The following is a 57,671-nucleotide window of genomic DNA, read 5'->3' as shown; positions in this document are numbered from 1 at the left end:
GTCAAATAAACTGTAGTGGCGACAGCCCAAAGCCTGATGACACTTCTTAGCCACTTGCTGAACCTTTCGGGTAATTGGGTCGTTAGGGTCTACGATCCAAGACTTCTTATTATCTTTAGCAGCAAAACCCAAGTTGCCATCGTCCGTTTGTTTGAGTTTATCAGCATGGTTGCGGATGGGTTTTTCGTGGGAGTCTAACAGATACTCTTCAAGGGGTAAATCCACTAGCTCCCCGTCTTTGACAATGATGCCGCATCTGACTTCTCGACCTAGTTCGATGAATGCTTCTACGATCACCTCATCTGCATATTCAAATGCTTTCTTCAGAGCAGCATCATAGTCACTAGCCTCTTTGACTAAGGTCACCCCTAAGGAGTTGTCGGAACTTACGGGTTTAATGATTGCTGGAGGTGTAATTGTTGGAACATCTCCTTGGCGAAGTAGTTCTCCATGAGGCACTTTTACCCCTGCTGCTTCCACAATTGCTTTAGTTCTGGCTTTATGGGCCGTTATTGCCATGATATCTGGAGTATTCCCTATGTAAGGAATCTGGAGCAGATCGAATAAAGCGCGGTATTCAGTCATTCCAGGGATACAAAACATTTGTGGTAACACGAGGTCAATGTTTTGCGCTGTTATAAACTGTATGGCATCAGACAGAGGAATCGGTTTGGTATCAGCAATATCTTCAGGACTGAGCGAGGGAGGAAATCGCCAGTGGCGATCGGGTGTGATGTATGCAATCTGGAAGTCATAGCGCGATCGATCAACTGTTCCTGCTAGACAGTCTTGGGCGTAAAGGCGTGACAAATCACAGTAAAAATCATTGTGTGCAGACCCAACTAAATGAAGGATACGAAGTACTGGCATGATTTATCTTCCTATGTATTGTTTTGAGAAGTAGGCGATCGCCTTAAAATCAACAGAAATTAATCTAAATGTTGAAGAAAGTTAACACTAAATAATCAAAATTAAAATTGGATGTAATTTTTTCTGGCGGGCGTTGCATATTTGCGGGATGATTTTGCTAGTTTTGTGGGATGGGCATCTTGCGCGTCCTTTGTATTTTAGGGTGGGCGTCTCGCCATTAGTGTCAACTTAAGGTTAAAACCTATTTGTCAACGATAGGTTTTGTTAGGAACGAAGTATAAAGGTGAACTTTTTTCTGACTTTTATACGCAAGCTGGGAGTGATGCTAATAAACAAAGCATTAATAGTCCATGAAAAAGTTCGTTTTTTGTCCCTTTCAAACCGAATTTTTAAGCCTAAATGCTTATTGACATAGGAAGTTTGAGCTTAACTTGACACCTATGGCGTCTCGCCCGCCCTACAAGAATCATCCCTTGATTCAGCAACGCCTTTTTTCTTTGTGCCTTTGTGATGAAACACTAAGACACAAAGATGAAAATAGTTTTCTAATCGCCACCTAATTCAACTAGTTTGCCAATGTTGAAGTCTATTTTTACCCAGCCTTTGAGTTGTTGCAGATTTTTCAGCAGAAGTAAAGGAATCTGCCAGTGATGCAAAGTCAAAAATGGCACGGGATCATCAAGGTAGTAAATGGCATCCGTTCCTCGCACTATGGTTTTAATCGATGTTTGTAGTTGTTTCCAGGAACGGATACCAGTTAGTCGCCAGATTTCGTGATATATCCAGTAGGTGGGCTTGCTACTAGCTAGGGGTTCTAGAGGTGCATCTAGGGGAGTTTTACCAAAATAGGCGTCTGCAACCCCAGGGTGATTGTAGAACATTGTGATTGCTGAATGCGTGCGAGGATTGCATTCAATAGCATAAGCTGTACCGTCTTCAGCTTGGATAAAGTCGAAAGATACTTGTCCAGTCAATCCCAAACGATTGACAAAGTGTTGCACCCATTCACGGACTTGGGGATTTTCGACGTTTTCGTAATTAATTTGAAACGCAGAAGAGTTTGAACAGCAATGCAATCTTAATTCCCCGTCCCGCACTGTACTATGAGTGCATAATTCTTTGCCAGGAATAAACTCTTGCATAATCCAAGGTTTTTCTGGACTGATGGGTAAACTGTTGACAAAAGCTGCTGTCTCTTCTGGAGTGTCGCAAGGAAGTTTGGTTAAATTTAAGCGGCGAACAGAGTCGTAATTAATACTTTTAAGAATATATTTGCGGGTTTCTTGACTAAAGTCAAAGTTAATAACTTGTTGAGGATCTGTGATTTTAAATGACTTGGGGACAGATAAACCAAGCGATCGCGCCTGATCGGTAAAGGCAAATTTATCATCCAACATCTTGGTTACATCTGCATCAAAGTGGAAAACTTCGCAGTATTCTGATAATGCAGGCTTTGCTAAAGAGTCGTAGTAACTAGCTACAGGACTGCATACAGGTACGTAAACGTCAACCTTTTCTTGCTTAACGATTTCTACTAGCGCCTGGATATAGCCTTCTGGATCTTCTTGGGGAGCAGGAACTGTGTAAAAACGACTGACAGCCTTTGAAAATCTATGACCAGACAACCAGTATTTGTGACCTTCAATCAAAATAACTCTGTGTCCTGCGGCATGGAAGGAGCGGGCAAGTTGCAATGCTTTGGTCATCTTGGCTCCACTCACCAAGATAGTCTGAGGATGAGCAGCTACGATAGCTTTTTTCGTAAACGGCGATTTTACAATGCCCCACAGCAAAGATATCAATACTATCAAAGCATTGAACGGCAAGGCTATTAGTAATAATGTCAGAGTACCGAGAGTCTTGAATAGAGCTACTACCTTTACCCTGACACCTGTCGAGGGCGTTGTAGATTGAGGCAGAGATAAGGAGATTGATTGTGTCATAAGTCTTTGAAAGTAGAAAGAGCAGGGGAGGCAGGGGAGGCAGGGGGAGCAGGGGGAGAAAGAATTGTCCCCTTGTCCCCTTATCCCCCGATTACGTCACACGTCTAATTAGGGTGACACCATCTCGGATGGGTAACAGAACCTGCTCTACACGAGGATCGGCGGCGACAACACGGTTGAACAGAGCGATCGCTTCACCATTGGCAGTGCGTTGTTCCGATGGTAGGTAAACTTGTCCTTGCAACAAAGTGTTATCCACGCAGATTAACCCTTCAGGAGCTAGCAAGTCACTAGCCAAGATGGTCTGGAAGTATTCTACATACTCCTTTTTATCGGCATCGATGAAGATCAGATCAAATGATTCTTTTCTTGCAGCGAGCTTGTGGAGTGTCTCTAAGGCAGGTGCTACTTCCACAACGATTTTGTTGCCGTGGGGAGATTCACTAAAGCAAGCTTGAGCAAATTGAGCTACATAGGAGTCAACTTCACAACCGATGAGTTGCCCATCCCTTGGTAGTGCCTCTGCCATTGCCAAGGCTGAATATCCTGTGAACATTCCTACTTCTAGGATGCGCTTTGCCTTGGTCATGTGAACAAACATTTTCAATGTCTGTCCTTCCAGATGTCCTGACAACATCTCTTGTTCTAGTTGACGCACTGTTTCACCATCGCTGAAACGTTTGCTCCAGTCTTCTGTGCTGGTTTTTTGCGCCAATGCTGTCAATGCATTCGATTCCGGGGTGGTGTAATCATCTAGATAGGGATCTAAACCCGCGGCTAATTGAACTCCCTGACGGAGAGAATCTAATATCTCTACGGGAATATTGCTCTCTTCTGCTAATTTGAGGGTTTGCTGTAGCTGGGCTACTAAGATGCTGTGTGGCGTTATTGGTCTAGCTGTTTCTCGTCCTAAAACACTTGTCATTTCTTCACACTCCCAAGAGTTTGGCTTCTTGACTTTCAATGTAAGCGTCAACGCCTTCTCCACCGCGAGGGTATTTAGCACAAAGATGTTTATGTTCAGCTAAGGCAGCATCTAGTTCTTCACGAGTCAGATCGTTAGCAAAGAAGCACTCACCAATGGGACGAGGCATAGCTGCGCGTTGTTTGCCATCTCGTGTCAAGCTAATAGACTGGGTTGCATCCCACAGTAAATCACCATCTAGTAGAGGATGATCGAGTGATAGACCGATACGACTCATTAAGTCTAGGATGCGATCGCGCTCTCCTGTTGGAATATAGCCTCGTTGTGCTGCAATAGTTGCAGACAAAGCCATATCTATATTGACGGCATGACCATGATATAGAGGTATGTGAGGCGCTAATTCTAGGGTAGGACTCCAAGTGTGACCGTAGGCAATGACGCGATCGAGGTCTATTTCATGCAAGTTTGGAGTTTCTAACTCCAGCATGGTTTTGATTGCCTCATAGTTGAGTTTATGGGCAATTTCTTTGAGTTCCGGTGTCCCATTCACGTGTCCAAAGTGAGTGGAAAGAAGTTCTTCGCCATATTCGTATAGCAGTTCAAAAACTTGCGAGTTAGAAACTACAGCGATTTTTACTAACTCTGCCATCCCATTACGGACTTGAGCCGTTGGCAAGGTTTTCAAAAATGAGAAATCCAGGATCACTTTCAAAGGTGCATGATATGCTCCCAAGCGATTTTTCAACTTGCGATGATTAACTGCAACTTTAATCGCTACACCTGCATCGATTAAACCAATCAATGTGGTAGGAATGCGGATGAAATTACTCTTGCGACGGTAAGCAGCACAAGCAAACCCAGCCACATCAGTAATTAAACCACCACCGACGACTAAGACTGGTTCCTTACGAACTAAGCCAAAGTCCGAAAAAGCGTCAATAATTTTCTCAAAGCTTGCAAGGGTTTTATCTGGCTCTGTAATGATGATGGGAAATACTGTGAGATCAATGTCATAGTGTCTAAAATATGACCTGATCTGATTGCCATAAAGTTCATGGACGTTGGCATCAATTACAGTCAGACAGCGACCAAATTTCGCATAGCTATCTGCTATTTCTCTGTTGTTAATATCAAATGCACCGTTCACATAGACAAGACTAAAATCGATTTTTTCGTAACCTTGCACGTGAAATGCAGCTTCCGTAGCTTCAAAGGATGCTTGAACTTTATTCATGTCTGTTGACCTTGTATTTATTGCAACTGAAAAATTGAGAGATTCCGGTAATAATTGCGATTTACCCAAATGCACGCCAGAAACAAATTATGCTCTTTATTGTTTGAGATTAAAGGCATGACAAAGTTAGCTTTCAATCAAAAGCCAACGCTTATGGCTGACTGGCAATGTTATTAAACAACACCATTCATTTGAGTAAATTCTGTAAGTGGGTTAACCTTTAATTCGCCTTAACCTCAAGCTAGCCAACTAGCCCCACTAGTAATATCTTGGCATAATACTTGCCTGTTTATTCCGGGATTGTTGACTTGAAATTTGGGAAGTTCATCTTAATCGTAATTAAGATTTATTCCACTATGTTTAACCTAATGGCTTTCCAACTGTACGATCCCGCAAAAATTCTACGCGAGAAAACTGTTCGTATCGTTGATCTCCAAGTTTCAATTTAAGATTAGAACCCTGATTAATCGTTAGTTCGCTGTTCTTTAGCATTAGTATCAAACCTTATATCACTAAATTCTCTACATTTTATTTGGTTCAGAATCACAGTAGACTTTTAGGGAGTTTATCTGAATTTTCGTTAACTCCACTATGTTTGTCTCTAGTAACTTTCTGACCGTTAGACTTTCCAAAACTCTTATCTTAGTAAACTATTCATACTTGTCTATTATTGTCTATCTCCAGGCTGACATTTTAGATGGAGGAATAATTAATCCTCAGCTAGCTATTTTTGAGCATTAGTCTCAAACCATAAAATGGCTAAAAACAAATATGAATCACTACACTCTATGCAGAATGACAGTAGAATCTCTTTTCAATTCGGTCAAGTTAATGCTCAGTATTGAACATACCTACCTCAGTAACTCTTGAAAATTCAGAATTTAAGTATATCTGAATTACTAGTAACAAAACTTTAACTTTATTAAGGAACGGTTGTGTATGAAAAAATTTCTAAGTTTGCTTGAATTGGCCTTCTAGTTCTATCTAAATTAGGTTGCTTTAGCTTAAACCAGCAAAGATTTACTGGTTAGTAACTTAAAAGCTCAATACAAATCATAACATTAGAGCTATACAAATCATAATATATTTAAATATATTTAAGTCAATCCACCATCCGAAGTGTACTGAGCAAGCAAATATTTTAAAAAAAGTATGTCTAAAGATAGATATTTTATATAGCAGCGATATTTGGGGCATTTACCAGTGGTAAAATTCCCTGCCGTCGATGAAAAGCTTCTCTTGCGAAAGCGTTAAAGCATAACAGGTAAGATTCTTTCTGCTCAAAGAGGCGGTTTCTAGATGCTGCTTGCCGTTTTTTCATTTGTGTCGTCTATTTTGACTCTCGATTCCAAAGCTTTCGCCACAACAGTCAGGTAATAAAATCTGAGAATTACCCTCACCTCCACAATTCACAGTCAACGTGATAATTTGGGCATCTCGTAAATTGTCGCTACTTATGACTGCACCGGTTCCAGAATTCATCGCATAGGCTGGAAAGCACGCCGCACTTAAACTTAGACGCAAGGCGTTACCTTTGGCAATTTGCACACAAGTCGGTTGCAGTTGAATTGTTGTAGAGATGTTACTTGCACCGTCTCGACAATGTACATAACCTTGGGTCAAATTATACACGCACCCATCAGGATAAACTTCTGATAGCACCGCACACAAATCATAACTAGGTTGATCGGCAGTACATGAGATTTTTGCCACCACATCTCCTGCCAAATGTAAATTTTCTACCAAGGGTTCACTAGTGTAAGTTAAGATATCGCAACGGCAATCAATATGCGATCGCTCAAATACACCCGCAGGAATTGCTGCATGACCACCCAGAGCTGGAACTGGTCGCCAAGGGTCATGAACCAAATAGTCATGGGTGCTGAGTTCTGAGCTTTGAGTAGTAAGAGTTCCAGAGTCTTCGCGGATGCTGGCAAGTCCGCTTGTTGACAAAAAATAGGATTTGTCTGTTGGTGTAGGTAAATTGGAGAAGGTACGCCACAAATTACTTCCCATCTCGAATAGGCAAACAGGTGATTCATCCAATAAACCTGTATTTTCGCCTTTGAGAAACTGATCAAACCAGCGGACTTGCATCTTATCTACAGGACTCGCCGCTTTTATACCAAAGTCAATTTCACCAACTTTACGACCCCAAGGCAAATGCGCCCAAGGCCCAACTAGCAAATGTTGGGGTGTAGTGCTACGGGCTGCCATATCCTGATATAAATGCAAAGTGCCGCGCAGGTAGGTGTCAAACCATCCTCCGATATGGAACATAGGCAAATCAACAGATTGCAAGTGCTGTTTAGGCGAAAGTTTTTCCCAGTATGCATCTGGTTGGGAATGTGCCAGCCATTCATGGTAAAACGAATCAGGAGCAAGTTGCTGGAGAATTTCTAGATTAGTCAAAGGCAAATTTCGAGAAGCGGCAAACAAGGCTTGATAGGCTGTTTTATCTCCTCGCAAACGGGCGCTTTCTGTAGCTAGTTGAATTGCCCAAGCGAGATTAGTTTGTAAACAGAATGCGCCTCCTTCATAAGCCCAATCTGTGTACAAATCATAGCCAATCATGGCAGGGCAAATCGTTGTGAGGGCGCTGGGTTGATTAACTGCGGCATATAGCTGAGTCATTCCTTGATAGGAAAAGCCATACATACCAACTTTGCCATTGCTAGAAGGTAGATTTGCCGCCCAATTTACGGCATCTTCGCCATCTGTAATTTCGTGAGTAAATAGCTGAAACTCGCCTTCAGAAGTGCCACGTCCTCGGACATCTTGAATGACTACGATGTAGCCGTGGGCAGCATACCAAGTAGGATGGGCATAGACAACAGTGGATGCGATCGCTCGTCCGTAGGGTTGTCGCATCAATAAGACAGGAAACTCACCATCAGCATCGGGACGATAGATGTCTGCATCCAAGCGGACTCGATCACGAGTGTGCATGGAGGCAGTTTGTTTGGGAAGGACTTTGAGCATGAATACGATCGGGGGAATTTCAAAAACAGGTAAACTATGCAGCGATCGCTTCGCTGTTGCTTGGGCACACTACTCGGATAAGCATTTTTTTCTCCCCTGCTCCTCCTGCTCCCCTTGTCTCCCCTGCCTCCCCTGCTTAATTTCTTAACCGAATTTGTCTAGTTAATAGCTGCTAATTTTCTCTCTAGGTCAAATAAAAAGCCGTGAATATATTCCTCAGTCCATTCCGCACCATAGAAACGTTTGAACATGCCTCGTGCTGGGTCTTTTTCAGCCCGATATCGCAGGTATCGCAGTTGGGCTTGCTCAATGGCTGCTAAATTTTGGGAATCTGTTACAGCTTCTGCCTGCTCCACGAAATCTAGATAAGCTTTCAAATAGTCTTTGAAAGCAGCAAACACCTGAGTTTCTACTACAGCCGTTTCTTGGGGACGAGTCCACAGAAAAGCCGGAGAGAAAAAGGGCTGTGCTTCTTCGGGAAAATCTCCGCCCCAAGACAGATGTTGTTGATGGGCGTGGAAAATCGGCAGAATTGGTTCAGTATATTTCGCCTGATATGCTGGATCATCGCGAAATAGAGGCTGCATATCCAAAGCAATCAGATGTCCTCCGGGTAATGTCACCAGATCCGCCCCAAAAAATGGTAAATCGTAGTTGAGGCGGGGGAAAATCACAAAATTCAGTACTTGCAGCGAATTGCCACCCTGTACATGAGCGGCACGAATTTGCCGCAATTTTGAAGTTTGAAAGGCATAACTTGTTGTGACAACCTCTTCCTGATTCTTTCCCTTGCCCACAACAGCACTCTTGGACTCAAACCCAGCGGGGATAGGATAGGGCTGTAAATCCAAGCGCGATCGCATGTAGGCGATCGCATAATCGAGAAATGGCTGATAGAGTGTCACGTCGCTTTGCTCCGAATTCAAAATTCACGCATTCAAAATTAATAATCCCCAATACCCTTTTTCATTCGGTTATCTTTTGCTACCACTAACTGCTAGGGGAACAGCATCTTCAAACAAGAATTCATGGAGAAAGCGCTCTGCCCATTCATGACCAAAGTAACTGCTAAACAAACCAGATGCTGGATCGCGGTCTGCACTATATTGGTCATAGTCTTTTTGGGCTTTGACAATCCGCTGGATATCTTCAGGGTCTTGGAGTGGTTTGGCATCTGCTAACATTTGCCAATACAAGTTTAAATAATCCTGAAAAGCTTCAAAGACACGCGTTGCCACTGTTTCAGGATCTGTTTTAGCAAACAATAGGTACTTAGAAAAATACTGGTTGGCATCGTAAAACTTCATTTCTAAGTTTTGTGCCAAATCAGGGTATTTATCATGGAGAGATTTTAGCGGAACTATATATTTTTTTTGATAAGCTTCATCCTGAAATAAAGGCTGAAAGTCAAGCACAATCAGATTTTTGACTTTACCAAAGGATAAAAAGTCAATCCCTAACAGAGGTAGATCATAGTGATGACTAGGATAAACCACACTGTTAAAAATTTGGGCACTCTCTCCGGCATCAATGTAGGTATAGCGAATTTTCCGCAACTCTTGACATTGGTGACACCAACTGCGAATAGTTGCTGGGTTTCTGCCGCGATCGCTAACTTTGAATTCCAAACCAGGGGAAATGGCCCTACTTTGTAAATCAAACCGCTGAAATAGCTCTTTTTCTAAAAATTCCAGGAAAGGCTTATACATGGAGCATGATTTGTTAACCCTTGCATGAAAATAAGTGATGGCGATCGTGCACGTCTCATTTATGAGAAACAAAGCAACATTCCTTAATGGGGAATTGGTCATTGGTCATTGGTCATTGGGCATTGGTCATTGGTCATTGGTCATTGGGCATTGGTCATTGGTCATTGGTCATTGGTCATTGGTTATTTGTCATTAGGTATTCTAGATTATTCTTCCCAGTCCCCAATCCCCAGTCCCCAGTCCCCAGTCCCCAATCCCCAATCCCCAATCCCCAATCCCCAATCCCCACTAACGCCTAGCATGATTGCGACCGATCATTTGCTCCAGAACTTCTTGAGAAACACAGCGACGCTCAGAGCAATAAGTCATCAAGTTGATTCCGTTCATCATTCGTACTGTGCTGACTCTGACACGAAAATCATCTGTAATAAACCAACAACGTTCCTGACCTTGATTGTTGTCATAGTCAGTATCAATCGTCAGCACCCCATCATCAGCAAACTGATATCGGCTCACAACTGGAATGCTCTCAACATAGCCTTGGTTACGGATCAGTTTTCCAGAACGTCTCGTTTCGTCAGGAATATCAACCAAAATGGCTGCATTATCGGTATTAGGGAGCCTGGTATCTAGGTTAGCCTGCCATGCAAAGCTAGCACCGCCTGTTGCTTTAGTCGGGTCTATCCCTTGGGCTTTACAAACTTCTTGGACTTTCGGATCATCCTTTTCCATGACTTTAATGATCAAATTCGACTCTCCCGACTCATCCGCCGCCGAGTCAAAATGATGAACGGAGCGTTCTGTAAACCATGTACCCTCACTTTTACGGAAAAAGTCGATCATTGTCAAAGGCGGTATTATATGCATCTGTTTTGAAACCTCGTTTGATCAAATTTTGGCGTTATTGAATACTGAGCGATCGGATGAAGTCCCGATTTCGCTAAAGTGTAGAATAACTCCAAAAGTTATATTCTAATCAGCTGATGACAAATAGTGAAATTCAACTTATTACTAGCGAACGTCCCAGTCCAACTCCAGAAATCTTAACAGCCCTCAAAAAAGGAATCCCTCTGGATTGGGTCGATTTGTACCAATTCAATCTAAAGGAAGTCGATTTCCAACAAGCTAACTTGAGTAAAGCCAAGCTATTAGGAGCCGACCTCAGTGAGGTGGTCTTGAGTAATGTCGATTTGAGTGGGGCTGATTTGCGAGGTGCTAATCTGCGAGGAGCCGATTTGAGTGGGGCTAATTTGCAGGGAGCCTATTTAAACCGTGCTGATCTCCAACAAACAAATCTCAGTGGTGCAAATTTGGAGGGAGCCAAACTCCAAGTAGCGCTTTATGATACACAAACGCAATGGCCCCCAGAATATAACTACAAAGCTTCTGGAGCGGTAGGGCCGGGTGCTAATCTCAATGGTGCTTTTCTCAATACTGCTTCTTTACGAAATGCAGATTTACAAGACGCTAATCTGCGTGGAGCCTACCTGAGTGGCGCTGATTTGACAGGAGCCAATTTGCAAGGTGCGGCTTTGAGCGGTGCTGACCTGACAAAAGCTTATTTGACAGGAGCTTGCTTGCGAAATGCTCGACTGACTGGAGCCGATTTGCGGGATACAGACCTGCGAGCAACTGACCTCAGTGATGCAGAGATGGAGCATCTTCAAAGTATCGCTGGGGCAGATTTTACTCTTGCTCAAGGACTCACAGAAGCAACGAAAGCCATGCTTTCCAGCCGTCCACATTCAGAACTCGACGTTTGGAACGCCTACACCCGCACAACAACCCGTGAGAGTTTGAGTGCTTGACCATGCCAATTTTAGGCGCAAGCTACACTCCTTGTGAGCGAAATAAATCCAAAATCTCAGTTGCGCTTCCAGCGACCCAAAATCCAAAATTGTTTGACCAGTTGTTTTGTAGTGAGTTTACAACGGCTGCCAGTTCTTTTTCAGGAGCGCTAAAAATGTAGCGTATCCTTCGGAAAAACCGGGCGGATCAGGTAGAACATATTGTGGAAATTCTTTATACGATCGCCAAGGTTCCGAAGCATTATGCCGCAAATGTAAGGCACATTCTGAGGAACCTGGTAGTCGCCAAGTCATTTGACCAGCTTGTATATCAGTCACAAATGCCTCCTCATCTCGAAAAAGTTGATCTTTTCTTCCAGATTTTGGCAGATTAACCGGATATTTTTGTCAAATTTAAGGTAAAATAATATATTGTATAAGACTCATATTTGATTTTTGAACAAAACTCAGTACACCTTTATTCCTTCTTCCCAGTCCCCAGTCCCCAGTCCCCAGTCCCTTACCTCTACGAGTGATTCAGAAATCAAATCGGATTCCTATATCTAATTCAAACAAGTTTAGATCACAAAAAAATTCTGAACTAATCCACACCGCTATTGTGGCAACAAGTCTTCTAAAGCAGCGCCGACAACTCGGTGATCCTCATCCTGTCTAAGTTGGTTCAGGGCTGCTTTTGCTTCCGGCTCGTCAAATCGTTTGAGGGCATAGCTAACTCGCACCCGCATCCGCCAAGATTCATCATTTACCAACGTTAGTATTTGAGCTAATGCCGCATCATGTTGGCTAGAATCAGCTAGTAAGGCGAGTCCATCAACAGAGGATTCCTGAACTGTAAAATCTTCATCTTTTAAACCCTGAACGCAGATATCAAATAGTTCTTCAGGGCAATCCATTTCAGCGATCGCGGCCAAAATACTCCGCCTAACTAGCCAGTGGTCATCCTGATAATATGCCAGAACTAGATGAGAAACTGCAACTCTGCCAAATAACGATAAAGAATTTGCCGCCTCAGCCCGCACGTTGGGAGTATCATCAAATTTCATAATTTGCATCAACGCAGCAAAAGATTCCGCTGATTGTTGATTCCCCAAACCCCTAGCCACAAAAGAACGCACCAAAAATTCTGAGTCATGAAGTTTACTCGTGAGCAGAGGAACTGCAACTTCTGATTCATAATCATTGAGGGCAGCGATCGCCTTCAGCCGATAGTGAAAATCTGGGTTCTTCAGTTCAGCTTGGATTTTATGGATTTCCATAGGTGCATTTGGTACAGCTATTCTTTATTTTAGGGCATTGGGCATTGGGCATTGGAAAAGAAGAGGCAGGAGGCAGATCGCTTTTAGCGTCTCCCCTTGGGAGAAGGCAGAAGTTCTTTAATTTTGAATTTTGAATTGATTTGTCCCCCTTGTCCCAAGCCCAATGCCCAATGCCCCATGCCCTATGCCCTATCCCCTAAACCAATGACTCAATTAAGCGAAACCGTTAAAGAATTAATAGCCAAAGCGAGAATTGTCAGCTTTGCTGAATGGGAACAGTCCCATCCGAAAGCAGCGATCGCCATATTTCAAGCTGCGGATGATGCTTTTCGCTACCTGGGCGACGAAGATTTATTGCAGATTATAACCTTGTCACCAGATAATTCTAAGTTGATTCCTGTTGCTGTGTTGTTACGCGATCGCGCAGCCGAAATCGTTGATGAAGCCAGACAAGAGGTTTTGGCGACTTATCCCGAAATTATCCAGCCTGGAGGCGGTCTTTATCCACCGGAACGCGCCCAAGCTTGCTGGCGAGATTTTTGGCATTTTCTCCGCTGTATTACTTATGGCATAGCAGGTGGTCACACGGAGTATACGAATCCCTCAGGACTGCACTATATGAATTTGCTCTATCAAGAATTACAAGTTCCATTGGATGCAATGGTTTTAGGCTTAAAAAGCATCAAAACTGCTAGTTTGAAACGCTGCCAAGCCAATCAGGAGGAAACTCTTGCTGCCTATTTTGACCATTTAATCAGCCAACTGGCTACTTTCCAAATTCGATCAGCAAGTGAGCGTGAATAATTAAAGGTTTGTAGTAAAGAACTCAGTCGTCTTTTAATGGCTGAATTCCTTACTATAAGCCAATTTCATTAGTTTTACATTGCGTAACATAGTTTGATTTATTCTCGACCACTTACTGAGACGAGCTTCGGCAACTGAGCATGATTAATACTCTTGCTCAAGCGCATATAACCCTACCATCGCTTATATCCCAATTGCCAATCAGATACTAAAAAAAAAGTTAAAATTTTTCTAAAGTATTATCTAACTTAACAAATTTTAATAAATATGGTTTCGCCATCGTATCAAAATACATAAAGGCAAACGATGCAAAAACTTAAATCATCAAGACTAACAAGGATTTAAAGTCTCCATATCCTCTCTTCTGTCATAATGATGTAAAGTCTTTTAACATTTGCTGAATATCCTTCTCATAAAATTTAGTTGTTAACTGGGAGATAGTTTAAATGGCTTTTGGACCAGCATCACGATTAGGGATCGCTCTGTTTGAAGATACCGATCCCATTGATCTGTGGCCAAATCGCTCTAATGAGGAAGTTGAAACCGTAATTAGATCCGTCTACAAGCAAGTTCTAGGTAATGCTTATGTAATGGAGAGTGAGCGGCTTTCCGTTGCGGAATCCCAACTCAAACGGGGTGAAATTAGCGTTCGCGGATTTGTGCGTCAAGTCGGGAAGTCGGAACTTTACCGTTCGCGGTTTTTTGATAGCGCCCCTCGCTATCGGGCGATTGAACTAAATTTCAGACATTTCCTTGGTCGTGCGCCATTGGATCTAGAAGAAACGCGTACACACAGTACTATTCTGGATACCAAGGGCTTTGAGGGTGAGATTGATTCTTATCTAGACAGCGACGAATACCAAGAAACTTTTGGGGAAAACATTGTGCCTTATATTCGGGGCTACCAAACCGAAGCTATCCAGAATTTGGTTCAGTTTACCCACTTGTTCCAACTAGTTCGTGGTTCCTCTAGCAGCAGCCTCAAAGGTGACTTAGCTGGCAAACAACCAAAATTAAACAGTTTGCTAATTCAAAGCACGCCTACCCCTGTGGTTTCACCAGCCAGCAAGGGTGCTGCATTCCGCAACCCGACATCTACTCCTCGCACTCGTCAAGGTGTGGGATCTGGTGATGATGGCAAGGTCTACCGAATTGAAGTCACTGGCTACAAGGCAAATGTGGTAAATAACATTTCCAAGTTTCGCCGCAGTAACCAAGTCTTTTTCGTGCCATACAATAAGCTTTCACAAGAATATCAGCGGATTCACCAGCAAGGTGGTGCGATCGCCAGTATTACCCCTGTCAACTAAAGAATAGAATTTGGGGATTAGAGATTAGAGATTGGGAAATAATTTCCACCGGACTCAGTTTCTAGTCTTTAATCCCCCGTGTTGATCATTCTATGACTTACGCAAAACTCACGCGCTGGCAATACCTTGCGAAAAGCCGCTTCTCCACGAGACGCTATGCATAGCTTGCTTCGACCTAAGAGGATGCGTCTAAATGAATTGCCCTACTTGAAAATCATTCTTTTCGGCTATTGTTTGCGTAAATCCTGATTTATCAAAAGTTAGCCAGAGCGCTGATCTGGGGTTTGACCAATTTCGCCATCAGTTGTGATATACGAAGATATTTAACGCACTTTCACAAACTAAAGTTTTACAAAAGCTAGTCAGTAGCAAAAATAACTGACAACTGATGGGAAATTTTACCCCTTATAGAGGTAGAATGCTCGGAAATTTCATTTAATTAGCGTTTTTCAGGAGATACTTCAATGTCACTTTGGGCTATTGATTCACCTACGGTTGAGCTGCGTCCCAACACCAGCGAAAGTGAATTACAAACACTGATTCGGGCCGTTTACAAACAAGTTTTGGGTAATGCTCACTTGTTGGAAAGTGAGCGACTAGCCACTGCTGAATCGCAATTGCGCGATCGCAAAATCAGCGTCCGTGAATTCGTCAATACCGTTGCGAAATCAGAACTTTATCAATCCCTGTTTTTCAACTCTTCTTCCCAGTATCGGTTCATTGAACTGAACTTCAAACACCTGCTAGGACGTCCTCCTGCCGATCAGGCAGAAATTGCCGAACACGTCCGCATCTATAACGAACAGGGCTATGATGCTGAGATCGAATCCTATATCGATAGCAACGAATATCAGCAGAATTTTGGCGAGAATATTGTTCCTTATGTTCGCAGCACAAGCTCCCAAATAGGAATTAAGAATGTTAGCTTTAACCGCACCTTTACCTTACTAAGAGGATTCGCTAGCAGTGATAGCGATCGCAAAGCCAAACTGATCAGTGATGTCGGTTCCAATTTACCCACATCCATCAAGGCTCCCGCTGCCGGTTCTAGTGTCAGCAGCACCGACAAACGCTTCTTGATTAAGGCCGTTAAAGGTTCAGCTAACCTCCGTACTCGTCTGGGCAATCTCGAATATGTAGTTAACTACAACCAACTGTCTGGGCAAGTGCAAAACATTCATCGGACAGGCGGCAAAATCATCAGTATCACTGAAGTTGCTTAAATTTGTCTAAGTAGGAGGCTGGGGACTGGGGACTGGGGGAAAATAATAACTTCTAACTTCTAACTCAGCACTCAGCACTCCTAAATGCAGTTGTGGTGAAGAAGGCTAGTATAGAGACTGGGAGAATAATTTTTTAGCCAAGATATCTCTTGGATTTTAAGCTACTTTTTTAAGATCACTTTTCTAATGGAAATTACTGAATTCTTTGAACTTTCAATTGGACGATGGCGATCGCAGCGTAGCGGTCATCATTTAGCATTCGCCCACTTTGAAGAAGTACTATCTAACATTGACATTGAGTCTCTATCTACCGATGATCCTGCGGTGCTAGCAATCTGTCAATTATATGACACTGACACAGCCAATATCACCCACCCCTTTCGGATGACTTGGGAAGGTGAGTCAGACTGGGACGATAAACCAATCTCTGGTAGTACTGTGCTAGTGCCAATTCCCGATGTAGAAAATCCTTCTAGAGGCAAACTCCTGCGGGACAAGGGATATGCCGAAACAATCCCAGCAGTGGCTAAATATCATCTGAGTGACGATGGTATTTTTACCTTGCTGACAGAGTATGAACTCGCTGCTGCTGAGGAGCGAATTTGGTTTGCTAACCCAAATCTCCGATTTCGGGTAGCGATGATTAAAACCAGTGATGGTAAAGGTGTGACAACAGCTTCCTTTTCTTCCGAGATTCGCTCTTTGTCAAATTTAACCAGTTAGTAAATATCAGGTTAGAACATAAAAGGAATCATCTAGTTTTGTCACTCCTGAGGTTGAATATGACGATAGCGCCCAGTGAATCTAGCACCAACGCTAGCGATTTGCTCACCTTAGCCTGTTGGATGGCAGGAGATTTTAGCAACTATAAGCAATCTTTTGCAAATCCGCAACTTTACGCCCACATTCACATTTATTTTCGCCCTTTACCGATTGAATTTTTTTCTGCCATAGGTTTTTATTCTGAACAAGCTTATGACCACGATTTATGGACACCCTATCGCCAGGGAGTACATAAATTAGTCGATTTAGGCGAGCGCATTTATATCGAAAATTACAGTTTGAAAGACCAGATGCTTTATGCAGGTGCTGCTCGTGAATTAGATATCCTCAAAACCATTACCCCAGAAAGCATTGAACGGCGTTATCACTGTTCAATGGTTTTCCAGCGAGAAGGTGAAATGTTTCGAGGCAGTGTGGAACCGGGCAATCAATGCCTGATTAAACGCAATGGATGCCAGACATATCTTATCAGTGAAGTAGAAGTAACCGAGCAGACTTGGATAAGTCTAGATAAAGGTATGGATATTGAAACCCACAAGCAAATCTGGGGATCTACCGCTGGCCCATTACAATTTGAAAAACGGGAAAGTTTTGCTGATGAATTACGTGCGGTGAGCGCATTATGTTGATTCTGCTTGAGTCTGTTAAAACCAAAATGTTGCCTCCATTGGCTGAAAAAAAGATGCGCTGCTGGATTCGCAGCCGCCATTTGATTTGTTCGGGTAACTTTTTTATATTCGAGACATTAGAATATACAACGATTGAAAGATTTTCTGAATGTGTGGCTTCTTTAGGAGGAACAGTAATATCCGTTGACCCGGTTAATAAAATTTGGATGGGCGATCATCGCCAAGTAATTTTATATCAAGCAAAAGCTAGTTTACATACACCTCATCATACTTTGAAACAATACTGGATAAAATACGGTGGTTTCTACACTAGATTTGATGAGCGGGCTTGAGAGTTAGCATCGGGCGCGAATCCTGCTTACAAGCATCTATACTCCAATTCAAAATTAAGTTTTGAATTTTAAATACTCCCCAAGGGGGTTGACGGCTAATTGTTAATGTCTAATTGCTAATTTTTTATCATGATTAGCTGTTAGTTATTAACAGTTAGCCGTCTAAGTTTGTTAGAAAATGTAACTAAAAAACTCCCCAAAACTTGATAATTTATATCAAGACCCAGTAATTAGTAAATCTTAAGTAGGGTGTGTTATGGCTTTGCTATTTAGTATTGCCATCCTACTACAGAAATTTTATTTTTACTTGACAAATTAGCCCCTTTTACCCACACTAATCCAACTATGCAGACCTTCATAGACGACGAAACCAGACGACGCCAATATCAAGCATTTCCCCAAACTGAACCCATCGAACTGTGGACTACCGCTTCAGCTGATGACATTGAAATTGTAATTCGGGCAGTTTATCGGCAAGTGTTGGGTAATGCCTACATCATGGAAAGTGAGCGGCTCATTGTTCCAGAATCCCAACTCAAGCAAGGCATAATCGATGTGCGTGAGTTTGTGCGTCAAATTGCCAAATCAGAGTTGTATCGCTCCAGATTTTTTGATAACGTTTACCGCTACCGTGCTATTGAACTGAACTTCAAGCACCTGCTTGGTCGCGCTCCCGATGACTACTCCGAGACTAGACATCACAGCAACATTCTAGATGAGTCGGGTTTTGAGGCGGATATTGATTCTTATCTTGATAGCGACGAGTATTCAGATGCCTTTGGGGATAACATAGTGCCATATTACCGGGGTTATAAAACTCAAACGGGCAAAAAGATATTGGAATTTAGCAATATGCTGCAACTGGTGCGGAGCAATTCTAGCAGTGATAAGAACCTTGCAACGAATAATAAACCTCAACTGGTGCGATCGCTAATTACCAACACTGCTTACGGTAAACTGAAACCCACAGATGTTAGTGCAATACTTGCTGAAATATTCAAGCCCAAGCCAGAAACTGCTGCTCCAGTTAATCCATTTATTGCAGCTCGCACAGCAGCCGAACAAGACTTGCGGCAAAAGATTCAAGAGCAAGAAAGCCAGATTGCAACTTTGCAACAACAACTAGCAGACTTACGACCCTTTGCCAGCATCGGTGCAACAAAATTTAGTAGTAGTTGGCAGTCTTCTAGTTCCGTGACTAGCACAGGCGAATATACATCTTTGCAACAGCAAGCCGACGTGCAAGCAAAACAGATTGCAGCTTTGCAAGAGCAAGTTGCTGATTCTCGACGGTCTGCCACAATTGGAGAAGCTCGGTTAAATAAGTGGCGCAGTCGCGTTTTTAATGGCTAATTTCTCTATTGTTTAGTTTTGTGGGGTGGGTTAGGCTTTTCTTAACTCACCTCTTTTATTTCCTGATGTTTTCCGAGTCAGCTTGAAACAAAAAATAATCAGAAAGTATCTGAATTATAGCGGTTCTCGCTTGGGTGCAATACATTTTTGACCTCACTTTCATTCCTCTATCTTTTTAAGAGAGAGTTTTTGAGTCTTACTCTCCAACGCTACAAGGGTTGGGGTTGGGGGTTAGGTCTGTATTGAACTCAACTGCAAACTGCTATGTTGTTTTAATAGGCTTGCAAATCATGACCAAAGCTATCGTTTTTCGATACCGTACTTATGGACTAATTGGGTTAATATCTTTAACCGCTGTATTAAGTACAGCTACATCTGCCCTAACACAGTTAGCAGGTGATTCCCCAATTAGGCAAACTCCTATCCCTGCTTCTAACTTAATCTGGCCGACTCAAGGGTTTATTTCTCAAGGCTTCCGCAAATATCAACATGAAGGAATTGATATTGCCGGGGCAGATGGAACTCCTATTGTTGCTGCTGCATCCGGTACAGTTGTCAAAGCAGGTTGGGATAATTGGGGATTAGGAAATGCCATAACTATTAAACATCTTGATGGCAGCATTACTGTTTATGGTCATAATCGTCGTCTGTTGGTGAGCAAAGATCAACAGGTCATTCAAGGTCAAATTATTGCCGAGATGGGATCTACAGGCAATAGTACAGCACCTCATCTGCACTTTGAAGTTCATCCAAATGGTCGAATAGCAGTTGACCCTCTTCGTCTGTTGACAGCCTTAACTGCAAGTGTCACTCCTGGTTCTAGAGTTCAGCAAAGGGATAACCCGAACCGCCTAGTCTCGCCACCCCTACCCCCAGTAGCAAAGCAATTTTCACCTTCACAATCAATTCCAATAGATTTTGCACCTGTAAGCACTGATACTAAATGCAATGGAATTACGATTATTGAAGGTGAGACTGCAAGCACTCGTGTAAAAGTCTGTGAAGAAAATGGTCAGTTCTTTTATATTGGGCAGTTAAAGCAAGACCCAAGCAAGCCTATGAAGATACAAGCTTTAAATATTGGTAAAAGCAGATATCGAGCAGACAATGGTAGTTTTTCTTATCTAATCACTCCTGAAAGAGTGGAAGTTTGGCGAAATGGCAGTCAGATTCGTGCTGACAGTTTTTATACTTTAACAAAATCGCCATAAAGTATTGGGCGACTAGAAGTCGCTACTAGACAACCTCTCATCCACCGACCTGGACTAAGAGAAAATCAAGGGTTTCTGTTAAAGTCAGATGTTGACTGAAGCAAGTGGTACAGAGCTATTTGGCACAGAGCCATTATTTAGGATAGGTTGGCGGGTTTTCAGGTCAAATTTGAAACCATGTGGCAAAATATGAAGCTTTGCTCCACAAATTGCCAAAGACTCATCCTTCAAAATTTCGCCCATATTGTTATATGTAGCATCTGATTCATCAACAATCGTAACCGCACCTGCCCCAATCACTTCAATTTGGTTATCTGTCACTACCATCGCGGTATTTTCGTCAATACCAAATCCCAAGACAGCAGGTTCTAGTATTAAAGCTGAAATTAAGCGTCCCAAGCGTCCACGTTGAGAAAAATGCTGGTCAATTACTACCCCTGGTAAAAATCCCATACCTGGGCCCATTTCAACAGTTTCAATCCGAGGATGTGTCTGGGAGTCACCTTCCACGATCATTTTATCTGGCATCACAGCAGCTCCGGCACTAGTGCCTGCGATAACTACACCTTCAGAGAACCGCTTGTGAATCGCAACATCGATTTCGGTGTCCTTGAGGATGCTGGTAATACGAGCTTGATCTCCCCCAGTAAAAAATACCCCAGTTGCTTTATTAATAGCTTCCAATGCGGTAGATGAAGATGCATCTTCACGGGTTTCTGTATCAATGATGCGAACATTTTCGGCTCCCAGCCGCTCAAACACTCTGATATAATTTTCTCCCACTTCTCTTGGTAGTTCTGTTGCTGCTGTCAGAATTACAATGTACGCTTTTGTACCTCCAGCGCGTCGTACAAAGTCCCGCAGAATTACGGAATCCCCATCTTTGTCTTCGGCTCCCCCAATAATTACCAACTGCCGTTTGATATTACTTTCCACCATAATGCCCCCTGAATTTGAGTTAATAAATTTCACTAAACCATGACAATTCAATGTATAAAATCATCCCTTTGATAGATTACTTGATAGAAGTAGGGTTAATATTTGCGTAGCGTCTCGTAGAGAAGCGGCTTGTCGTTAGACATCGCAATTAGACCAAAAGATTTTTCCGAAAAATTACCTGATTTTTCCGCGACTAAATAAAATCTACAACGTCAACTGCCTCTAGATGCATTTTCTAGAGGCATTGTTGGCTATATTACTAATTATTGATTGATTGATTGGAGATTTACCGAGCGATCGCCAGTAATTGGTATTAAGTTTAGCTGGGTGCAACTAAATGTCTGATAGTAAAGTCCTAATGAATCCGACTTCTGTAAAGCAAATTAGTTAAGAAAAAACGTGCTTGTTCTAGTGGGAGATGTCTGGGCTTGCCTTGGTAGACAATTTGATACTCATTCATGTCTGCCCCGTCTCCATGTCCAGAGATCAGCTTTTGGTGAAAAGCTTCCTCAGCAAGTTCTCGAATTTCATCTCTTAGAGCAGCTTGTGTGCTATTCATACTTTGCTGTCTTTTTAGTACCCCACATCTATTTATACAAATTATTGTGTGAGTGTTGCACCCTTCAAAAGTTATATCTTTGATGATTCATGAGGATGAATTGACTGATCTTGATTCTTGGCTGGGGAATGGGGATTTAATTATGCCTTAAGATAGTTAAAAATGCTTAACAATAGAGTTAGCGTGGGTTCTGACTAGCTTAATTGCAAAGCCATCACTCTCCAAAATAAATGTGAATCAATCTACAATCAATAAGCCTGAGTAACCACAACTCAGCATTTAAATTTCAGGGTGTTTAGCTAAAGGTTCGTAATCAATGGTTCTACAAAAAAGCAGTGATTTAGTCCGCATTAATGCTAGAAGAACTGATGTATTCGATATTTTCAACTTCAAGCATTACATTGGGCCAAACCCCTATTTAGATATAGGGGCGCTAGTATTTGATTTTACTCTAGTTGAGTCTAGAAAGCCTTTGCCCATTGAAGATTATATTGCGAGCATTGGCGATCGCTATCCAAACCTGCGCGATCAAACCTACGAATCCTATGCCCATCTTTTTGCCCAAATTGTGTCCGAAGTTGGAAAGTTGGACATGGATTTACACCTCAACCACTGGAGTGTTAAACCATATCCAAGTCTCACGCGGATTAGTGTCCAATCACTACATGAACGCACAAGCAGAGAGGTAGTTTACTTTGTTTGGGATTGGTTTGAAGCCATTACTCAAGATGAAGACTTTGCCTTTGATGAACAACTGGTGAAGCTGCAAGATAGATTTCGCGCATCTGTCTACGGTGGCCCCACGGTTTACGCCCTATTGCGAACAGCCTACCAGAAAGGTATTCCCGCCTTTTATTTGTGGGAAGAAGGATTGATGCAATACGGATTGGGAAAAAAACACGTCCGGGGGATAGCAACAACATTTAACTGTGATAGCCATCTAGATTCGGAGTTCACTACCCGTAAAGATGACTGTAAGGCATTTTTAAAAACCTTGGGTTTCCCAGTGCCTGAAGGTAATATTGTCTTTACAGAGAAGGAAGCCTTGGCAGCCGCAAGAGAAATTGGCTACCCAGTGGCAGTTAAGCCAGTGGTAGGTCACAAAGGAATTGGCGTCACGGCTGATGTGCAAGACTCAAAAGAACTGATGTCTGCTTATAACAGAGCACTAGCAGCGATTCCCGAAGATCAGTTAACCCGAATAATTGTTGAAAAAAGCATCTCAGGCTCAGATTTTCGCTTGTTGTGTGTCAATGGTCGATTCGTCGCCGCTACAGAACGCCGTCCAGCATCGGTTGTCGGTGATGGGTACTTAACGCTTGCAGAGTTAATTCGCCAAGAGAACCGCAAACCTGCACGTTTAGACACGCCAACTTCACCGATGAGTAAAATTCAGATCGATGAAGCGATGGAACTCTACCTAGACGAACAGCGCTTATCATTAGACAGCGTGATTGAGAAGGGACGCACTGTTTACCTGCGTAAAGTCGCCAATCTTTCAGCCGGAGGTATGAGCATCGATGCAACCCAAACTGTTCATGATGACAATATTATCTTGGCGCAAGATATTGCCCAACATTTCCAACTGACTTGCCTCGGTATTGATGTCATTACCAAAAGTCTCGCAGAATCTTGGAAATCTAGTAATTTTGCCATCCTGGAAATCAACGCTGCACCAGGCGTTTTAATGCATCTTAAACCTTCTGTTGGTGAAAGCGTTGATGTGCCTTCTCATATTTTAGAAACCTTTTTTGAGTCGGGTACAGATGCCAGAATACCCATTATTACCTTTAACAAAATCTCAGTTGAAGAACTGCAAGCGACGATTGACCATATCCTTTTGCAAAATCCCAACTGGACAATAGGTGCTGTTTGTCGTGATGCCGTTTTTGTGAATCGCTCGAAAAAAGTATTAAGCAAAGATTACAACAGTAATGTCCAAACTTTGCTGCGTCATCCCAAACTTGATTTGCTAATTGCCGCGTACCCTGAAGATATCTTAGAAGAACAGGGTGTATTTTACCAGAATAGTAATATCGTAGTTTTGGATAATCCCACCGAAGCTGAGATGATTCTGGTGCGGGATGTTTTCGATGGTTCGACTGTGGTGATTAGAAAAGGCAACGATATTTCTATTCGTCGCAAAGGCTTGATTGAAGATTATACTTTGGGTGAAGATGAACCATTTACGCGGGTTTATTTGAAAGAAACTGGAGCGATTTTGTAAATTGGGTACTGAAAAAATTCGGATGCTGTAATTTACAACGGTTTTCAATTGAATAGACCATAGAGGTAGGTGCACAATATATTGGTGTCAAATTAAGTTCAAACGCTCATCCCACAGGCGCTTTACCCCACCCCTTAATCCCCTCCCCGCCTGCGGGGAGGAGGGGTGGGGTTCCGACGACTTAATTGGTAATTGAGTAGGCTTGATATAACCTCATTGCAAGGGTTTCACGTTTAGTTGACACGTATGCAATATATAAGACTCCTACAATAATTTGTATTCCATACATTTAAAAATTGACGATTTTTGCGTAATTCCTGTTAATCTTGGATTTGTGTAGGAACCGCTGTGAAGCAAGGATTTATGATTCAGGAGCAATGGAGCGCAGTTGACCGTTACTTCACCGATTTGCTTGTGCCGTCTGATCCTGCACTGGATGCCGCGCTCGATACCAGCGCTGTGGCTGGTCTGCCACCACACAATGTTTCCCCGAACCAGGGCAAGCTGCTGTTGCTGTTGGCGCAACTTCAAGGAGCACGCACAATCTTAGAGATTGGCACCCTGGGGGGCTACAGTACAATCTGGCTGGCGCGGGCCTTGCCCCCTGACGGTCACTTAATCACGCTGGAGGCTGACCCAAAGCACGCCCAAGTCGCCCTCGCTAACATCGCCCGCGCCGGTCTGGCTGAGATCGTGGAGCTGCGCCTCGGGCGGGCGCTCTCTACCCTAGAGCAGCTCGCCACTGAGGGTAGCGGGCCATTTGACCTGATCTTCATTGATGCCGACAAGGCAAGCAATCCGGATTACTTGGCGTGGGCGCTCAAGCTCTCCTGTCGCGGCAGCCTGATCATTGCCGATAACGTTGTACGTGATGGAGAAGTAGTCAATGCCGCCAGCGAAGATCCCAGCATCCAGGGGGTGCGCCGCTTCAACGAGCTACTTGCCACCGAGAGGCGCGTGAGCGCTACGGCAATCCAGACTGTGGGCAGCAAAGGGTATGATGGCTTCGTACTCGCCCTTGTCACCACTGACTAAGCCAAGCCCGAAATGAGGTTCTCCTATTCTTGACCAGTAGGGCATTGAGTTTAACTAAAGCTAAACTAAAGAATGAAAGTACTTAATAAGTTTTAATAATTCTGTTATGAGTAGTGACTCACCTGTTAATTCTCCCGAAAAACCTGAATCCACATTCGGGAAGCGTCTGAGAAACTTCTTAATTGTAATGGTAGCGATCGCACTTAGTGTTTCCCTTGTCTTAGGATTGCGAACTGAAACAACCTCGGCAACTCTAGCCAAGTTAAGCGAGACTTCCACACCGTTAGAAGTAGCCGTCAGCAACGGCAAACCATCTCTGGTAGAGTTTTATGCTGATTGGTGTACTGTCTGCCAAAAAATGGCACCAGATATCACTCAACTAGAAACAGAGTATGCTGACAAGATGAATTTTGTCATGCTGAATGTAGATAATACCAAGTGGCTGCCGGAAATGCTGAGATATCGGGTAGATGGGATTCCCCATTTTGTATTTTTGAGTCAGCAAGGAGAAACCATAGCCCAAGCGATCGGCGATCAACCCCGCACGATTATGGCTAGCAACTTAGAAGCTTTGGTTACTGGTTCGTCTCTCCCTTATGCTCAAACTAGCGGTAAAGTTTCCAAATTTTCAGCCCCAGTCGCACCAGCGGTGAATCAAGACGATCCCCGCAGTCATGGTAGCCAAGTGGTAAATTAAAATAATTCGTAATTCTTAATTAAAGACTGTTATATAAGGGATTTACACCCCGACGCTTCCTGTGCATTATCTACCTAATCCCCAGTCCCCTTTACGCAATAGATTGTCGCTTGAGACGCTTCTGAGCATACATTAATTCGTCAGACCTAGTGATTAGTTCTTCTAGTGACATATTGCTTTCTGGTGAGTAACGTTCTATCCCCATACTCATCGAAAGTTCATAGCTACGGTTTGGCTGTTGATTAAAGTTGGCGATATTTGCTTGTAAATAAGCTTGGATGCTATCAGCGTCCTGAAAGTGGCTAGAGATAAAAACAATGAACTCGTCTCCACCCAAGCGGGCAACAATATCCGAGTTGCGAAAACTTTGCTTGAGTAATCGACCAGCATCAATAATCAAGGTATCTCCCATATCGTGACCAAGGGTGTCGTTAACCTGTTTTAGCCCATCTAAATCAATGAAGATAACCCAGCACAAGACTTTCATGCGGTGAGCAATTTTTAACTCTTGTTCAGCCATCAGGAAGAAACCACGTCGGTTATGTAAACCTGTTAATTCATCGGTCAGGGACGCTTGTTTGCGGTTGCGAACTTCCTGAATTAGTTCCATCTGAGCGATCGCCTGACGAGTTAGGCGGCGCAGTGCATCCAACTGCTGGTAACTTAAAAGCCGAGGAATGGTATCATACACGCACAATGTCCCAATGGGAAAACCATTGGGCGTAACTAGTGGGGCGCCAGCATAAAAACGAATTTTAGGATTAGCTTTGACTAAGGGATTGTTATTAAAGCGATCGTCCTTGATGGCGTTAGGAACTACTAATATATCTTCTGGTTGAAGAATGGCATAGGCACAAAAAGCCAACTCTCTAGGTGTTTCCCTAGCTTTTAGTCCAACCTTAGATTTAAACCATTGGCGATCGCTATCAACTAAGCTAATTAAAGCAATTGGAGTCTTACAAATGTAAGCAGCAAGAGCAGTTATATCATCAAATGCTTCTTCAGGTAAGGTATCCAGAATATTGTAGTCTGCCAATGCTTTGAGTCTTTCTGCTTCATTGTTAGGTAGAGGAACAGCTTGCGTTTTCACAGATGAGTGTCTGAGCCTTAGCCAGGAAAGTCTGGGACGCGGGAAATTTTGCAACAACCACAGGATTACCTCTCCAGCAGCAAGGCTGCGTGACATAAACATCTCTGCAAAGAAAATCAACATTCGGTTGAGTACACAGAAATATTGTATTACATGATGTTCTTCATGCCTTTGGTTTGCTCTGTTGTTCATGTCACCCTAGCTTTGACTGTGCAAATTCCCTAAGTATGTAGATGCTTACAAGGTCTTTTGCCCAAAGCCAGGTTAAAAATAATCAATATCAGCTAAAAATTATCAAAACTTATTATACTGTCAAAGTCCTTTATTAATACTTAATGTTTTTGATACTGTTAATTTATGTATACATAGGGGAAGTCCAAGGTTCGGCTTTTAAGGAGTCACGCAAAAATAACTTGAACACTTTTAATTGGAAAGTAAGGCTGACAGCTTATTCCAAATTAAATTTGTACAACTTATTTTTACATGATGCCTAACCCTCGGAACTTCTTCTTTGCATCTGTTCTCTATCTGAGGCTGCGCGAACGATTTAGTAGCTTGGAATTAGATGGGGTTTGAGAGCAATAGTTGAACTCTTCCTTAAGGTTACGGTGTACACACACGTCCTAAAAACCTAGTTTTGTAGCGACTGTCTTAAAAGTCAAGCAATTAATTGTATCTTAAAACCAGTGGATATACCTGCCTGGATATTTTGTGAGCTAGTAGATTTACCAATACCGCCTTTACCGTTTTCGTCGGACATGATAATTTATCCTACAATTGTTTGTTTTCTGAGTCTGTTGGTTGATGAGCGATCGCTTTGCAGCACAGTCTTGATCATCTCTGCGCTTCTACGCAGCGATGACCCGATATAAGGAAACTCAAAGCCTGGAAAACTATGACCTAAGCAGATGTGTTCGCCAAGCCTTGCTAGCTCATGCTTAGATGGGTTCTAATTGATTTTAAGTTATTACGAACATCGCTATCCTGCTTCATTGGCTTGAATCTCTCAGTTTCAAAAAGCTTTAGCGGATTTAACTCGCATCTACGAAGGCAAGGCACAATCTTTGAATGTATACCATTTTTACTCAAAGATTTTTCATGTGATCGCACTCTTGATTCCCTCTATAACTAGAATATCATAAACATCGCCAATTATATTGCAACCTGCAAAAATTTTTGCTTAAATTCATCCGCCTGTCGTTCAGAAGTTCTCTGTGAAATTGTTCTTTAGTAACATTAGCTTATACCAATTAATTTGGTATAGAGCAGCGGTTGATACAGTTTTAATAATCAGTTTCAGCTTTGATGCTTGATAGGCAAGTAATATAAGCCGGAGAAAACCTACCAAGCAATTCTGCCGGATGGGTAAATGTTATACCATTTTGGATTTTGCGTTCGCGTAGCGTGTCGGAGACAAAAGTCTGAGCAGAGGTTTCCGATGCTCGCAGACTCGCTGAAGGTTTAGCCCAACAATTTACCCTAATTATCGAGCAAGCTCACCCAATATGGAACTTATTACGCCACTGCTATGTAAAAAGGCTCAATTCTAACTCAAAAAGAGCGTGTATCGCCTTTATTGTCCTGACAGATTGATTGCTGCTGTAATAGCAGAAAAAAATTACTGAGAAAAGTGGCAGAATATGTGGGGCTAGTTGAAGTTGTTTGCTTGAATGCTACGAACTTGTTGCACGATTCCAAATCGAAGCTGAAGAAAGCTTATCCTCAATTATGGTTAGATTTGCTGTGGATTGTGACGCCAGAGCAAGAACTATAAAAACTGGAATGTTCTGCAATATTAATCCGGCAAAACTCTCAGATTGTTAATCTATTAAAGCACCCAAAAATCCTATGAACCAGCCGTACCTATCTCCAGATGATTTGCCTTCAAATCTGACAATTCAATTGAGTGAAATACTGTTTAGACAACTCGAAGAAGCAACTAAACAAAACTTTTTCTTAGCGGGCGATCGCATTACACGTATTTTGTTGTCAAGTTGCCATTGGTACTTCAAAATCAATAGTGGAATTCTGATGTTAATCATGATTTGCCCTGATATAGAAAGTTATCATAACATTATGAAAACTGTTCCCAAATTCACCGGCATGTTAAAAAAATTTACTAACAGAGGTAGAATTACTGTTAGTCCTCCAGTCGGTAAAGGTATACCGTGGGTACTCAGCATAGATGAAATATTGCCTGAATAAGACTCACCTATAGGACTCATATCTGATTTTTGAACAAAATTTCCGATAAAACCCCGATCAAACAGGCTTTTCAGTCTCAGGATGTTTTCATAAATCAAATCGGAGTCCTATACTACTTGATAGATACACTGGAAATTATTTCAGGAAAACCGTTAGAACAGGATCAATCGTTAAATAAAGTTTGCTGCTAAATTTCTGAAATCGGGAGAATCATTTTTTCTATCGGGAGCAATTTCCAGTATTATATCAAGTTTGAATTAGTCTTTATCCGACTCCAAAATCCCACTGCGAATCATCAATTGCGGCCAAAACAACACAAAAAATCCCATCCACGTTCCTACAGGAATAGAAACGAGAACTGTGAGCCAGATAGTTTTAAATAGTAACCAGCTACCACCAATCAATGTTACACCTGTGAGAATTATAGACCAGGGCTGACACCACCAAGGTTTGTAGTTCCAAGGACTTATGGGCTTTTGTTCAGACATTAGTTTTATTTAGTAAAATTCCAAATATTCCCTATAATAGTACCCTTGAGGGTACTATTATAATTTTATTCCGCAACTAATATGAGTATTAGCAGCAGTTTATTGGTATCACTCGGAATAATTTTCGGTCATTACTAAACAAGAAACTGAAGCTTCCAGACTTAAAACTGCAACTATGGGAGATACTTCAATGTCAACTGTTTTAGGGGAATTTCTTAATTTAGCAAAAATTCAGTCTACCAAGACTACGATCAAACTTGCCGAATCCGATGCTGACACTATCAAAGAAATTCAGTCCCTACTCAAAAAGAAAGGTCTTTACACAGGTGAAGTTGATGGCATTACAGGCGATTTAACCCAAAAAGCATTTGCAGAATTCAAAGAGAGTGTTTGGCTAGATTCTCCAGAATTGTTGGGTACGTCCGCAGCTGCTGCATTACTAGAAATAGCAGAGGAGCATCAAGTCACTGAACAAAATGATCACTCAGAACCTATACCTGAATCAAGTAAAGGTAGTAAGACTGGTAGGAGTCTGAAGTTACCAAATGGAAATATTGTTTATGAGAATGAATTGATAGTAATTAGTATCCCTTTAACTTGGGGAGAATTCACTAAGGGATGTACCAGGGTTCCAGAGTCGAACGCGATCGCTAACAATATTATCAGAGCAACAAAAGGTTTTGGTAAAATTCGTGATAAATATGGCAGTGCAATCCAGATTACTTCTGGTTATCGTCCACCTGCTGTTAATCGGGAGCAAAAAGGCGCTCGCAATTCTCAGCATATCCAAGGACTAGCAATCGATCTTTCCCCTCTTGATGGCAACTTGCAACGTTTATTTCAAGTTTGTCGCGCTTCTGATTGCACAGGATTGGGAAGAGGAATGCATAGAGGTTTCGTGCATTGTGATTGGCGTCCTGGCGATCGCGTAGTTTTTGATTATCCTTAAACAGTATCACTGATGACTTTTTAATATACCTTGATAGGTTAAGTTTTGTCATACTCTATTTTTCCATAGTCAAGTTTGATAATTCGGTCTGCTAAATGAAAATAGCGATCGTCATGGCTAATCACCAGCACTGTTTTGCCCCGCGATCGCAGTTCTGGGAGAAGTTGAGTGTAGAATATTTCTTTGAATACTGGATCTTGATCGGCTGCCCACTCATCAAATAGATAAATTGGTCGATCTTCCAAGTAAGCTGTGAGTAAAGCTAACCGTTTCCGTTGTCCTTGAGAAAGAGCAGTGGTCGAAAGTTGTCCATTTTCAACTTTCACCTTATGGTCTAGTTGCAGTTGTTGTAAATATTTTGTGGCTTGAGCATCCAAGCGAGAATTTTTTAATCCTAAAAGTTCTTCAAATAAATAAAAGTCGGAAAATACCACGGAAAAATGCTGGCGATACCATTCTCGGTTCTGTTCGCTAATTAAATCATCATCAAGCCAAATTTCGCCGTTTTCCGGGATGTAAAGTCCGGTAATTAGTTTAGCTAATGTAGATTTTCCGCTACCATTGCCGCCAACAATGAAGACTAATTCTTGAGGATATAGTGTCAATTCGATGGGGCCAAAGATAAAGCTATTATCTTCTTGGTCTGTGTAGTAACTATGGGTAACACTTTTAAATTTTAAGCTGTGCCAATCATATTTCAGGGCAGGTGGAACAGTTGATATTTCAGTTCGACTAGCTAGAGATAAACCCAGTGACTCGATTTTTTGTAAGGCAATGCTGGCTTTACTTAATAGGGGAAGTTTGCTGATGATGTTATCCATTGGTAACACCAAGTAAGTGAAAGTCAAAATGTAGCCAGAGAGAGTTTCGGGATTGATGGTAAGCAGATTAGGCAGTGCGAACAGTACAAAACCAAGAGCAAAAAAGAATATGAGTTGACCCCAACTTGAAGTTATGGCAAAAAGGGTTAGACCATTAACATTGTGATCACGGAACTCGTTAGCAGTTGATTGTAGTTTTTCTTCTAAAAAGTCTTCACGCCGCTTATAGTTTAGTTTGAGTTCCTTGGCTCCTTCGGTAATGGTGCGAAAATGTTTAAACAGATGATCTTCGTCTTCACGAGCTAGAGCCAGTAATTTACCACCTCTGTTGAGTAGCCACTGACAACTAGCGATCGCAACTACTGAAATACCACAAACCATCAATAATACTAACCAAGAAAGCCAAGTTATATATGTTATACAACCCAGGACGATCGCTAAATTAATAAAGATAAAAGGCATCTGATAAACAGCATTAGCAACCGCCTGAATATCTTCTGTGAGAGTTGCCAATAATCGAGGATTTCCTAAGCGTTCCAGATGACTCAACTCGGAAGCGAGAATTTGACGACTCAAACGCATCCGTAATTGCAAAATTGCATTCTGAGAAAGACGAATCAGCATCACTTGAGAAATGATACTGGTAATTAGTGCAACTATTGCCAGCCCTGCAAAACCCCAAATTATCGATGTGAGGCCCGAAGCACTACCGCTACTTGCAGTATGGCTGATTAAAGCAATCAAGCCAGCACTACTACCACCACTCAAAAATCCAGTAGCGATCGCGATCGCTACCATCCCCCACGAAGAACGCAAAAGAAAGTAAATCAAATTCATGACAGATGCCTATACCCAATTGGATACAACAAAAAATGAAAATCTCTCTTTTTATGTCCCATGCGCGATTTCCATAATAGTTGTTTGCCAACCAATTAAATTTGCATTGCTAGGGTAGATTTTATATTTTACCAGTTAAACACCCCTTCAAATATCACCATGAATCAGGCAGAAGGCAAGTTTGGGTGATTTATAATCGCCAGAACTTTGTTTTGAGCAAAAATACATTTATAATCCCTTCTGCCTCTTGCCTTTCTTTGGTAAGCTAGTTGGAATTACAGCTAATTCTGTCAAGAAACTGTCAAATTACCTGCTCAGTTTTCCAGGGTGAAATTTGCGATGACTGTGAATTTAAAGTCTTTAGAGAACCAAATTAATGTAGCGGCCGATTCCAAAACCGCTCCTGTCACTCAAGGAACCCGCTACGTTCCTTCGCACCATCGACGCATTCTGTGTATTTTTCCCAAGTACAGCCGCTCCTTTGGTACTTTTCATCACGCTTACCCACTTATGGGTAGTGTCCGAGCTTTTATGCCACCCCAAGGTATTTTAATTGTGGCTGCCTACTTACCTAAAGAATGGGAAGTGCGGTTTATTGATGAAAATGTTAAATCAGCAACGAGGGCTGATTATCAATGGGCTGATGTGGTGATTGTGAGTGGAATGCATATCCAAAAACCACAGATTAATCAAATTAATGAACTTGCTCATCGAGCCGGGAAAATTACAGTTGTGGGTGGCCCCTCGGTATCTGGGTGTCCAGAATATTATCCTGAGTTTGACATTTTAAATTTGGGTGAATTGGGAGATGGAAGCGATCGCCTGATCGAATATCTAGACCAAAACTCGCAACGTCCCCAACAGCAAATTCGCTTTGAAAGCAAGGAACGTTTACCTTTAACACAGTTTCCCACCCCAGCTTATCATTTGCTGAATATCAATGATTATTTCCTGGCAAATGTCCAGTTTTCCAGTGGTTGCCCTTATCGCTGCGAGTTTTGTGATATTCCCGAACTCTATGGCAACAGTCCCCGGATGAAAACACCAGAGCAAGTAGTTGCGGAGTTAGATGCAATGCGACAATCTGGCAATTTGGGAGCAGTGTATTTTGTCGATGATAACTTTGTTGGCGATCGCCGCGCCGCCATGAAGTTGCTTCCTCACCTGATTGACTGGCAAAAGCGCAATGGCTACCCCATCCAGTTTGCCTGTGAAGCAACGCTGAATTTAGCTCAAAGTCCAAAGCTGCTGGAAATGATGCGCGAAGCTTATTTCTGCACAATTTTTTGTGGTATCGAAACACCAGAACCAAATGCTCTCCACGCGATTTCCAAAGACCAAAATCTGAGTATGCCAATCTTAAAAGCGATTCAGGTTTTAAATAGTTATGGCATGGAAGTAGTATCAGGAATCATCATCGGCTTAGATACAGACACACCAGAAACAGCAGACCGAATTATCGAATTTATTCGGGCATCCCAAATTCCCATGTTGACAATTAACCTACTTCATGCATTACCAAGAACTCCATTATGGCGGAGGTTAGAAGCAGAAGGACGACTTCTCTTTGATGAAAGCCGCGAATCAAATGTTGAGTTTTTGATGCCTTATGAGCAAGTTGTTGAGATGTGGCGGCGCTGCATCACAACTGCTTATGAGCCGGAATTTTTATATCAGCGGTTTGCCTACAACATGGAACACACCTATCCAAACCGCATCGAAGTACCTAACAGCCCAGCTCGCACTTCTGGGGCTAATATTCGCAAAGGTTTAACTTATTTAGCTAATATTTTGCTGCGGATAGGTATATTTAGTAACTATCGTCAAACTTTCTGGAAAATGGCCAAGCCAGCATTAAAAGCAGGTGATATTGAAAACTTGATTCACGTTGGACTTGTCGGACACCATCTAATTAAGTTTGCCCAAGATTGCGCCAAAAACGAAGAATCCGCTTCGTTCTATTCCCAAAAAATCCTTACCAAAGTTCGTAGCTAACATCACAATTGACATCCTCCATAATCACAGATTATGGCGGGAGCCTTCTCTCCGATTATGGAAAAATAAGTTTTGAGAGGCTGAAAGTGTGTCATATCAAGTCCGGTTAATTACTTATGATTACCGCATCCGTGCAAAAATCAGGAAAACCTCTTTCTCCCTGCTCCCTGCCCCCTGCACCCCTGCGGTATAAATGATAAGTCTTTACCCGAACATGATATCAGAGGTATATACGCAACTCTAGAAAAGTAACCTTGAAGACACACTCGCGATACTTCCTTGGAAAGACGCAATCACACTGCTACCTGCCTAAGATTGTAAGAGTTGAAAGCCCGTAGTCCACGCAGAACTCTTTGGTAGCGAGAAAAGCAAGCCATAGCAAGCGAGTGTGGAGCAGTTACATAGGAGTTTTGGATGGTTATAAACAGTTCGTTGACCAGTGAGCCGGGGTCAGCCAACAAGTAATTTGCACCTAATCAAGCAAATATGCTCAATTAGCACTCTTATTTAAATAGGGTGCGATCGCCTGTGCTAACAGCATCAGCAAAGAACTTAACTTAAGGAAATTCAACAAATGAAAGCAGTTTGCTGGCAAGGTACTAATAAGGTAGAAGTCGAAACCGTACCCGATCCCAAAATTATTAATCCGCGTGATGCTATTGTTAAAATCACGTCAACGGCGATTTGTGGTTCTGATTTACATCTTTATAATGGCTACAATCCTACGATGCAAAAGGGCGACATCCTGGGTCATGAATTCATGGGGGAAGTCGTTGAGTTGGGTAGTGCTGTCAAGAATGTAAATATAGGCGATCGCGTTGTCGTCCCCTTTACCATTTCCTGCGGCTCGTGTTTCTTCTGCAATCGGGATTTATGGTCGCTGTGCGATAACTCCAATCCCAATGCTTGGATGGCAGAAAAAATGATGGGTCATTCCCCATCGGGTCTTTTCGGCTACTCTCATTTGACAGGGGGCTACGCGGGAGGTCAAGCCGAATATGCCCGCGTTCCCTTTGCCGATGTTGGTTTGTTCAAGATTCCAGATGGGCTGACAGACGAACAGGTTTTGTTTCTGACTGATATCTACCCCACCGGATACATGGCTGCGGAAAACTGTGACATCCAGCCTGAAGATACGGTGGCGATCTGGGGCTGTGGCCCTGTAGGGCAATTTGCGATTAGAAGTGCCTTTCTTCTAGGTGCTGGGAGGGTGATTGCAATCGATCGCGTTCCCGAACGCCTCCAAATGGCAAAAGCCGGTGGGGCAGAAATCCTCAACTATGAAGAGGTCGAGGTGGGTGAAGCCTTAAAAGAAATGACGGGTGGACGCGGCCCCGACTCGGTAATGGATGCGGTGGGTATGGAAGCTCACGGTTTGGGTTTGGAAGGCTTCTATGACAAGGCCAAGCAAGCAGTGCGTCTAGAAACTGATCGCCCCAATGTGCTACGTCAAGCGATCGTTGCCTGTCGCAAAGGCGGTACTCTGTCCGTTCCCGGTGTTTACACTGGTTTTGTAGACAAGATGCCTATGGGGGCTTTCATGAATAAAGGCTTGACGATGAAAACGGGACAAACACACGTTCATCGGTACTTGCGTCCGTTGCTCGAGCACGTTCAAAATGGCGATATCGATCCATCATTCGTGATTACCCATCGTCTGCCGTTAGATCAAGCACCGCACGGCTACGAAATTTTCAGCCACAAGCAAGACAAGTGTATCAAGATTGTGCTTAAGCCAGGTCAGTCCACTTGAAATCTTTTGATACGCCCACAGCTTGAAGCCGTGGGATTCATGGTAGAACTGCATGGGTTGCTTGACGCAACCCTTCTTTAAATACATCTAACGACGTAAGGACAGTTAAGACAACATCAAATAAGCTTCATATAACAACTTAGGGACTTCCAAATAAAAAAATGTACAACTATTTATTGTGGGGTGGGCGTCTCGCCATTAGTGTCAACTTAAGGTTAAAACCCATTTGTCAACGATAGGTTTTGTTAGGAACGAAGTATAAAGGTGAACTTTTTTCTGACTTTTATACGCAAGCTGGGAGTGATGCTAATAAACAAAGCATTAATAGTCCATGAAAAAGTTCGTTTTTTGTCCCTTTCAAACCGAATTTTTAAGCCTAAATGCTTATTGACATAGGAAGTTTGAGCTTAACTTGACACCAATGGCGTCTCGCCCGCCCGTAGTCGAAGGCGGGCAAGATGCCATTAGTGTCAACTTAAGGTTAAAACCCATTTGTCAACGATAGGTTTTGTTAGGAAGGAAGTATAAAGGTGAACTTTTTTCTGACTTTTATACGCAAGCTGGGAGTGATGCTAATAAACAAAGCATTAATAGTCCATGAAAAAGTTCGTTTTTTGTCCCTTGAAAACCGAATTTTTAAGCCTAAATGCTTATTGACATAGGAAGTTTGAGCTTAACTTGACACCAATGGCAAGATGCCCACCCCACAAGATTGGATAATTTCTTTCTTGGAAGTCCCTTAATTGCTTCGTACTAAACTCCGGGAAGGCAGTAGTCGGAAAGTTACCTGTTGTATGGGTCAGCCGCCCAACACTCCTGCCACTATTGCGTCATTGAGGGCTTTTACTGCGATGCCCACAGCAACTATCCGTAGTTTCTCTATTAAATATGGCGTGTGGCAACACACATCAGCGACAAGGCTGCAAGTGGAGAATTAGGATTTATAAGAGAGCACAATTGAGCGAAACGATACTTCTTGTCAGATTTACCATAATTGCCAAGCAATACTTCTGCACCAACCGTATGGTTATGGGGATAAACCTTGACACTGAAGCCAAGCGGCTCCAGAATTTTATAGTAAAACTCTGGCGTTACTCCATCTCCAGGTCGGTGATGAACTTCAGTTGCTAATGCCCAAGCTTGCTCTGCTGCTGAGGTATGACCTCCTCGTTTGATCAGCCGATATAGCCATAAGCGTAAATTCCATAGCCACAAACCTAATCCTTGGAAGTTCCAGGCAGTCAACTGAGGATCGTGGTCTGTGATTAGGATGCCGCCTGGACGAACTAAACGCGCTGCTTCTTCTAACACTACAGCCATGTATTCACAGTGATGTAGTGTGGCATTCAGTACTACGATATCAGCAAAATTGTCAATGAAAGGAAGGTGGTGAGCATCTGCTCTTACTGGTGTATAGCCAAGACGTTGAGCCATAGACAATGCACCATAGCTAACATCTACACCAATTAACAATTGTGGTTTTCCCCCAAGTGTTGCATACAAATTGCCTGGGCCACAACCAATATCTACAACAATTTTATGATCCCAACTACCCATCGCCGCCTGCCAGCAGGACTTAAACACTTCATCTCGATGACAGCTTTCAAAGTAGTTTTTTGCCCATAAAGGATGCCCAAAGTAATAGCTATTCGCTTGGATGGCTGGACTGGAAGTAGAAATAGGAAAATTTAGAATATTTTGTTTATCTAAATCCACTCTCAAATCAGCACCAATATAAGGAGTGAGAACTGAATATGAAGAAGTTGGCATAGCTATTACATCTGTTAAGATCCTGCCTCAGCTCAGTATAAACTGAGCAGAGCTTATTCTAAATTGCTATTAGCAGCATATTTGCTTCTTAATCTTCTCAAAACTGTCTTTAGATAGATGATTTCAGTTAGCAAGAGACAAATTAGTATAAAAATATACTTTTAATATTTTATAAAGTAATGAAATTCATCCAATTTACCAATGGCAAAGAAATAACGGTAGAGATAGCATAGCGCTGGAAGTTTGGGATAGTGCTGAATTATGCCACTAATCAATAGTGAGTACGACTCGTTCTACTTCACCAACACCCCATTTTTGTATTACATAAACACTACAAAATAGCGATCGCACTGTGCCAGTTGCGTAAGTCCTGATTAAATAAAAATCTATATCTATATGTAGATGTGGTAATTTACAGTGTTATGGAAATTCAAAGGCCACATCAAATTCAAGTTTATCTATGACCATAAAGCCTTGGGATGCTCAACTTGCTTACTGGCTAGTTCGACCTCTAAAAGATAGTTGGGTAAACCCCAATCATCTCACCACGGTGCGACTTGTAACTGGGTTGGCGGCTGCTGTAGCGATGTCTACGACAGGCTACGCCTACACAGTTGGTGATACCATTTGGGTTAACATTGGGGCATGGCTATTTGCTTTATCTAACTTTCTCGATCATACAGACGGTGAATTAGCTCGTTTGAGTGGGAAAAGCAGCAAATGGGGACATCAATATGACCTTGCGAGTGACGCCATTATCCACATTCTTTTGTTTGTATGTATTGGATATGGTCTTAGAGAGGGAAAACTTGGTTGGTGGGCGTTGCTGATGGGGATAGTATCTGGCGTGTCTGTTGCTTGTATCTTTCATTTGCGAAACAAAATGGAACAGCGTTTAGGTAAAGACGCCAGCCGTCAACCAAATTTCGCCGGTTTTGACATTGAAGATGTGCTGTATTTGTTTCCCATAGTTCCCTTGCTGAATGGACTAGAGCCGTTATTAATGGCAGCGACAATTGGTGCGCCAACCTTTGCAGTATGGGTAATTTGGCAATTTTGGACACTCCCGCAGCCGAAATCAAACTAGATAAGGAAGCAGTGAGAGAATAAATAAATAATTATCAATGGACATCAATGGAGCTTCAAACTGAAATTGATAAAGCTATAGCAGCCGTTGATTACCAGAAACTTCAAGCTGAGTTTCAAGCTCAAAATGAATTTTTGGTAGTGGAGAACTTTGTCCCGAACTCCATCATCGAGCAGTTTTTGGTGTTATTGCCATCTTTGCAACCTGCTATCAACCGCAACTATATTCCCAATCATAAAAAGGGCGGTAGTATCAGTCGCTATAGCTTAGATAGCCTTGCTCCGATTTTCGGAGAGTTTTATCAACTCAGTGCCTTTTGCGATTTCCTCAACCAAATTACAGTAGAAAAACTGCTTCCCTGTCCTGATGCTGATCCCCATACTTACGCACTGTACTATTACACTGAGCCTGGAGATCATATCCAGTATCATTATGATACCTCTTACTATCGCGGGAAACGCTATACAGTGTTGCTTGGTTTAGTTGATAATTCATCCAGTAAGCTGGAATATCAACTCTACAAGGATATTCCTGAACGGGAGACGGAAATGCGATCGCTCTCTATAACCCCTGGTACTCTAGTATTATTCAATGGTGACAAACTTTACCACAGAGTTACTCCTTTAGGTGACAATGAACAGCGCATTGTCTTGACTTTGGAGTACGTCACCGACACTCGTATGGGTATCTTAAAACGTTTTGTCTCAAATATGAAAGACGCGATCGCCTATTTTGGTTTTCGCCAAGTGTTTCGCAGTTGAGGCGATACAGAGTTACTGTTTCTTCCATGTTAAGAATTCGTTAATATACGTTGAATTGAGCAAAATACAGTCATTATAAAATACTGGGAAAACTTCCAGATTTACTGGTGTCTAAGCTACTGTTGGTGATTTGACGATGAAGGCAATTATCTTAGCTGCTGGTGTTGGACGACGCTTAGGTAAAGACGGGCAAATCCAACCCAAATGCTTACTGAAATTTAACGGCAAATCTCTATTAGAGCGCCATTTGAACTATCTCCGTCATTACCAGATTGACGAAGTAGTGATTGCTGTGGGTTATCAAGCAGAAAGAATTCAGGATGAAATTAAGGCATTAGGAGCCGAAAATTGGGTCAGTACAGTTTATAATCCTGATTATACTAAAGGTAGTGTAATCAGCCTTTGGACTGTACGTCAGCATTTAGTTGCTGGCGATGACATATTATTAATGGATGCAGATGTGTTGTGCGATCGCCGCATCATCGAACGACTGGTGAACACAAATATCCCCAACAGCTTTTTGCTAGATCGGGATTTTGAACCGGGAGATGAACCCGTGAAGCTTTGCGTCAAAGATGGTTATTTGGTGGAGTTTCGCAAACAAGTAGCTCTTGGTTTGGCTTATGATTTGATTGGCGAGTCAGTCGGATTCTTTCGCTTTGGCAATGCTGCTCATCGTCTTGCTACTCGCATAGAACAGTATGTTGCAGACGGACGGGATAATGAACCTTATGAAGAAGTAATTCGGGATCTATTGTTAGAAACTCCAGAAACATTTGGCTACGAAGATATCACTGGATTACCTTGGCTAGAAATTGATTTTCCTCAGGATATTCAACGTGCCCAAAATGAGATTTTACCTCAGATAGAAATCGCAGAAAATGTTTGAAAATATCTTCATTTATAGCGGTTTTGGTTTGGATGCATTACAGTATTACCTCACTTCCATTCCTCTCGTCTAAAAGGAGAGAAGCTTTGAATCTTACCCCCCAACGCTACAAGGGTTGGGGCTGGGGGTTAGGTCTGTGAGAACCGCTATATTATATAGGTTGAAAAAAGCAGAATAAATGCATCAAATATTTGCACCCACTGATACCGCTGCAAAATTAAATAAATGTGCCCAATTGCGGGTATTACTCGAATCGCCTCAACTCGACTTCATCATGGAAGCTCACAATGGGATTAGCGCCCGCATTGTGGAAGAGGCTGGATTTAAAGGAATTTGGGCGAGTGGATTAGCCCTTTCGGCTCAATATGGCGTTCGAGATAATAATGAAGCCAGTTGGACTCAAGTTGTAGAAATGCTGGAGTTCATGTCTGATGTCACCAGCATCCCCATTTTGTTAGATGGGGATACTGGTTATGGCAACTTTAATAATATGCGTCGCCTGGTTAAGAAGTTAGAACAGCGAGGTATTGCTGGAGTTTGTATTGAAGATAAGCTTTTTCCCAAAACTAATAGTTTCATCAACGGGAGTCGCCAACCTTTGGCTGATATTGATGAATTCTGCGGCAAAATTAAGGCAGGTAAGGATAGTCAGACAGATCCAGATTTTTGCATCGTCGCCCGACTCGAAGCTTTGATCGCCGGCTGGGATCTCTCTGAAGCAATGCGCCGAGCTGAAGCTTACCACGCCGCAGGAGCAACCGCCATTCTGATTCACAGTAAATCATCGCGTCCTGACCAAGTGTTAGCCTTTGCTAAAGAATGGGCAGGTCGTTCCCCATTAGTGTTTATACCGACTAAATATTACAGCACGCCTACTGATGTTTTTCGCAAAGCTGAAGTTAATTTGGTCATCTGGGCAAACCATTTGATTCGAGCTGCTGTTGCTAGTATGCAAGCGATCGCACGTGAAGTGAAAGCCAGCGAAACTTTAATCAACATTGAAGATGATATTGCTCCCGTAAAAGAAATCTTCCGGCTACAAGGGGCGGATGAACTCATAGAAGCTGAAAAACGCTACTTTAACAACGGACGACAACATACCCAAGCGATCGTTTTGGCTGCTAGCAGAGGACAAGAATTAGCAGGATTGACGCAAGATAAACCAAAAGTGATGTTACCCCTTGGAGGTAAACCTCTACTTAGGTTGTTGGTGGATAAATTCAAGAAACTTGCCATCAATGATATTACCGTTGTCGCCGGTTACAAAGCAGAAACTATCAATGTTCCGGGGACTAAAGTCATCCGCAACCCAGATTATGAAACAACGGGAGAATTAGCATCCTTAGCCGTAGCTCAAGCCAGTTTTGGCGAAGAAATGCTGGTGCTTTACGGCGATTTACTATTTAGAAGCTACATCTTGCGAGATTTATTAGAATGTCCCGGAGAAATTGTGGCTGTAGTTGATTCTGTAGCCAACAGCAAATCTGTTAGCGGTTCACCTGACTACGCCTATTGCTCAATTCCAGACGATCTCTCTCTGTTTGGACAGGATGTCAACCTGTTGGACATTTCTAAAACCACACAAACGCAATTAGCAAAATCTAGCGGCCGCTGGATTGGGATGCTGCGCTTGCGGAGTCAAGGTAGACAGTGGGTTAGTGAAGCACTCAATGAATTACAAAAACGACCGGAATTCAACAGTTTGGGTTTGCCAGAATTATGCAATTATTTAATCGAGCAAGGAAAACCAATCAAGGTACTTTATATTCGCGGTAACTGGTTAGATGTTAATTCTTTAGATGATCTTGACCTTGCTTTTCAATTGAAGCAATAGGGATTGGGGACTGGGGACTGGGGATTGGGGACTGGGGATTGGGGAATAGGAAGTTTTAAGCTTGACGTTTTGTGTTCAAAGGTCGAAGTTCCGAGTTCAAAGGTCGAAGTTTCGAGTTCAAAGCTTGACGTTTTGTGTTCAAAGGTCGAAGTAATAATCGTTTCCTCCCCAATCCCCAATCCCCAATCCCCAATCCCCAGTCCCCAATCCCCAATCCCCAATCCCTATCTCAAAAATTGCTGTAAATTTTTAATTATGATTCAGGCAGAGGAATTTGTAGAAGCTGCGCGTAATCTTGGCTTTGGGTGGTACACCGGTGTACCCTGTTCTTTTCTCACGCCTTTTATTAACTACGTCATCAATGACGTTCAACTTAGATATATCTCCGCAGCCAATGAGGGAGATGCTGTAGCGATCGCAGCTGGAGCCGCAATTGCTGGTAAACCAGCTGTAGTAATGATGCAAAACTCTGGTTTGGGAAATGCAGTTAACCCGTTAACCTCCCTCACTTACATCTTTCGGATTCCGCTGCTGCTGATTTGTACCCTGCGAGGCGATCGCTTGTTGCAAGATGAACCACAACATAAATTAATGGGGCAAATCACAGAGAAATTGCTGCAAACAATGACTATACCTTGGGAATTTTTTCCCACAGATGCAGGAGAAATAGAACCTGTTTTGCAAAGAGCCACAGCTTATATGCAACAAGAACGCTGTCCTTATGCTCTAATTATGCGTAAAGGAGCGATCGCCCCCCATGCCCTCACCCGTTCTTCTATCCCAGAACGAGAAAATAGCAATAGCGCTCATATTCAGCAAAGCTTTTTTCGCGATCGCAAAGAACAACGCATTTCTCGCAGCGAAGCATTAGCTCGGATTGTGGAACTTACCGATCCAGAAAACACTGTAGTAATTGCCACCACCGGATACACGGGACGCGAACTCTTCGCTAGTAAAGACAGCGCCAATCATCTTTACATGGTTGGGTCGATGGGCTGCGCTTCCTCAATGGGATTGGGCTTATCCTTAGCACGTCCAGACCTCAAAGTAGTGGTCATTGATGGCGATGGGGCAGCATTAATGCGAATGGGAAATTTTGCGACTATTGGCACTTATGGCGGTGCTAACTTGACCCATATTCTTTTAGATAATGAAGTCCACGATTCCACAGGCGCACAAGCCACCGTTTCTGCGGGTATATCTTTTGCCAAAATTGCGGAAGCGTGCGGTTACGGCGTTACATTAGCCGGAGATGATCCCGCCCTTTTAGATGCCTTATTTACCGCAGATGCTAACACTAGACCTAAATTCGCTCATTTAAAAATCCGTCCCGGAACTTTAGAAAAGCTACCCAGACCCAACCTCACCCCGGAAGCAGTTTTACAACGCTTCATGAAACATATTGGTAATTCGTAATTCGTAATTCGTAATTCGTAATTAATAAATTCAAAGTACAAACTCTTTATTTATTAATGCCCAATGACAAATGCCTAATGACAAATGACAAATGACAAATGACAAATGACAAATGACAAAATGATTTTACTAAATCCCGGCCCTGTTAATTTAAGCGATCGCGTCAGAAATGCCCTGTTGCGTCCTGATTTGTGTCACCGTGAGGTAGAATTTTCCCAACTTCAAAGCAGAATCCGCGAACAATTACTTCAAGTTTATGGGCTTGGAAGCGTAGGCGTAGCCGACCATAGGCATCGCTGGGCAGCAGTTCTCCTCACGGGTTCTGGTACCGCAGCAATGGAAGCGATGATCAGCAGTTTAGTACCCGCAGACGGGAAATTGCTGGTAATCGAAAACGGTGTATACGGCGAACGACTATCCAAAATCGCCAAAATCCACGGCATTGATTACATCACACTTTCCCATCCCTGGAATGCCGAAATAGATATCAACGGTTTAGTCAAACTCTTGGATGAAAACACCGATATCACCCACCTCGCTGTTGTCCATCATGAAACTACTACCGGTCGCTTAAATAATTTGGCAGAACTTGCCTCAATTTGCCAAGAACGCCGCATCAAACTATTAGTAGATGCAGTCAGCAGTTTTGGTGCTGAGGAATTAAATTTTGCAGATTGGGGAATCACCGCTTGCGCTGCGACAGCTAATAAATGTCTGCATGGCGTCCCCGGAGTGTCCTTTGTCATCCTGCAACGGGATGCACTGCCATTAGTAGACGCAATTCCTCGCACCTTATATTTAGATTTAGCAACTTATTACCAGCAGCAAGAACGAGGCGGCACACCTTTTACGCAATCAGTACAGACATTTTATGCCCTAACAGAAGCTTTGCAAGAAATGGCAGAAGCAGGAGGTTGGCGTGCCAGACACAGCCATTACAACCAACTTGCCAGCTTAGTTAGAGACGGGTTAGCCTCAATCGGAATTAAACCCCTACTTCCTCTTGGCAGTTCATCCGTTGTCTTGAATGCCTACGACTTGCCAGATGGTTTCAGCTATGAAGAATTTCACGACCAATTAAAAGCACAGGACTATATAATTTATTCTGGACAGGGAAATTTAGCCCAATCAATCTTTCGAGTCTCGACAATGGGAGCCATTACCCACGCTGACATGGAACGCTTTGTTGGCATTGTTAAACAAATCATTGATCGTTCGTAATATTCTTTCGTTCCCATATTTAAAATGGGAACGATGAACTAAAAATAATTACGAATTATCAAACTATTTTAACAGGGCATCAAAGCATTAAATCTCCCCAGTACTGCCATATCTTCTGCATCTAACTCTGATGGAATACCACTGCGAATTAGTTCCGAAAAGTCTTCATTAGGAACCATAACAGTCAACGTGTACAAGCGAGTAGAACCAGTATTTTTAATCAAATGAGTTCCAGTGGGAGGAACTAATAAACTATCTCCAGCTTTGATCGTGGCACTCTTGCCGTCACACATGGCGATCGCTTCCCCTTTGAGAACGAAAAACATTTCCACTGCCCACTGATGGCGATTTGGTGGTGTTTGTCCACCAACATCAAAAATTTCTATGCAGCAAGTCAAGGAAGTATTAGCATTTGTGGAATCAAAGATAATTGCTAATCGATTAGAGTCGTTGGGACTGATGCGATATACTTGGTAATCTTTGGGAGATTTGATAACCGGAATTACACAACGGGTAGCGTACATTTTTTTATCCCCTCTGAAGTTATCGATGGGTATGAAAGTTCCTAAAATCCCAATCCTGAATCAGATATTTTTAGATTTTAAACGCGAAAAAAATCTAAAATTCTTGATCTAAGAAAGAGTATTCATCCGTGGGATCAATCTAAAATTCAAAATTCAAAATCCAGTCACTCCTCACCATTTTGCAGCGCTGTTAAAATTGCTTGCGAATCACTGACAAAACCGAAGCATTGTTTGACGTTGTACAACGTCGCCTGCCAACAATATTCAGGAGAAGTTGTCGCGGTGCAGTCTTTAACTAATACGCAGTCATATCCTAAGAAGTTGGCATCACATAACGTGGTTAGTACACATTGATCGGCATTAACACCAGCAAAAAATAATGTTGTCCTTCCCAGATTCCGCAAGATACTATCTAATGGTGTATCCCAAAACCCACTCATGCGGTATTTATCCACACGAATATCTTCGGGAATTTGTTCTAGTTCGTCTACTACTGCCGCTGCCCAACTACCTGCCATGAGTACTCTAGCACCATTGCTTGGCAGTGGATCGCCCAATCCCACACCGTCCCCTGTGGGATTATAGACGTGGCGCGAACTAGCACTAATATTAAGCAAGTCGGGACGATTCCCCCAATTTACCCAAATGACTGGAACACCAACCTCACGCAGTTCGGGAAGTAAGTTGTTCAAAGGTTCAATGGGCTGACGCGCCGGAGTTACGTCCACGCCGATATGCGCTAACCAGCCATCAGGGTGACAGAAGTCGTTTTGCATATCAATGACGAGGATAGCAGCTTTTGCTAAGTCTAGGCGCAGGGTTTTAGTTTCTGTTGATAAAATAACGGGTTGTGGGGTCTTTTGAGGACGAGTGATATCTGCGATCGCATCATTCACTGTCCACGCATTTGGTGCAACTCCCAATGGCCGTAATGGTAAATTCATAAAATTGCAATACCCAACACAACACCATTTTCTATTTTGTAACTTGAAATTCAGTTGAGAATACAATTACTTAATCAAGGTTAAATATGCTAGATTTCACCATCCAGAATGTTTTGATTGCCGTCAGTGATGATTATGCAACGGTAGATGTACAGATTGTAGATGGTGCGATCGCAGCCATTTCCCCCAGTCTACAAGTAATCGGCACTGCCATAGATGGCAAAAATAAGCTGTTGCTACCTGGCTTTTTCAACGCCCACACCCACTCATCAGAGATGTGGCAGCGAGGAATCATATCAATGTTCCCTTTAGAATTATGGTTGGCGGAACTGTATGATTTTGCCCCCCTCGATCCCGAACAGGTTTATCTCAGTGCTTTGGGGACTGCGGTGGAAACCTTACTTTCCGGCGGGACAAGTGTGGTAGATCATCTGGTGTTAATTCCTGGACTTGAGTTAGAAACGATCGCCATTGCCACTCGCGCTTACAAAGAAGTGGGAATTCGCGCCTTTATCGCCCCCTTAATTCAAGATGAATCTCTCACCGCAGGTATGCCATCCGGGGAATCAGCCCAAACTCATGAGCCTTATTTTCGTTCAGCTGCGGCAACATTGGAAATCATCGAAGAGGCGGTAAGGCAATTTCATCGCCCAGATGAGGGTGTAAATATTTTAGTTGCACCAACAGGGATTCAATTATGTACTGATGCTTTATTTGAGGGATGTACTGAGTTAAGCGATCGCTACAATCTTTGTCGTCACTCCCATTTACTGGAAACCAGGGCACAGGAAAAACTTGCTCAAGAAAAGTACGGTTGTACTGCTGTAGAACATTTGAAAAGAATCGGGTTTTTGAGCAATAAAACTTCTCTTGCCCATTGCGTCTGGTTAAATGATGCTGATATCGCCATCCTTGCCGAAACTCAATCTACAGTTGTTCATAACCCCTTAAGTAATCTGCGTTTAGGTAGTGGCATCGCCCCCATTTTAAAATATCGCCAAGCTGGAGTAAATGTAACTTTTGGTTGTGATGGTGCTTCTAGTAATGACTCTCAAGATTTGCTAGAAGCCATCAAAATTGGTTCTATTTTACATAATATTACAGACTCAGATTATCAGCACTGGATTACACCCAGACAAGCAGTAAAAATGGCATCTTTGGGAGGCGCAAAGGGTCTGAATATAGCAGATAAAGTTGGTTCATTAACTGTAGGTAAACAAGCAGATTTGGTACTTTATGACCTCACCAATTTATCATTGTTACCCCGTACAGATCCCATTGGTTTGCTAGTTTTAGGTCGTCCTAGTAATGTTGTAAATAGTGCTTGGGTGAATGGTAAGCAAATTATTGCTGATGGTAAAGTTACTACAATTAACGTTAATGAATTGCGACAAGAATTATTTAATCGCAGTCAATGGGAGACAAAGCGTAAATCTGAAACTGTCGCACAAATCGAGGCTCATTATCGCACAGTCATGGGTTTATGAAGTATAAAATAAGATGACAAACATCCTTATATTTATAGCTAGCACCATGTTGCATTTATCTCTACCAAATATTGCTCTACCAAACATAGAAGTTAGAGACTTTATAGCAGGTACATCTCTTGTAATCTCACTGATCACTGCCTATTGGAATATTCTGCGTAGTGCAAAGTTTATTAGTCCTCCACTAAGATGGATTGTTTTCGGGCATTTGCAAGAACATAGTTCTTTAATCATTAATTTCCCGATTGCTATCACGAATATTGGTGGTCGAATTGGAGTTATTGATTCTTTCTACATTGAGTTCACAAACCTTTCGACACACCAAGTTGAAAAGTTTTATGCTTGGCAAGAGAATATCCTTATTGGTCAAACTTTCAAGGGTTTCGGAGCAGAAATTCCTACACCTATTGCTCTCAAAGCTGGCGAGAGTATCATCAAATACTATATATTTTACCCTGATTCTGTAAACTTTATGTATGTATGTGGACTCCATAAAGTTTCTTTGTACGCTTATGTCAATGGTCGTAAGCAACCTGTGAAGCTTTATGAGCAAAAGCTAGACATTGAGAGCGTTTTAGAACCAAGCCCCTTCCCGAATACCATATCTCTGTTGTATAGTTATAAACTTTTTCCTACCAAGATTCTCAAAGTATCAAATTACGGAAATAACGCATCGGCAATGTCGATGATAGAGATAGTAAAAAGGTAGTTTACGCGATTAAACAATTGGGTTGGAGCGGAGTGACGAATGCTTTTAATTTAGGAACAAATATTACTAAGCTAAACCACATCTAGTTTGCATAATCTGAAATTGTACATTTCTTGTGAGGTGGGCGTCTCGCCCGCCCAATATATGCAAGTTAAATGTGGAACAGCTTAGTAACTACTGGACTTTACCGTTGTACTGCTGTTGAACATCTGAAAATAAGAGGGTATTTTTGTGATGTTTATGACGGGCGTAGCTGCGGCACAACACTAGCCCATTGTGTCTGGTTGAATGATGCTGCTGATATTGCCATCTTCGCCCAAAGTCAATCAACAGTATGGTAAAGATACAAAATACAGCGTCGTAAGTATAATCTGCCAGCTGATTCATGAAATATCGCATCGAAATATTCCAGTGTGGCGGAGTTTGAAGCAGACAGTGCCTTCCTCCGGTTGTCCCAAGTCACATCCCCTTCAAGGGCAAGTCAATGGTATGCCGAATTGCTGTAAGCGATTGATTCTTTGTCTCAAATAAATGCTGAAACGCTGTCCTTTAGCACCAGAAAACGAGTATTTCAGCCAAGAAATTCGACAACTACTTTATGGTCGAGGACGCAACTCATACCGCATCCTTTTCACTATTTTGGAGGAGCAAGAAGTATCTATGGTGCGTATTCTGCACATCCGACACGCTGCACAGCAAATCCTTGGTGAAGATCCTGAAGAACCCAACGCCACCTAACAAATCACTTCACCCGATCGCCTAGAATTTATATCCTGGGTGTTCAATGTTATCTACCACCAGTTATCTTGGTCGTTATGTCGTTGTGTGTATCTTTACATAGTGAGTACATTTCAGGATTGGTTCTGGGAAATCAAAGAGTGCGGACAAGGGCCTCATTACTATTTCAGTGCCACTTTTGCTCCGTCTGATGCTGAACGCCTTGCTGCTTTGGTGTGCCAGCATCCACTGTCTGGCTTTAAACGTTGCCATTTTGTTGGCAAATTAATCAATGCGCCATGTGGAAACTCCAATACTCCAGGTTCTTACGATTTGTATGTTGACCAGAGCAACTATGCTGAAGTTATGTCGGGTATACAAAGAGATGAACCTATAGTTACTGTTGCACACTATGTCTGGCAAATCATTGGTGTTTGCGATCGCAATTTTGGCATCGAGTCTGGTTATGGTGGGATAACTGGCACAGATAACCAAACTGACACTTCATTGATTGTGGCTCTGGCGCAGTCACCAGAACTCACTTTAGTTGATTGGAGAATCGTTTCTGGGGGAGACGGTTACGCATCGGTGTTTTTTAGAACTGGCACATCAGCCGCAGAATTGCTTACTTACTTGCAGATGCAGCCCGAAAAGCCTGATTTTGTACAAATAGAAAAAGAGTTACGTTTAGCTTTATCAGATCCAGCATTGTCTAAAATTTATCGCTTAGGCGAGTGTAGAATCAATGGTTGGCAGCTGGAAGCGATCGTTTTGCATAACATTGAAAAAACCACAAGCTATGGTGGCGAAGGATGGGACATGACACCACACACCAGTGAGCTTTCTAAAGTTGCCCAAACTGTTAGCGATAAGTGCAAAGTTCCGGGTTGTGCAGGGGGTGCTGCACACGCGCCAAATGACTTCTACACGCTCATTGGCAGCCATCTTAGCTTTGGCTACACACGCCAAGAGGCGTAGTTTTAAATCGGAATTTGAATCACAAATTCTGTACCCTCTCCTTGTACGGAATTAACATCTAAAGTACCGCCATGTTTTTCTACAATAATTTGCCGAGCGATCGCTAATCCTAATCCTGTACCTTTCCCGACAGATTTAGTTGTAAATAAATGCTCAAAAATCTTTTGTTTGACCTCATTAGACATTCCCATACCATTATCTTGAATGTAAATTAAAACATGATATTTGTCTTCACTTAAACAAGTTTTAACCTCAATTATATTATTAATATCGTGAAAATCACTTCCATTATTAGACTCCTCTAAAGCATCAATGGCATTTGCCAATAAATTCATAAACACTTGATTTAATTGCCCAGGGAAACATTTAACTAAAGATATATCCCCGTATTTTTTCACTATTTTAATCTCTGGATGTAGTTCCGATGCTTTTAAGCGATGCTTCAGAATCAAAATTGCACTGTCGATACCGTCGTGAATATTAAAAGCAACTTTGTTTTCTGTATCTGCCCTGGAAAAGGTTCGCAAACTGTTGCTAATACTCCGAATTCTGTCAGTACCTAATTTCATTGAAGAAATCATTTTTGGCAAATCTTCTCGGATATATTCTAGGTCAATTTCGGCAATTTCTTCTTCAATTTCTACACCCGGATTCGGAAATTTTTCTTGATAAAGCTCAATGAGGTGAAACAAATTTTCAACCAAATCAACAGCAGGTTGGATATTACCTGCAATAAAGCCTACAGGATTGTTGATTTCGTGGGCTACACCTGCAACTAAATTACCTAGTGCTGACATTTTCTCACTTTGCACTAGTTGCAGTTGCATTTGTTTTAAATCTGTAAGTGAGTGTTCTAATTGTTGAGCATTCTCTTGCGATCGCTGATAAAGAGAAGCATTTTCCAAAGATATGGCAGCTTGTGAACACAATAGGTTTATTACTTGGAGTCTATCATGGGTAAATACTCCAGCAATGAGATTATTTTCTAAGTAAAGGATGCCGATTAACTTCCCTTGATGGAGAATTGGGGTACACAGTAAACTTTTGGGTTGTTGTTGGATAATGTAGGAGTCAGAGGTGAAGGAATTGTCTCCTGTAGCGTCATCGATTACCAATGTTTCCAAAGTGTGTTTTACATAGTTAATGGGAGTTAAAGGAATATCTTGACTGAACTCAATGGGAATAGATTGTAGAATAATTGGCACATTCTGAAATGTTGCAATCGCCTCTATCACCCAAACATTATCCTTAAGTAAAATTAGAGCAGATTTTTTGGCTCCGGTATTCTCCATCACCACTTGCATTAATGTCGAGAGCAACTTCTCTAAATGAATTTCGCTAGATAGTGCTTGAGAGGCTTTGAGAACACTTGCTAAATCTAAAGCTTCTGAAATACTCGTGCTACTAGATGAAATTGTTGCACCAGCATTAAAAGTAGACAGGGATATATTATTGAAACTGGATGCTGTTTCCGTGGGATTGAAACGAATTTTTTCCCATTGGACAATCTGGGCAAGTAATTGAGGATAACGTTTTTCTAAGTCATAGACTTTGGCTTTAGCGCCCCAACGAACATAGCAGTAGTAAGCGTTTATCAAATAGGTTTGGGCAATTTGCTCTTTACCCCATTCTAGGTAGAATTTGGCAGCGAGTTCGTAAGCAAGAGCTTCTTCTTGGATATATTCATTTTCTTTGGCTCCCTGAATGGCGCGATCGTACATTTCCATTGCTTGAATATATTCACCGAGAATGCGATCGCGTTCAGCCTCCACTAAATAAAACTTATGTAAATGATTCATCGGTGCATAATGCGCCCAGTTCTGCATTTTTTCCTGATTAGCTGTAACTCGTTTGAGGATAATTTCTTGTTTATCTTCAGAAGCATCAGGATAAACAGCTAATTGGCTCAGAGAATCATAAAAATAGAACAAAGGAACAGTAATACTTCCAAGAACACTTTCTAAATAATTTTGTGCTAATTCAGCATTTTCAATAGCATCAGTATACTCAGAAAATAAATAGCAAAGAACTAATTTATTAAAATGCAAGAAACAAATTATAGTTTTGTCATTACTTTGCTGATGAAGCGGCAACATAATTTCTTCATTGTAAGCGTCACCAATTAAACGACAAGTATTTTTACTTTTTGAAAGTAAGTTAAGCACTACCTGCTGAAAAAGCTCATTTTTATGTAAGGATGGTTCTTGACGAAGTTGTGCGAGTCCTTGACTATAATTTCCTATTTCCTGTACCAGAGAAGATAATTCTTTACCAGCCAAATATGAATTAAAAGAATAAATCCATGCACAGTAACCTGCAAATTCTAAATCTCCTATTTCTAGTCCGCTAGAATAGCCTAACCGTATAGGATGCAAAATTTCTACAATATGCTTTTTCCAAGAACTCAAAGAGCCATAAACAACTGTATATATCTTAGCGATGAATTCTTTAGCATTCAATTTATCTAATAATTTCAGAGTCAGTTGACCGAATTGATAACCAGATTCAACATCTCCGATAAAAGCACACAAAATCAGCCCGTAACATGAATATCCATAAAGAGAATTAGCAGTATTTCCATACTTAAGGGATAATTCAACCTGTTTAAATAATATTAAGGGATAGAGTTCTGGGATTACTAAATAAGCAGCAGCAGCTATATTTGTCAAGATATTCATAGCTGCTAACTTATCTGGCTCAGTCATTAATTTTAACTCTAGTAAATCCTCAATAGATTTACCCTCTAAAGCTAATTGTGTCTCAGATAGTCCACGGGGAATATCTGCTGATGTTGGCTGTTCGGGTAGTTCTATACCTAATAGCTTAAGAACTTTAAGTCCTGTTTTTATAGCTTCCAACATCCTATTTTGTGCTATCTGAGATAAAATTCTTACTTCGTAGGCTTTGACTTGATCAATCAGTGTTTTGCTATTTTGTAATATTACTTGTATCCATTGTTCCATCTGTTCAAAATCACCGTTAAGATGGGCGACTTCGGCAGATATGGAATATAGTGTTAAAGCTAAATTATACTGATGTTGCCAACAATCCTTTGTGAGTAACTGAATTCCAAAATTTGTGTACTCTACAGCAGCTTCATAAGCATTTGAAATTCTGGCTTTATGACTTGCAGTTAGGTTTAATTTTGCCAGTTCTTCTCGTTCCTCTGGCTGAATAATTAGTTGAATTCCCAAGTTTAACTGATTGACTAATTTAAACAAATGTTCTTCACGTTCTTCAAGCGAAAGATTCCTCAACATTAATCGTCCAATTTTGAGGTGTACTGTCTGCTTTTGATTTTCAGGAATTAGAGAATAAGCAGCTTGTTGAACGCGGTCATGCAAAAACTTGTAGGAACAGGAACCAGAATCAAGCATCCAAGAATCAGAAACAATGACAGATTCTCCTAACTCCTGCTGATAAAACTTGTAAACTTCAGTTGTAGGTATGACGAAACCTTCTTGCAAAGCTTTCCATAAGTCTGCTGCTGTCTCCGCCAAAGATTTTTCATGGACAATTGCGAGAGTTGTTAAGTCAAACTGATTATCAATACAAGCTGCAAGCTGCAAAACTTTTTGAGTCGCTTCTGGTAATTTATGTAACTGAAGTACCATGAATTCCACTAAGTCATCAGTAAATGCTAATGCTCTAACTTGAGCAATATTACATTGCCAATGACTCATATCAAAGTTATAGTTAATTAACTCATCTTCATGCAAAAACTTGAGAAACTGATTAGTAAATAAGGGGTTACCTTGAGTTTTTTGATAAACTAAGTCTGTGAGAGGTAGGGCAACTTCTAAGTTACATTTTAGAGCATCAGTAATTATATGATTTAAATCTGTATGATTTAGAGAAGCTAAAGTAATAGTATGAAAATTTACTCTATTTTTACAAATTTCTGCTAAGGTCAACATCAACGGATGTGCCGGATATACTTCATTATCTCGATAAGCGCCAATAACTAACATATAGTTAATTTCAGCTTCACTAATTAGTAATTGCATCAATTTCAAGGATGCTGAATCTGCCCATTGCAAATCATCCAAAAATATCACTAATGGATGTTCTTTGGTTGTGAAAACTTGGATAAACTTTTGAAACAGTAAATTGAAGCGATTTTGTCCAGCACTCCCTGAAAGTTCAGTTACTGGTAGTTGTTGTCCAATAATTTTTTCTAGTTCGGGAATAACTTCGATAATCACTTGAGCATTCTCACCCAAAGATGTCAGAATTTTGGCTTTCCATTGTTCAAGTTGGGCATCGGTTTCACTCAGTAATTGTCCCATTAAATCTCGAAATGCTTGGACAAAAGCTCTCAAGGGAATATTGCGTTGGAATTGGTCATATTTCCCTTTGATAAAATAACCCCGCGATCGCACAATAGGTTTATGGACTTCGTTAACAACGGCAGTTTTACCAATACCAGAGAAACCTGCTACTAAAATCATTTCTACCCCCCTTAGTCCCCCCTTACCAAGGGGAGATTCAGGGGGGTTAGCTACTCTGTCAAATGCAGCGAGTAAACTCTCTACTTCTGCTTGCCGACCGTAGAGTTTTTCTGGGATGATGAAGCGATCGCAAATATCTCGCACTCCTAACTCAAAGCCATCAATCCTGCCAGTTTCTCGCCACTGACGCCAGCAAATTTCTAAGTCATACTTCAACCCCAATGTACTCTGATACCTATCTTCGGCGTTTTTTGCCATCAGTTTGCCGATAATTTCAGACAGAATTGGCGGAATGTTGGGATTGAGACTATGTACCTGTGGAGGAAGCTTTGCCAAATGACAATACACCAACTCCATCGGTTCATCAGATTTGAAAGGTAACTCTCCGGTGAGGAGTTCAAAAAAGGTGACACCCAAGGAATAAAAGTCGCTGCGATAGTCAATTCCCCGGTTCATTCGTCCGGTTTGTTCGGGAGAAAGGTATGCCAATGTCCCTTCTAGAATATTTGGATTAGTCAGAGTTTGCGTTTCTCTAGAAAGTAAGGAGGCGAGACTAAAATCGATCAGTCTTATATCTTTGGTGGTGGGATTAATCAAAATATTGGCGGGTTTGATGTCTTTGTGAATCACCCGATTGTGATATAGCCCATCAAGAATGGAGACAATTTGCAAAGCAATGTGAAAAAATGTCTGCAACCCATCAGCATTTATCCCCATTCCCTTATCTCCACACCTAGCCATCTCTTCTTGGAGAGAAATACCGCCCAAATCTTCCATGACTAAGGCATAGCTGTTTTGATAGTTCTCCAGACTATAAGTTTTGATAATGCCATCAATATCTAGATTTTTCGCAATGGTGTACTGATTGCGGAACCGCACGAGTTCATAAAATGTAGGATACTCACGCCGCAACAGTTTGATTACTACTGGCTTTTGATCTGATTCTCTAATACCGCGATGCACTAGGGTTTTAGATCCTGAATAAATTAGCCCATGTATTTGATAACCGATTAGTGCTGCCATAGTTCTATTTTCCCTACAAGGTTAATTTTTTCCTGTTTACATAGATTGTTCCCATAAATGCAAATGTGCTTAAGATTTGGGAAGACCATTTTGTAACAAGATATGAATGTGCGTAGGCGTAGCCCGTCGTAGACATCGCTAAATTCTTATTTACAGCATCAAAACTCTAGTAATTAACTAAAAAACCACAAAAAAAGGCAGATTTTGTGTATGCTCTGTGACTAAGTGCCTTAGCAATACCTTTTCAGGAGTAAACATGGAACGCGCCATCTCTGCGTTGGGAATTTTAGTTTTTATCAGTATATCCTACGCCTTTTCTGTTAATCGTCGTGCGGTGCGTTGGCGAATAGTGGCGTGGGGTTTGGGATTGGAATTTGTGTTTGCACTAGTGATTCTTAAAACTCCTTGGGGTTTGACTGTGTTTAAATCTCTGGGAGATTTTGTCAGCCAATTTTTAGCATTTTCTGATGTTGGTGCCAAATTTGTCTTTGGAGAAAATTTTAAGGATCATTTCTTTGCTTTTCAAGTGCTACCGACAATTATCTTTTTCTCTGCTTTCATCAGTGTCTTGTATTACTACGGCATTTTACAGCGAGTCGTAAATGTGATGGCGTGGGTAATGATGAAAACGATGAAAACATCGGGTTCTGAATCTTTATCTTGTGCAGGTAACATCTTTTTGGGGCCAACAGAGTCGGCGCTGATGGTTAAACCATATATAGCGAATATGACGCAATCGGAACTCCATGCCGTGATGACGGGTGGTTTTGCCACCATTGCGGCGGGAGTACTAGGAGCATATCTTTCTTTTGGCATTCCAGCAGAACACCTGATTGCTGCTTTCTTTATGACTGCTCCCACTTCGTTGGTGGTATCAAAATTACTTTACCCAGAAACAGAAGTATCAGAGACGGCTGGCAAAGCAAAAGCATATATGGAAACCAATTATGTAAATGTAATTGATGCTGCTACCACCGGAGCAATTGACGGCGTGAAGCTAGCAGTTAATGTTGGGGTGATGATTATCGCCTTTTTAGGGTTATTGGCTGCCCTGAATGCACTTTTGGGATGGTTGGGGGCATTTGTGGGCTTACAGCAACTCTCATTACAGTGGATTTTGTCTTTTCTCATGGCTCCCGTGGCGTGGCTAATGGGCATACCTTGGGCTGATTGTCGGCAAGTTGGGGCTTTATTGGGTACAAAAACAATTTTGAATGAGTTTATTGCTTTTTTGGATTTGAAGGCACTAATTGAAAGTGGAAAAATTTCCCAACGGGCAGTAATTATTACAACTTACGCATTATGTAATTTTGCAAATATCGGTTCAATTGGCATTACCATTGGCGGGATTACGGGGATAGCACCTAATCGCCAGCATGATTTAGCTCGTATGGGTGTAAGGTCAATGATTGGCGGATTATTAGCGGGTTTTATCACCGCTTGTATTGCTGGGATGCTAATTTGAAGAAGAATTTTTCAAGTCATATTAGAAACTCTTAATAGAGGAAATCTTTCTGAATTCTGTTTTGTGAAAATTCAAATTTTTTGTAGATACTCAGGTGGCACATGATCGACTAACCAAACACCATTCGCAGAACAATAGAAAATATAACCTGCCTGATGCATTGCCGCAGTATTTACAGTAAAAACCACTGCTTTCCCATGTCTTGCACCAACAGTTTGTGCTGTTGCAATCTCCTTCGATAAATGGACATGATGTCGTGACATTTTGCAAAGTCCTGTTTGCAGAATTGACTCTACAGATTTGTGTCCAGTGCCGTGATAAAGCTCATCTGGAGGAATAACAGGTTCTAATTGTAAATCGACTTCTACACTATGTCCTTGATTAGCACGAATAAGATTACCTGTAGAATCAAAAGAAAAGCGTTGTTT

51 protein-coding genes (2 of these 51 cut by a window edge) are annotated in these 57,671 nt (G+C 41.9%); 30 read left to right on the top strand and 21 right to left on the bottom strand.

Going from position 1 to position 57,671, the window contains the following annotated elements:
- From HWQ44_RS31755 to HWQ44_RS31720, 8 genes are all read right to left on the bottom strand, one after another.
- Positions 1-870: the 5' portion of a D-alanine--D-alanine ligase gene (locus tag HWQ44_RS31755; RefSeq protein WP_292726196.1), read on the bottom strand. The gene continues 177 nt to the left of window position 1, outside the view; only the first 870 of its 1,047 coding nucleotides appear in the window; its start codon is at positions 868-870; the stop codon falls past the left edge of the window.
- Between the two features lie 545 nt (positions 871-1,415).
- Entirely contained in the window at positions 1,416-2,813 is a 1,398-nt protein-coding gene (locus HWQ44_RS31750; RefSeq protein WP_292726194.1) for an ATP-grasp domain-containing protein, read from the bottom strand.
- A gap of 91 nt (positions 2,814-2,904) precedes the next feature.
- Positions 2,905-3,738, bottom strand: coding sequence for a class I SAM-dependent methyltransferase (locus HWQ44_RS31745; RefSeq protein WP_292726192.1), 834 nt, complete (start codon positions 3,736-3,738; stop codon positions 2,905-2,907).
- A gap of 4 nt (positions 3,739-3,742) precedes the next feature.
- Positions 3,743-4,972 carry a sedoheptulose 7-phosphate cyclase gene (locus tag HWQ44_RS31740; protein WP_292726190.1) on the bottom strand — a complete coding sequence of 410 codons (1,230 nt, stop codon included), beginning with the start codon at positions 4,970-4,972 and terminating at the stop codon, positions 3,743-3,745.
- 1,171 nt (positions 4,973-6,143) lie between these two features.
- On the bottom strand, positions 6,144-6,293 hold the full coding sequence (locus HWQ44_RS31735; RefSeq protein ID WP_292726188.1) for a hypothetical protein: 150 nt from the start codon (positions 6,291-6,293) through the stop codon (positions 6,144-6,146).
- A complete protein-coding gene (locus HWQ44_RS31730) occupies positions 6,290-7,954 on the bottom strand; it encodes a CocE/NonD family hydrolase (RefSeq protein ID WP_292726186.1) in 1,665 nt (554 codons plus the stop codon). Before HWQ44_RS31730 ends, HWQ44_RS31735 begins: the two co-directional genes overlap by 4 nt.
- A gap of 158 nt (positions 7,955-8,112) precedes the next feature.
- Entirely contained in the window at positions 8,113-8,859 is a 747-nt protein-coding gene (locus HWQ44_RS31725; protein ID WP_292726185.1) for a phycoerythrobilin:ferredoxin oxidoreductase, read from the bottom strand.
- Positions 8,860-8,928: 69 nt separating this feature from the next.
- Positions 8,929-9,663: a 15,16-dihydrobiliverdin:ferredoxin oxidoreductase gene (locus HWQ44_RS31720; protein WP_292726183.1), complete on the bottom strand. Its 735-nt coding sequence runs from the start codon at positions 9,661-9,663 to the stop codon at positions 8,929-8,931.
- 86 nt (positions 9,664-9,749) lie between these two features.
- On the opposite strand from HWQ44_RS31720, the gene HWQ44_RS31715 reads away from it, so the two are divergent.
- Positions 9,750-9,962 carry a hypothetical protein gene (locus HWQ44_RS31715; RefSeq protein ID WP_292726181.1) on the top strand — a complete coding sequence of 71 codons (213 nt, stop codon included), beginning with the start codon at positions 9,750-9,752 and terminating at the stop codon, positions 9,960-9,962.
- On the opposite strand, the gene HWQ44_RS31710 is transcribed toward HWQ44_RS31715, so the two are convergent.
- Positions 9,952-10,530: a phycobiliprotein lyase gene (locus HWQ44_RS31710; RefSeq protein ID WP_292726179.1), complete on the bottom strand. Its 579-nt coding sequence runs from the start codon at positions 10,528-10,530 to the stop codon at positions 9,952-9,954. The genes HWQ44_RS31715 and HWQ44_RS31710 overlap by 11 nt on opposite strands.
- Before the next feature lie 116 nt (positions 10,531-10,646).
- On the opposite strand from HWQ44_RS31710, the gene HWQ44_RS31705 reads away from it, so the two are divergent.
- On the top strand, positions 10,647-11,471 hold the full coding sequence (locus HWQ44_RS31705) for a pentapeptide repeat-containing protein (RefSeq protein ID WP_292726177.1): 825 nt from the start codon (positions 10,647-10,649) through the stop codon (positions 11,469-11,471).
- A 117-nt stretch (positions 11,472-11,588) separates the two neighbouring features.
- Here the strand turns inward: HWQ44_RS31705 and HWQ44_RS31700 are convergent, their stop codons facing one another.
- Both HWQ44_RS31700 and HWQ44_RS31695 read right to left on the bottom strand, forming a co-directional pair.
- Positions 11,589-11,789, bottom strand: coding sequence for a hypothetical protein (locus HWQ44_RS31700; RefSeq protein WP_289798828.1), 201 nt, complete (start codon positions 11,787-11,789; stop codon positions 11,589-11,591).
- A 275-nt stretch (positions 11,790-12,064) separates the two neighbouring features.
- Positions 12,065-12,727, bottom strand: coding sequence for a HEAT repeat domain-containing protein (locus tag HWQ44_RS31695; protein ID WP_292726174.1), 663 nt, complete (start codon positions 12,725-12,727; stop codon positions 12,065-12,067).
- A gap of 204 nt (positions 12,728-12,931) precedes the next feature.
- Between HWQ44_RS31695 and HWQ44_RS31690 the strand changes: the two genes are divergently transcribed.
- From HWQ44_RS31690 to HWQ44_RS31655, 8 genes are all read left to right on the top strand, one after another.
- On the top strand, positions 12,932-13,531 hold the full coding sequence (locus HWQ44_RS31690) for a phycobilisome protein (protein ID WP_292726171.1): 600 nt from the start codon (positions 12,932-12,934) through the stop codon (positions 13,529-13,531).
- 446 nt (positions 13,532-13,977) lie between these two features.
- On the top strand, positions 13,978-14,841 hold the full coding sequence (locus HWQ44_RS31685; protein WP_292726170.1) for a phycobilisome linker polypeptide: 864 nt from the start codon (positions 13,978-13,980) through the stop codon (positions 14,839-14,841).
- A gap of 464 nt (positions 14,842-15,305) precedes the next feature.
- Entirely contained in the window at positions 15,306-16,064 is a 759-nt protein-coding gene (locus tag HWQ44_RS31680; RefSeq protein WP_292726168.1) for a phycobilisome rod-core linker polypeptide, read from the top strand.
- Positions 16,065-16,250: 186 nt separating this feature from the next.
- Positions 16,251-16,787 (top strand): phycobiliprotein lyase, encoded by a 537-nt coding sequence (locus HWQ44_RS31675; protein ID WP_292726166.1) that lies wholly within the window; start codon positions 16,251-16,253, stop codon positions 16,785-16,787.
- A 59-nt stretch (positions 16,788-16,846) separates the two neighbouring features.
- Positions 16,847-17,476 (top strand): chromophore lyase CpcT/CpeT, encoded by a 630-nt coding sequence (locus HWQ44_RS31670; RefSeq protein WP_292726164.1) that lies wholly within the window; start codon positions 16,847-16,849, stop codon positions 17,474-17,476.
- Complete coding sequence (locus HWQ44_RS31665) at positions 17,470-17,808, top strand: CpeR family transcriptional regulator (RefSeq protein WP_292726162.1); 339 nt, start codon at positions 17,470-17,472, stop codon at positions 17,806-17,808. The genes HWQ44_RS31670 and HWQ44_RS31665 overlap by 7 nt, the downstream gene beginning before the upstream one ends.
- Before the next feature lie 345 nt (positions 17,809-18,153).
- Positions 18,154-19,161, top strand: a complete 1,008-nt coding sequence (locus tag HWQ44_RS31660; protein ID WP_292726160.1) for a phycobilisome rod-core linker polypeptide — start codon at positions 18,154-18,156, stop codon at positions 19,159-19,161.
- Between the two features lie 290 nt (positions 19,162-19,451).
- Positions 19,452-20,372, top strand: coding sequence for a M23 family metallopeptidase (locus HWQ44_RS31655; RefSeq protein WP_292726157.1), 921 nt, complete (start codon positions 19,452-19,454; stop codon positions 20,370-20,372).
- A gap of 84 nt (positions 20,373-20,456) precedes the next feature.
- Here the strand turns inward: HWQ44_RS31655 and HWQ44_RS31650 are convergent, their stop codons facing one another.
- The gene (locus HWQ44_RS31650) at positions 20,457-21,311 is read right to left on the bottom strand and encodes a cyanophycinase (protein WP_292726156.1); all 855 of its coding nucleotides are present in this window, start codon (positions 21,309-21,311) and stop codon (positions 20,457-20,459) included.
- Positions 21,312-21,666: 355 nt separating this feature from the next.
- Positions 21,667-21,870 (bottom strand): hypothetical protein, encoded by a 204-nt coding sequence (locus HWQ44_RS31645; protein WP_069074004.1) that lies wholly within the window; start codon positions 21,868-21,870, stop codon positions 21,667-21,669.
- A gap of 316 nt (positions 21,871-22,186) precedes the next feature.
- Between HWQ44_RS31645 and HWQ44_RS31640 the strand changes: the two genes are divergently transcribed.
- From HWQ44_RS31640 to HWQ44_RS31630, 3 genes are all read left to right on the top strand, one after another.
- Positions 22,187-24,097: an acetate--CoA ligase family protein gene (locus tag HWQ44_RS31640; RefSeq protein WP_292726153.1), complete on the top strand. Its 1,911-nt coding sequence runs from the start codon at positions 22,187-22,189 to the stop codon at positions 24,095-24,097.
- Positions 24,098-24,460: 363 nt separating this feature from the next.
- Positions 24,461-25,132, top strand: coding sequence for an O-methyltransferase (locus HWQ44_RS31635; RefSeq protein ID WP_292726152.1), 672 nt, complete (start codon positions 24,461-24,463; stop codon positions 25,130-25,132).
- A 106-nt stretch (positions 25,133-25,238) separates the two neighbouring features.
- Positions 25,239-25,829 carry a thioredoxin family protein gene (locus HWQ44_RS31630; protein WP_292726151.1) on the top strand — a complete coding sequence of 197 codons (591 nt, stop codon included), beginning with the start codon at positions 25,239-25,241 and terminating at the stop codon, positions 25,827-25,829.
- A gap of 91 nt (positions 25,830-25,920) precedes the next feature.
- Here HWQ44_RS31630 and HWQ44_RS31625 read toward each other — a convergent pair whose 3' ends face one another.
- Positions 25,921-27,111, bottom strand: coding sequence for a sensor domain-containing diguanylate cyclase (locus HWQ44_RS31625; protein ID WP_292726149.1), 1,191 nt, complete (start codon positions 27,109-27,111; stop codon positions 25,921-25,923).
- A 1,438-nt stretch (positions 27,112-28,549) separates the two neighbouring features.
- Between HWQ44_RS31625 and HWQ44_RS31620 the strand changes: the two genes are divergently transcribed.
- Positions 28,550-28,693, top strand: a complete 144-nt coding sequence (locus HWQ44_RS31620) for a hypothetical protein (RefSeq protein ID WP_292726147.1) — start codon at positions 28,550-28,552, stop codon at positions 28,691-28,693.
- A gap of 74 nt (positions 28,694-28,767) precedes the next feature.
- Positions 28,768-29,124, top strand: a complete 357-nt coding sequence (locus tag HWQ44_RS31615; protein ID WP_292726146.1) for a hypothetical protein — start codon at positions 28,768-28,770, stop codon at positions 29,122-29,124.
- Between the two features lie 257 nt (positions 29,125-29,381).
- Here HWQ44_RS31615 and HWQ44_RS31610 read toward each other — a convergent pair whose 3' ends face one another.
- Positions 29,382-29,612 (bottom strand): DUF6737 family protein, encoded by a 231-nt coding sequence (locus HWQ44_RS31610; RefSeq protein ID WP_292726144.1) that lies wholly within the window; start codon positions 29,610-29,612, stop codon positions 29,382-29,384.
- A gap of 190 nt (positions 29,613-29,802) precedes the next feature.
- On the opposite strand from HWQ44_RS31610, the gene HWQ44_RS31605 reads away from it, so the two are divergent.
- Positions 29,803-30,561: a D-Ala-D-Ala carboxypeptidase family metallohydrolase gene (locus HWQ44_RS31605; protein ID WP_292726142.1), complete on the top strand. Its 759-nt coding sequence runs from the start codon at positions 29,803-29,805 to the stop codon at positions 30,559-30,561.
- A gap of 38 nt (positions 30,562-30,599) precedes the next feature.
- On the opposite strand, the gene HWQ44_RS31600 is transcribed toward HWQ44_RS31605, so the two are convergent.
- Entirely contained in the window at positions 30,600-32,219 is a 1,620-nt protein-coding gene (locus HWQ44_RS31600) for a cyclic peptide export ABC transporter (RefSeq protein WP_292726140.1), read from the bottom strand.
- Between the two features lie 339 nt (positions 32,220-32,558).
- Here HWQ44_RS31600 and HWQ44_RS31595 point away from each other — a divergent pair, with 339 nt between their 5' ends.
- Together HWQ44_RS31595 and HWQ44_RS31590 are read left to right on the top strand one after the other, a co-directional pair.
- Positions 32,559-34,214 carry a B12-binding domain-containing radical SAM protein gene (locus tag HWQ44_RS31595; RefSeq protein ID WP_292726139.1) on the top strand — a complete coding sequence of 552 codons (1,656 nt, stop codon included), beginning with the start codon at positions 32,559-32,561 and terminating at the stop codon, positions 34,212-34,214.
- Between the two features lie 574 nt (positions 34,215-34,788).
- A complete protein-coding gene (locus HWQ44_RS31590) occupies positions 34,789-35,967 on the top strand; it encodes a zinc-dependent alcohol dehydrogenase (RefSeq protein WP_292726137.1) in 1,179 nt (392 codons plus the stop codon).
- 882 nt (positions 35,968-36,849) lie between these two features.
- Here the strand turns inward: HWQ44_RS31590 and HWQ44_RS31585 are convergent.
- Positions 36,850-37,737 carry a class I SAM-dependent methyltransferase gene (locus HWQ44_RS31585; protein ID WP_292726135.1) on the bottom strand — a complete coding sequence of 296 codons (888 nt, stop codon included), beginning with the start codon at positions 37,735-37,737 and terminating at the stop codon, positions 36,850-36,852.
- A 460-nt stretch (positions 37,738-38,197) separates the two neighbouring features.
- On the opposite strand from HWQ44_RS31585, the gene HWQ44_RS31580 reads away from it, so the two are divergent.
- From HWQ44_RS31580 to HWQ44_RS31555, 6 genes are all read left to right on the top strand, one after another.
- Positions 38,198-38,824 carry a CDP-alcohol phosphatidyltransferase family protein gene (locus HWQ44_RS31580; RefSeq protein ID WP_292726133.1) on the top strand — a complete coding sequence of 209 codons (627 nt, stop codon included), beginning with the start codon at positions 38,198-38,200 and terminating at the stop codon, positions 38,822-38,824.
- 47 nt (positions 38,825-38,871) lie between these two features.
- A complete protein-coding gene (locus tag HWQ44_RS31575; RefSeq protein WP_292726132.1) occupies positions 38,872-39,585 on the top strand; it encodes a 2OG-Fe(II) oxygenase in 714 nt (237 codons plus the stop codon).
- A gap of 136 nt (positions 39,586-39,721) precedes the next feature.
- Positions 39,722-40,474, top strand: coding sequence for a phosphocholine cytidylyltransferase family protein (locus HWQ44_RS31570; protein WP_292726130.1), 753 nt, complete (start codon positions 39,722-39,724; stop codon positions 40,472-40,474).
- A 178-nt stretch (positions 40,475-40,652) separates the two neighbouring features.
- The gene (gene aepX, locus HWQ44_RS31565; RefSeq protein ID WP_292726128.1) at positions 40,653-42,308 is read left to right on the top strand and encodes a phosphoenolpyruvate mutase; all 1,656 of its coding nucleotides are present in this window, start codon (positions 40,653-40,655) and stop codon (positions 42,306-42,308) included.
- 255 nt (positions 42,309-42,563) lie between these two features.
- Positions 42,564-43,724, top strand: coding sequence for a phosphonopyruvate decarboxylase (gene aepY / locus HWQ44_RS31560; RefSeq protein ID WP_292726127.1), 1,161 nt, complete (start codon positions 42,564-42,566; stop codon positions 43,722-43,724).
- 105 nt (positions 43,725-43,829) lie between these two features.
- Positions 43,830-44,945, top strand: coding sequence for a 2-aminoethylphosphonate aminotransferase (locus HWQ44_RS31555; protein ID WP_292726125.1), 1,116 nt, complete (start codon positions 43,830-43,832; stop codon positions 44,943-44,945).
- A gap of 68 nt (positions 44,946-45,013) precedes the next feature.
- On the opposite strand, the gene HWQ44_RS31550 is transcribed toward HWQ44_RS31555, so the two are convergent.
- Positions 45,014-45,469: a cupin domain-containing protein gene (locus tag HWQ44_RS31550; protein WP_292726124.1), complete on the bottom strand. Its 456-nt coding sequence runs from the start codon at positions 45,467-45,469 to the stop codon at positions 45,014-45,016.
- Positions 45,470-45,633: 164 nt separating this feature from the next.
- Positions 45,634-46,413, bottom strand: a complete 780-nt coding sequence (locus HWQ44_RS31545; RefSeq protein WP_292726122.1) for a cysteine hydrolase family protein — start codon at positions 46,411-46,413, stop codon at positions 45,634-45,636.
- A gap of 86 nt (positions 46,414-46,499) precedes the next feature.
- Between HWQ44_RS31545 and HWQ44_RS31540 the strand changes: the two genes are divergently transcribed.
- From HWQ44_RS31540 to HWQ44_RS31520, 5 genes are all read left to right on the top strand, one after another.
- Positions 46,500-47,900: an amidohydrolase gene (locus tag HWQ44_RS31540; protein WP_292726120.1), complete on the top strand. Its 1,401-nt coding sequence runs from the start codon at positions 46,500-46,502 to the stop codon at positions 47,898-47,900.
- 13 nt (positions 47,901-47,913) lie between these two features.
- Positions 47,914-48,609, top strand: a complete 696-nt coding sequence (locus HWQ44_RS31535; protein WP_292726118.1) for a hypothetical protein — start codon at positions 47,914-47,916, stop codon at positions 48,607-48,609.
- A 155-nt stretch (positions 48,610-48,764) separates the two neighbouring features.
- Positions 48,765-48,950 (top strand): hypothetical protein, encoded by a 186-nt coding sequence (locus HWQ44_RS31530; protein WP_292726117.1) that lies wholly within the window; start codon positions 48,765-48,767, stop codon positions 48,948-48,950.
- Positions 48,951-49,140: 190 nt separating this feature from the next.
- The gene (locus HWQ44_RS31525; RefSeq protein ID WP_292726116.1) at positions 49,141-49,347 is read left to right on the top strand and encodes a type II toxin-antitoxin system RelE/ParE family toxin; all 207 of its coding nucleotides are present in this window, start codon (positions 49,141-49,143) and stop codon (positions 49,345-49,347) included.
- Positions 49,348-49,449: 102 nt separating this feature from the next.
- Positions 49,450-50,304, top strand: a complete 855-nt coding sequence (locus tag HWQ44_RS31520) for a hypothetical protein (protein ID WP_292726114.1) — start codon at positions 49,450-49,452, stop codon at positions 50,302-50,304.
- A 2-nt stretch (positions 50,305-50,306) separates the two neighbouring features.
- Here the strand turns inward: HWQ44_RS31520 and HWQ44_RS31515 are convergent, their stop codons facing one another.
- A complete protein-coding gene (locus tag HWQ44_RS31515) occupies positions 50,307-55,778 on the bottom strand; it encodes an ATP-binding sensor histidine kinase (RefSeq protein ID WP_292726112.1) in 5,472 nt (1,823 codons plus the stop codon).
- 256 nt (positions 55,779-56,034) lie between these two features.
- On the opposite strand from HWQ44_RS31515, the gene HWQ44_RS31510 reads away from it, so the two are divergent.
- Positions 56,035-57,243: a NupC/NupG family nucleoside CNT transporter gene (locus HWQ44_RS31510; protein WP_292726111.1), complete on the top strand. Its 1,209-nt coding sequence runs from the start codon at positions 56,035-56,037 to the stop codon at positions 57,241-57,243.
- 71 nt (positions 57,244-57,314) lie between these two features.
- On the opposite strand, the gene HWQ44_RS31505 is transcribed toward HWQ44_RS31510, so the two are convergent.
- Positions 57,315-57,671, bottom strand: partial view of an RNA 2'-phosphotransferase gene (locus tag HWQ44_RS31505; protein WP_292726109.1) — the 3' portion only. Its footprint extends 189 nt past the window's final position; 357 of the gene's 546 nt are visible here — the last part of the coding sequence; its start codon lies off the right edge, out of view — the gene reads right to left on this strand; it ends in the stop codon at positions 57,315-57,317.

This window comes from Nostoc sp. JL34 (assembly GCF_017114945.1).
In the GTDB taxonomy this organism is placed as follows: domain Bacteria; phylum Cyanobacteriota; class Cyanobacteriia; order Cyanobacteriales; family Nostocaceae; genus Nostoc.
Note: the sequence above shows the minus strand (reverse complement) of the source record. Positions and strands in the feature narration are given on the sequence as shown.

What these genes read in the sequence shown, in the direction of transcription:
- HWQ44_RS31605 (WP_292726142.1), top strand. Translation starts at nt 29,803, where the DNA reads ATGTCAACTGTTTTAGGGGAATTTCTTAATTTAGCAAAAATTCAGTCT.
- HWQ44_RS31685 (WP_292726170.1), top strand. Translation starts at nt 13,978, where the DNA reads ATGGCTTTTGGACCAGCATCACGATTAGGGATCGCTCTGTTTGAAGAT.
- HWQ44_RS31680 (WP_292726168.1), top strand. Translation starts at nt 15,306, where the DNA reads ATGTCACTTTGGGCTATTGATTCACCTACGGTTGAGCTGCGTCCCAAC.
- HWQ44_RS31645 (WP_069074004.1), bottom strand. Translation starts at nt 21,870, where the DNA reads ATGAATAGCACACAAGCTGCTCTAAGAGATGAAATTCGAGAACTTGCT.
- HWQ44_RS31675 (WP_292726166.1), top strand. Translation starts at nt 16,251, where the DNA reads ATGGAAATTACTGAATTCTTTGAACTTTCAATTGGACGATGGCGATCG.
- HWQ44_RS31535 (WP_292726118.1), top strand. Translation starts at nt 47,914, where the DNA reads ATGACAAACATCCTTATATTTATAGCTAGCACCATGTTGCATTTATCT.
- HWQ44_RS31585 (WP_292726135.1), bottom strand. Translation starts at nt 37,737, where the DNA reads ATGCCAACTTCTTCATATTCAGTTCTCACTCCTTATATTGGTGCTGAT.
- HWQ44_RS31735 (WP_292726188.1), bottom strand. Translation starts at nt 6,293, where the DNA reads ATGAAAAAACGGCAAGCAGCATCTAGAAACCGCCTCTTTGAGCAGAAA.
- aepY (WP_292726127.1), top strand. Translation starts at nt 42,564, where the DNA reads ATGATTCAGGCAGAGGAATTTGTAGAAGCTGCGCGTAATCTTGGCTTT.
- HWQ44_RS31555 (WP_292726125.1), top strand. Translation starts at nt 43,830, where the DNA reads ATGACAAATGACAAAATGATTTTACTAAATCCCGGCCCTGTTAATTTA.
- HWQ44_RS31750 (WP_292726194.1), bottom strand. Translation starts at nt 2,813, where the DNA reads ATGACACAATCAATCTCCTTATCTCTGCCTCAATCTACAACGCCCTCG.
- HWQ44_RS31545 (WP_292726122.1), bottom strand. Translation starts at nt 46,413, where the DNA reads ATGAATTTACCATTACGGCCATTGGGAGTTGCACCAAATGCGTGGACA.
- HWQ44_RS31625 (WP_292726149.1), bottom strand. Translation starts at nt 27,111, where the DNA reads ATGAACAACAGAGCAAACCAAAGGCATGAAGAACATCATGTAATACAA.
- HWQ44_RS31630 (WP_292726151.1), top strand. Translation starts at nt 25,239, where the DNA reads ATGAGTAGTGACTCACCTGTTAATTCTCCCGAAAAACCTGAATCCACA.
- HWQ44_RS31600 (WP_292726140.1), bottom strand. Translation starts at nt 32,219, where the DNA reads ATGAATTTGATTTACTTTCTTTTGCGTTCTTCGTGGGGGATGGTAGCG.
- HWQ44_RS31580 (WP_292726133.1), top strand. Translation starts at nt 38,198, where the DNA reads ATGACCATAAAGCCTTGGGATGCTCAACTTGCTTACTGGCTAGTTCGA.
- HWQ44_RS31665 (WP_292726162.1), top strand. Translation starts at nt 17,470, where the DNA reads ATGTTGATTCTGCTTGAGTCTGTTAAAACCAAAATGTTGCCTCCATTG.
- HWQ44_RS31525 (WP_292726116.1), top strand. Translation starts at nt 49,141, where the DNA reads ATGCTGAAACGCTGTCCTTTAGCACCAGAAAACGAGTATTTCAGCCAA.
- HWQ44_RS31705 (WP_292726177.1), top strand. Translation starts at nt 10,647, where the DNA reads ATGACAAATAGTGAAATTCAACTTATTACTAGCGAACGTCCCAGTCCA.
- HWQ44_RS31515 (WP_292726112.1), bottom strand. Translation starts at nt 55,778, where the DNA reads ATGGCAGCACTAATCGGTTATCAAATACATGGGCTAATTTATTCAGGA.
- HWQ44_RS31655 (WP_292726157.1), top strand. Translation starts at nt 19,452, where the DNA reads ATGACCAAAGCTATCGTTTTTCGATACCGTACTTATGGACTAATTGGG.
- HWQ44_RS31530 (WP_292726117.1), top strand. Translation starts at nt 48,765, where the DNA reads ATGTGGAACAGCTTAGTAACTACTGGACTTTACCGTTGTACTGCTGTT.
- HWQ44_RS31715 (WP_292726181.1), top strand. Translation starts at nt 9,750, where the DNA reads ATGGGGAATTGGTCATTGGTCATTGGTCATTGGGCATTGGTCATTGGT.
- HWQ44_RS31660 (WP_292726160.1), top strand. Translation starts at nt 18,154, where the DNA reads ATGCAGACCTTCATAGACGACGAAACCAGACGACGCCAATATCAAGCA.
- HWQ44_RS31745 (WP_292726192.1), bottom strand. Translation starts at nt 3,738, where the DNA reads ATGACAAGTGTTTTAGGACGAGAAACAGCTAGACCAATAACGCCACAC.
- HWQ44_RS31670 (WP_292726164.1), top strand. Translation starts at nt 16,847, where the DNA reads ATGACGATAGCGCCCAGTGAATCTAGCACCAACGCTAGCGATTTGCTC.
- HWQ44_RS31730 (WP_292726186.1), bottom strand. Translation starts at nt 7,954, where the DNA reads ATGCTCAAAGTCCTTCCCAAACAAACTGCCTCCATGCACACTCGTGAT.
- HWQ44_RS31570 (WP_292726130.1), top strand. Translation starts at nt 39,722, where the DNA reads ATGAAGGCAATTATCTTAGCTGCTGGTGTTGGACGACGCTTAGGTAAA.
- HWQ44_RS31610 (WP_292726144.1), bottom strand. Translation starts at nt 29,612, where the DNA reads ATGTCTGAACAAAAGCCCATAAGTCCTTGGAACTACAAACCTTGGTGG.
- HWQ44_RS31710 (WP_292726179.1), bottom strand. Translation starts at nt 10,530, where the DNA reads ATGCATATAATACCGCCTTTGACAATGATCGACTTTTTCCGTAAAAGT.
- HWQ44_RS31720 (WP_292726183.1), bottom strand. Translation starts at nt 9,663, where the DNA reads ATGTATAAGCCTTTCCTGGAATTTTTAGAAAAAGAGCTATTTCAGCGG.
- HWQ44_RS31640 (WP_292726153.1), top strand. Translation starts at nt 22,187, where the DNA reads ATGGTTCTACAAAAAAGCAGTGATTTAGTCCGCATTAATGCTAGAAGA.
- HWQ44_RS31690 (WP_292726171.1), top strand. Translation starts at nt 12,932, where the DNA reads ATGACTCAATTAAGCGAAACCGTTAAAGAATTAATAGCCAAAGCGAGA.
- HWQ44_RS31650 (WP_292726156.1), bottom strand. Translation starts at nt 21,311, where the DNA reads ATGGTGGAAAGTAATATCAAACGGCAGTTGGTAATTATTGGGGGAGCC.
- HWQ44_RS31695 (WP_292726174.1), bottom strand. Translation starts at nt 12,727, where the DNA reads ATGGAAATCCATAAAATCCAAGCTGAACTGAAGAACCCAGATTTTCAC.
- HWQ44_RS31590 (WP_292726137.1), top strand. Translation starts at nt 34,789, where the DNA reads ATGAAAGCAGTTTGCTGGCAAGGTACTAATAAGGTAGAAGTCGAAACC.
- HWQ44_RS31635 (WP_292726152.1), top strand. Translation starts at nt 24,461, where the DNA reads ATGATTCAGGAGCAATGGAGCGCAGTTGACCGTTACTTCACCGATTTG.
- HWQ44_RS31510 (WP_292726111.1), top strand. Translation starts at nt 56,035, where the DNA reads ATGGAACGCGCCATCTCTGCGTTGGGAATTTTAGTTTTTATCAGTATA.
- HWQ44_RS31540 (WP_292726120.1), top strand. Translation starts at nt 46,500, where the DNA reads ATGCTAGATTTCACCATCCAGAATGTTTTGATTGCCGTCAGTGATGAT.
- HWQ44_RS31740 (WP_292726190.1), bottom strand. Translation starts at nt 4,972, where the DNA reads ATGAATAAAGTTCAAGCATCCTTTGAAGCTACGGAAGCTGCATTTCAC.
- HWQ44_RS31550 (WP_292726124.1), bottom strand. Translation starts at nt 45,469, where the DNA reads ATGTACGCTACCCGTTGTGTAATTCCGGTTATCAAATCTCCCAAAGAT.
- HWQ44_RS31595 (WP_292726139.1), top strand. Translation starts at nt 32,559, where the DNA reads ATGACTGTGAATTTAAAGTCTTTAGAGAACCAAATTAATGTAGCGGCC.
- HWQ44_RS31615 (WP_292726146.1), top strand. Translation starts at nt 28,768, where the DNA reads ATGAACCAGCCGTACCTATCTCCAGATGATTTGCCTTCAAATCTGACA.
- HWQ44_RS31575 (WP_292726132.1), top strand. Translation starts at nt 38,872, where the DNA reads ATGGAGCTTCAAACTGAAATTGATAAAGCTATAGCAGCCGTTGATTAC.
- aepX (WP_292726128.1), top strand. Translation starts at nt 40,653, where the DNA reads ATGCATCAAATATTTGCACCCACTGATACCGCTGCAAAATTAAATAAA.